Origin of the sequence: Nocardia violaceofusca NBRC 14427 (genome assembly GCF_963869435.1) — a bacterium.
In the GTDB taxonomy this organism is placed as follows: domain Bacteria; phylum Actinomycetota; class Actinomycetes; order Mycobacteriales; family Mycobacteriaceae; genus Nocardia; species Nocardia aobensis.
The window spans coordinates 1-57,045 of record NZ_CAWMPM010000039.1; the positions used below are offsets into that span (position 1 = coordinate 1).

At 68.0% G+C, this 57,045-nt stretch carries 56 protein-coding genes and 1 tRNA gene (1 of these 57 only partly in view); 28 read left to right on the forward strand and 29 right to left on the reverse strand.

Annotated features, from left to right (window positions below):
* Positions 1-423: 423 nt before the first annotated feature.
* The 11 genes from AC5592_RS28865 to AC5592_RS28915 form a co-directional block, all read right to left on the reverse strand.
* Complete coding sequence (locus tag AC5592_RS28865) at positions 424-861, reverse strand: DUF4189 domain-containing protein (RefSeq protein WP_051025223.1); 438 nt, start codon at positions 859-861, stop codon at positions 424-426.
* 254 nt (positions 862-1,115) lie between these two features.
* Positions 1,116-2,741 (reverse strand): chaperonin GroEL, encoded by a 1,626-nt coding sequence (gene groL / locus AC5592_RS28870; RefSeq protein ID WP_036506233.1) that lies wholly within the window; start codon positions 2,739-2,741, stop codon positions 1,116-1,118.
* Between the two features lie 273 nt (positions 2,742-3,014).
* Positions 3,015-3,308, reverse strand: a complete 294-nt coding sequence (locus AC5592_RS28875) for a hypothetical protein (RefSeq protein WP_030516558.1) — start codon at positions 3,306-3,308, stop codon at positions 3,015-3,017.
* 213 nt (positions 3,309-3,521) lie between these two features.
* Positions 3,522-4,334: a Clp protease N-terminal domain-containing protein gene (locus AC5592_RS28880; RefSeq protein ID WP_084507362.1), complete on the reverse strand. Its 813-nt coding sequence runs from the start codon at positions 4,332-4,334 to the stop codon at positions 3,522-3,524.
* 54 nt (positions 4,335-4,388) lie between these two features.
* Positions 4,389-5,483, reverse strand: a complete 1,095-nt coding sequence (locus AC5592_RS28885) for an NAD(P)/FAD-dependent oxidoreductase (protein ID WP_063066043.1) — start codon at positions 5,481-5,483, stop codon at positions 4,389-4,391.
* A gap of 82 nt (positions 5,484-5,565) precedes the next feature.
* Entirely contained in the window at positions 5,566-6,471 is a 906-nt protein-coding gene (locus AC5592_RS28890; RefSeq protein WP_063066044.1) for an RNA polymerase sigma-70 factor, read from the reverse strand.
* Positions 6,472-6,512: 41 nt separating this feature from the next.
* Positions 6,513-6,779, reverse strand: coding sequence for a hypothetical protein (locus tag AC5592_RS28895; protein ID WP_157122298.1), 267 nt, complete (start codon positions 6,777-6,779; stop codon positions 6,513-6,515).
* Between the two features lie 117 nt (positions 6,780-6,896).
* On the reverse strand, positions 6,897-7,325 hold the full coding sequence (locus AC5592_RS28900; RefSeq protein WP_036506214.1) for a hypothetical protein: 429 nt from the start codon (positions 7,323-7,325) through the stop codon (positions 6,897-6,899).
* A 145-nt stretch (positions 7,326-7,470) separates the two neighbouring features.
* A complete protein-coding gene (locus AC5592_RS28905) occupies positions 7,471-8,958 on the reverse strand; it encodes an ATP-binding protein (protein ID WP_036506216.1) in 1,488 nt (495 codons plus the stop codon).
* 10 nt (positions 8,959-8,968) lie between these two features.
* Complete coding sequence (locus tag AC5592_RS28910) at positions 8,969-10,642, reverse strand: NAD(P)/FAD-dependent oxidoreductase (RefSeq protein ID WP_036506218.1); 1,674 nt, start codon at positions 10,640-10,642, stop codon at positions 8,969-8,971.
* A 64-nt stretch (positions 10,643-10,706) separates the two neighbouring features.
* Positions 10,707-10,904, reverse strand: coding sequence for a hypothetical protein (locus AC5592_RS28915; protein ID WP_036506220.1), 198 nt, complete (start codon positions 10,902-10,904; stop codon positions 10,707-10,709).
* A gap of 247 nt (positions 10,905-11,151) precedes the next feature.
* On the opposite strand from AC5592_RS28915, the gene AC5592_RS28920 reads away from it, so the two are divergent.
* On the forward strand, positions 11,152-11,601 hold the full coding sequence (locus tag AC5592_RS28920) for an SRPBCC family protein (RefSeq protein ID WP_063066046.1): 450 nt from the start codon (positions 11,152-11,154) through the stop codon (positions 11,599-11,601).
* A gap of 50 nt (positions 11,602-11,651) precedes the next feature.
* Positions 11,652-12,341 (forward strand): SIMPL domain-containing protein, encoded by a 690-nt coding sequence (locus tag AC5592_RS28925; protein WP_063066047.1) that lies wholly within the window; start codon positions 11,652-11,654, stop codon positions 12,339-12,341.
* Positions 12,342-12,359: 18 nt separating this feature from the next.
* Here the strand turns inward: AC5592_RS28925 and AC5592_RS28930 are convergent, their stop codons facing one another.
* Entirely contained in the window at positions 12,360-13,388 is a 1,029-nt protein-coding gene (locus tag AC5592_RS28930) for a beta-ketoacyl-ACP synthase III (RefSeq protein WP_036506225.1), read from the reverse strand.
* A 288-nt stretch (positions 13,389-13,676) separates the two neighbouring features.
* On the opposite strand from AC5592_RS28930, the gene AC5592_RS28935 reads away from it, so the two are divergent.
* The 11 genes from AC5592_RS28935 to mnhG all read left to right on the forward strand — a co-directional run bounded on the left by AC5592_RS28935 (position 13,677) and on the right by mnhG (position 25,532).
* A complete protein-coding gene (locus tag AC5592_RS28935) occupies positions 13,677-13,949 on the forward strand; it encodes a GlsB/YeaQ/YmgE family stress response membrane protein (protein WP_063066080.1) in 273 nt (90 codons plus the stop codon).
* A 124-nt stretch (positions 13,950-14,073) separates the two neighbouring features.
* Entirely contained in the window at positions 14,074-14,793 is a 720-nt protein-coding gene (locus AC5592_RS28940) for a phosphatidylserine decarboxylase (protein ID WP_063066048.1), read from the forward strand.
* Positions 14,790-15,698 (forward strand): CDP-alcohol phosphatidyltransferase family protein, encoded by a 909-nt coding sequence (locus AC5592_RS28945; RefSeq protein WP_051025225.1) that lies wholly within the window; start codon positions 14,790-14,792, stop codon positions 15,696-15,698. Before AC5592_RS28940 ends, AC5592_RS28945 begins: the two co-directional genes overlap by 4 nt.
* A gap of 81 nt (positions 15,699-15,779) precedes the next feature.
* Positions 15,780-17,987, forward strand: a complete 2,208-nt coding sequence (locus AC5592_RS28950; protein WP_232329597.1) for an AAA family ATPase — start codon at positions 15,780-15,782, stop codon at positions 17,985-17,987.
* Between the two features lie 85 nt (positions 17,988-18,072).
* Positions 18,073-19,383, forward strand: a complete 1,311-nt coding sequence (locus AC5592_RS28955; protein WP_063066050.1) for a hypothetical protein — start codon at positions 18,073-18,075, stop codon at positions 19,381-19,383.
* 119 nt (positions 19,384-19,502) lie between these two features.
* A complete protein-coding gene (locus tag AC5592_RS28960; protein ID WP_063066051.1) occupies positions 19,503-22,343 on the forward strand; it encodes a Na+/H+ antiporter subunit A in 2,841 nt (946 codons plus the stop codon).
* A complete protein-coding gene (locus tag AC5592_RS28965; RefSeq protein ID WP_036506385.1) occupies positions 22,340-22,723 on the forward strand; it encodes a Na(+)/H(+) antiporter subunit C in 384 nt (127 codons plus the stop codon). Before AC5592_RS28960 ends, AC5592_RS28965 begins: the two co-directional genes overlap by 4 nt.
* Positions 22,720-24,336 carry a Na+/H+ antiporter subunit D gene (locus tag AC5592_RS28970; protein ID WP_036506291.1) on the forward strand — a complete coding sequence of 539 codons (1,617 nt, stop codon included), beginning with the start codon at positions 22,720-22,722 and terminating at the stop codon, positions 24,334-24,336. The genes AC5592_RS28965 and AC5592_RS28970 overlap by 4 nt, the downstream gene beginning before the upstream one ends.
* A complete protein-coding gene (locus AC5592_RS28975) occupies positions 24,333-24,848 on the forward strand; it encodes a Na+/H+ antiporter subunit E (protein WP_063066052.1) in 516 nt (171 codons plus the stop codon). Before AC5592_RS28970 ends, AC5592_RS28975 begins: the two co-directional genes overlap by 4 nt.
* Before the next feature lie 70 nt (positions 24,849-24,918).
* Positions 24,919-25,179 carry a monovalent cation/H+ antiporter complex subunit F gene (locus tag AC5592_RS28980; RefSeq protein ID WP_036506297.1) on the forward strand — a complete coding sequence of 87 codons (261 nt, stop codon included), beginning with the start codon at positions 24,919-24,921 and terminating at the stop codon, positions 25,177-25,179.
* Entirely contained in the window at positions 25,176-25,532 is a 357-nt protein-coding gene (mnhG, locus tag AC5592_RS28985) for a monovalent cation/H(+) antiporter subunit G (protein WP_083871318.1), read from the forward strand. The genes AC5592_RS28980 and mnhG overlap by 4 nt, the downstream gene beginning before the upstream one ends.
* 18 nt (positions 25,533-25,550) lie before the next feature.
* Here the strand turns inward: mnhG and AC5592_RS28990 are convergent, their stop codons facing one another.
* On the reverse strand, positions 25,551-26,825 hold the full coding sequence (locus AC5592_RS28990; RefSeq protein WP_063066081.1) for a phosphatase PAP2 family protein: 1,275 nt from the start codon (positions 26,823-26,825) through the stop codon (positions 25,551-25,553).
* A gap of 89 nt (positions 26,826-26,914) precedes the next feature.
* Here AC5592_RS28990 and AC5592_RS28995 point away from each other — a divergent pair, with 89 nt between their 5' ends.
* Both AC5592_RS28995 and AC5592_RS29000 read left to right on the forward strand, forming a co-directional pair.
* Positions 26,915-27,352, forward strand: a complete 438-nt coding sequence (locus AC5592_RS28995) for a hypothetical protein (RefSeq protein ID WP_232329598.1) — start codon at positions 26,915-26,917, stop codon at positions 27,350-27,352.
* 137 nt (positions 27,353-27,489) lie between these two features.
* Positions 27,490-28,266, forward strand: coding sequence for an alpha/beta fold hydrolase (locus AC5592_RS29000; protein WP_063066054.1), 777 nt, complete (start codon positions 27,490-27,492; stop codon positions 28,264-28,266).
* 55 nt (positions 28,267-28,321) lie between these two features.
* Here AC5592_RS29000 and AC5592_RS29005 read toward each other — a convergent pair whose 3' ends face one another.
* The 4 genes from AC5592_RS29005 to napA form a co-directional block, all read right to left on the reverse strand.
* Positions 28,322-29,467: a glutamate--cysteine ligase gene (locus AC5592_RS29005; protein WP_036506306.1), complete on the reverse strand. Its 1,146-nt coding sequence runs from the start codon at positions 29,465-29,467 to the stop codon at positions 28,322-28,324.
* Positions 29,468-29,480: 13 nt separating this feature from the next.
* The gene (sodC, locus tag AC5592_RS29010; protein WP_036506308.1) at positions 29,481-30,170 is read right to left on the reverse strand and encodes a superoxide dismutase[Cu-Zn]; all 690 of its coding nucleotides are present in this window, start codon (positions 30,168-30,170) and stop codon (positions 29,481-29,483) included.
* Between the two features lie 116 nt (positions 30,171-30,286).
* Positions 30,287-30,856: a LytR C-terminal domain-containing protein gene (locus AC5592_RS29015; RefSeq protein ID WP_036506311.1), complete on the reverse strand. Its 570-nt coding sequence runs from the start codon at positions 30,854-30,856 to the stop codon at positions 30,287-30,289.
* A 54-nt stretch (positions 30,857-30,910) separates the two neighbouring features.
* Positions 30,911-31,288, reverse strand: a complete 378-nt coding sequence (gene napA, locus AC5592_RS29020; RefSeq protein ID WP_036506314.1) for a nucleoid-associated protein NapA — start codon at positions 31,286-31,288, stop codon at positions 30,911-30,913.
* A 126-nt stretch (positions 31,289-31,414) separates the two neighbouring features.
* Between napA and AC5592_RS29025 the strand changes: the two genes are divergently transcribed.
* The 3 genes from AC5592_RS29025 to AC5592_RS29035 are packed head-to-tail and all read left to right on the forward strand — an operon-like array spanning position 31,415 to position 33,858.
* Positions 31,415-32,005 carry a peptide deformylase gene (locus AC5592_RS29025; protein WP_036506316.1) on the forward strand — a complete coding sequence of 197 codons (591 nt, stop codon included), beginning with the start codon at positions 31,415-31,417 and terminating at the stop codon, positions 32,003-32,005.
* A complete protein-coding gene (locus tag AC5592_RS29030) occupies positions 31,995-32,984 on the forward strand; it encodes an N-acetylglutamate synthase, CG3035 family (RefSeq protein ID WP_063066055.1) in 990 nt (329 codons plus the stop codon). Before AC5592_RS29025 ends, AC5592_RS29030 begins: the two co-directional genes overlap by 11 nt.
* A 22-nt stretch (positions 32,985-33,006) precedes the next feature.
* Positions 33,007-33,858: an exodeoxyribonuclease III gene (locus AC5592_RS29035; protein WP_051025226.1), complete on the forward strand. Its 852-nt coding sequence runs from the start codon at positions 33,007-33,009 to the stop codon at positions 33,856-33,858.
* On the opposite strand, the gene AC5592_RS29040 is transcribed toward AC5592_RS29035, so the two are convergent.
* The gene (locus tag AC5592_RS29040) at positions 33,839-34,477 is read right to left on the reverse strand and encodes a hypothetical protein (RefSeq protein ID WP_063066056.1); all 639 of its coding nucleotides are present in this window, start codon (positions 34,475-34,477) and stop codon (positions 33,839-33,841) included. The two genes, AC5592_RS29035 and AC5592_RS29040, sit on opposite strands and share 20 nt — an antisense overlap.
* Positions 34,478-34,589: 112 nt before the next feature.
* Entirely contained in the window at positions 34,590-36,416 is a 1,827-nt protein-coding gene (locus AC5592_RS29045; protein ID WP_036506323.1) for an acyl-CoA dehydrogenase, read from the reverse strand.
* Positions 36,417-36,705: 289 nt separating this feature from the next.
* Here AC5592_RS29045 and AC5592_RS29050 point away from each other — a divergent pair, with 289 nt between their 5' ends.
* The 5 genes from AC5592_RS29050 (at position 36,706) to thiC (ending at position 43,610) form a co-directional block, all read left to right on the forward strand.
* A complete protein-coding gene (locus tag AC5592_RS29050; protein ID WP_036506326.1) occupies positions 36,706-37,332 on the forward strand; it encodes a TetR/AcrR family transcriptional regulator in 627 nt (208 codons plus the stop codon).
* Positions 37,333-37,457: 125 nt separating this feature from the next.
* On the forward strand, positions 37,458-38,666 hold the full coding sequence (locus tag AC5592_RS29055; RefSeq protein WP_036506329.1) for a homogentisate 1,2-dioxygenase: 1,209 nt from the start codon (positions 37,458-37,460) through the stop codon (positions 38,664-38,666).
* Positions 38,663-39,844 (forward strand): fumarylacetoacetate hydrolase family protein, encoded by a 1,182-nt coding sequence (locus AC5592_RS29060; RefSeq protein ID WP_232329599.1) that lies wholly within the window; start codon positions 38,663-38,665, stop codon positions 39,842-39,844. The genes AC5592_RS29055 and AC5592_RS29060 overlap by 4 nt, the downstream gene beginning before the upstream one ends.
* A gap of 124 nt (positions 39,845-39,968) precedes the next feature.
* Positions 39,969-41,762, forward strand: a complete 1,794-nt coding sequence (locus AC5592_RS29065; protein WP_063066057.1) for an AMP-dependent synthetase/ligase — start codon at positions 39,969-39,971, stop codon at positions 41,760-41,762.
* Between the two features lie 216 nt (positions 41,763-41,978).
* The gene (thiC, locus tag AC5592_RS29070) at positions 41,979-43,610 is read left to right on the forward strand and encodes a phosphomethylpyrimidine synthase ThiC (RefSeq protein WP_063066058.1); all 1,632 of its coding nucleotides are present in this window, start codon (positions 41,979-41,981) and stop codon (positions 43,608-43,610) included.
* Positions 43,611-43,726: 116 nt separating this feature from the next.
* On the opposite strand, the gene AC5592_RS29075 is transcribed toward thiC, so the two are convergent.
* A complete protein-coding gene (locus tag AC5592_RS29075) occupies positions 43,727-44,368 on the reverse strand; it encodes a TetR/AcrR family transcriptional regulator C-terminal domain-containing protein (protein ID WP_063066059.1) in 642 nt (213 codons plus the stop codon).
* 87 nt (positions 44,369-44,455) lie between these two features.
* Between AC5592_RS29075 and AC5592_RS29080 the strand changes: the two genes are divergently transcribed.
* Positions 44,456-45,943 (forward strand): FAD-dependent monooxygenase, encoded by a 1,488-nt coding sequence (locus AC5592_RS29080; protein ID WP_157122299.1) that lies wholly within the window; start codon positions 44,456-44,458, stop codon positions 45,941-45,943.
* Between the two features lie 46 nt (positions 45,944-45,989).
* Here the strand turns inward: AC5592_RS29080 and AC5592_RS29085 are convergent, their stop codons facing one another.
* A complete protein-coding gene (locus AC5592_RS29085) occupies positions 45,990-46,637 on the reverse strand; it encodes a TetR/AcrR family transcriptional regulator (protein ID WP_063066061.1) in 648 nt (215 codons plus the stop codon).
* Positions 46,638-46,724: 87 nt separating this feature from the next.
* On the opposite strand from AC5592_RS29085, the gene AC5592_RS29090 reads away from it, so the two are divergent.
* Positions 46,725-47,858 carry an epoxide hydrolase family protein gene (locus tag AC5592_RS29090; RefSeq protein ID WP_036506347.1) on the forward strand — a complete coding sequence of 378 codons (1,134 nt, stop codon included), beginning with the start codon at positions 46,725-46,727 and terminating at the stop codon, positions 47,856-47,858.
* A 47-nt stretch (positions 47,859-47,905) separates the two neighbouring features.
* Here AC5592_RS29090 and AC5592_RS29095 read toward each other — a convergent pair whose 3' ends face one another.
* Positions 47,906-48,043, reverse strand: coding sequence for a hypothetical protein (locus AC5592_RS29095; protein ID WP_086007310.1), 138 nt, complete (start codon positions 48,041-48,043; stop codon positions 47,906-47,908).
* Positions 48,044-48,190: 147 nt separating this feature from the next.
* Between AC5592_RS29095 and thiD the strand changes: the two genes are divergently transcribed.
* From thiD to AC5592_RS29110, 3 genes are all read left to right on the forward strand, one after another.
* A complete protein-coding gene (gene thiD / locus AC5592_RS29100) occupies positions 48,191-49,036 on the forward strand; it encodes a bifunctional hydroxymethylpyrimidine kinase/phosphomethylpyrimidine kinase (RefSeq protein ID WP_036506350.1) in 846 nt (281 codons plus the stop codon).
* A 61-nt stretch (positions 49,037-49,097) separates the two neighbouring features.
* Positions 49,098-49,595 carry a nitroreductase/quinone reductase family protein gene (locus AC5592_RS29105; RefSeq protein WP_036506352.1) on the forward strand — a complete coding sequence of 166 codons (498 nt, stop codon included), beginning with the start codon at positions 49,098-49,100 and terminating at the stop codon, positions 49,593-49,595.
* 88 nt (positions 49,596-49,683) lie between these two features.
* Positions 49,684-50,940, forward strand: coding sequence for a bifunctional glycosyltransferase family 2/GtrA family protein (locus AC5592_RS29110; RefSeq protein ID WP_232329603.1), 1,257 nt, complete (start codon positions 49,684-49,686; stop codon positions 50,938-50,940).
* Positions 50,941-50,989: 49 nt separating this feature from the next.
* On the opposite strand, the gene AC5592_RS29115 is transcribed toward AC5592_RS29110, so the two are convergent.
* The 7 genes from AC5592_RS29115 to AC5592_RS29145 all read right to left on the reverse strand — a co-directional run.
* Positions 50,990-51,062 (reverse strand) — tRNA-Glu (locus AC5592_RS29115).
* Positions 51,063-51,146: 84 nt separating this feature from the next.
* Positions 51,147-51,284, reverse strand: a complete 138-nt coding sequence (locus AC5592_RS29120; RefSeq protein WP_157104452.1) for a hypothetical protein — start codon at positions 51,282-51,284, stop codon at positions 51,147-51,149.
* 100 nt (positions 51,285-51,384) lie between these two features.
* Positions 51,385-51,999: a TetR/AcrR family transcriptional regulator gene (locus AC5592_RS29125; RefSeq protein WP_036506355.1), complete on the reverse strand. Its 615-nt coding sequence runs from the start codon at positions 51,997-51,999 to the stop codon at positions 51,385-51,387.
* A gap of 7 nt (positions 52,000-52,006) precedes the next feature.
* Complete coding sequence (locus AC5592_RS29130; RefSeq protein ID WP_051025229.1) at positions 52,007-52,819, reverse strand: enoyl-CoA hydratase family protein; 813 nt, start codon at positions 52,817-52,819, stop codon at positions 52,007-52,009.
* Between the two features lie 76 nt (positions 52,820-52,895).
* On the reverse strand, positions 52,896-54,056 hold the full coding sequence (locus AC5592_RS29135; RefSeq protein WP_063066062.1) for an acyl-CoA dehydrogenase family protein: 1,161 nt from the start codon (positions 54,054-54,056) through the stop codon (positions 52,896-52,898).
* A gap of 23 nt (positions 54,057-54,079) precedes the next feature.
* Positions 54,080-56,101, reverse strand: a complete 2,022-nt coding sequence (locus tag AC5592_RS29140; protein WP_036506358.1) for an acetyl/propionyl/methylcrotonyl-CoA carboxylase subunit alpha — start codon at positions 56,099-56,101, stop codon at positions 54,080-54,082.
* An 8-nt stretch (positions 56,102-56,109) separates the two neighbouring features.
* Positions 56,110-57,045, reverse strand: partial view of an acyl-CoA carboxylase subunit beta gene (locus AC5592_RS29145; RefSeq protein ID WP_063066063.1) — the 3' portion only. It continues 669 nt past the right edge of the window; only the last 936 of its 1,605 coding nucleotides appear in the window; its start codon lies off the right edge, out of view; it ends in the stop codon at positions 56,110-56,112.

A 57,045-nucleotide genomic window follows, 5' to 3' on the forward strand; every position in this document is an offset into this window, starting at 1 on the left:
CACCAGCAATCTCGCGAGAAACTTCCCGGTCGATCGGTTGGGCAACTTTTACAGCTTAGCTCAGCCAGAAGCTCCCGACCAAATCGGGGTTCCTCTTACCGAACCAGTGTGATTGTCAGGCGCTCCTCGTCCGACCTCGTTGTCCCGGGCCTTTCGGCTCCGGGTCGGTGTCCGTGTCGCTCTGACCTGGAATAAGTTACGTGCCAACCGCATTCGAAGTCAAATCGCCTGGTCATCCGGCCTAACGACGCACCTCGGATGCGACCGCAACGACTTTCACAACATCGGCCCGCGGCGAGAAATTCCCGCCGCCGGCCGGCGCTCGTTCCGAAATGCCGGAAGCCGGTCCGCCGTGGGTGCGGGACCGGCTTCCGATCGCAATTCGGGATGCGCGTCGGGATACGCGACGATTGCGGCTGGAGATCAGCCGTTACAGCGAGAGACGGAGATGACCGCCGGTCCCGAACCGTCCGAACTCAGGGTCGGCGGATGTCCGGGGCCGAGGGCTGCGATCGCGTTGCGCTCGGCGTCTTGGAGGGTGGCGCCCGTGCCGCCGGTGTGGATGTCGTCGCGCCGGGCGATGGCACCACACCCGTCGACGAAGCGCACGATGGTCGCGCACCCCTGCTCACCGTGCGAGGAGCACTGCTCCAGGGCGCCCGCGTCGGCCGTCGCCTGGTCGGGGGCATTGAGGGCGATTCCGATGGTCCAGCCGTCGTCGTTCGCGTCGGAAATGGCCATCGCGCCGTAGTAGTGGCCGTCCGCTCCACGCTCCGCGGCCGCGGAACCGGTCCCGGCGACGACGAAGACCGTCGCGGACGCCGCGACGAAACTCAGGGCAAGCTTGCCCGTTGAGAACATTTCTGTTTCCCCTATCGAAGGCTCCCGGATGAAGCCAACCGAAAAGAGTGCGTTCCACAACGCCGGTTGTCCAGTCCCGGGGCATCGAAAGCCCTTGCAGCAGCAGGGGTTAGGGGAAATATGACTGAAAAGCGCTAACCGGGCCGGGGCCCGTGACCGAGCCCGGCGACGGCAGGTCCGCCGAAACGCCGGTAGCCGGCCCGCCCGGAGGCGGACCGGCTACCGGTTCGAAAGGTGTTGCGGGAAGGCAGGACTCAGAAGTCCATGCCGCCCATGCCACCGGTCGGGTCGCCGACGGGAGCGGCGGCCTTCTCCGGCTTGTCGGCCACGACGGCCTCGGTGGTGAGGAACAGCGCGGCGATCGACGCGGCGTTCTGCAGCGCCGAGCGGGTGACCTTGACCGGGTCGGCCACACCGGCGGCCAGCAGGTCCTCGTACTCGCCGGAGTCGGCGTTGAGGCCCTGGCCGGTCGGCAGGTTGGCGACCTTCTCGGCGACCACGCCGGGCTCGAGGCCGGCGTTGAAGGCGATCTGCTTCAGCGGCGCGGCCAGCGCCACCTTCACGATGTTCGCACCGGTCGCCTCGTCACCGGTCAGCTTCAGGTCGTCCAGCGCCGGGCCGGCCTGCAGCAGCGCCACACCACCACCGGGGACGATGCCCTCTTCGACGGCGGCCTTGGCGTTGCGCACCGCGTCCTCGATGCGGTGCTTGCGCTCCTTGAGCTCCACCTCGGTGGCAGCGCCGGCCTTGATCACCGCAACACCGCCGGCCAGCTTGGCCAGGCGCTCCTGCAGCTTCTCACGGTCGTAATCCGAGTCCGAGTTCTCGATCTCGGTGCGGATCTGGGCGACGCGACCCGCGATGGCGTCGGCATCACCGGCACCGTCGACGATGGTGGTCTCGTCCTTGGTCACCACGACCTTGCGGGCGGTGCCCAGCAGGTCGACGGTGGCGGTCTCCAGGTTCAGGCCGACCTCTTCGCTGATGACCTCGCCACCGGTCAGGATGGCGATGTCGGCCAGCTGCGCCTTGCGGCGGTCGCCGAAGCCCGGGGCCTTGACGGCGACGGACTTGAAGGTGCCGCGGATCTTGTTCACGACCAGGGTCGACAGGGCCTCGCCCTCGACGTCCTCGGCGATGATCAGCAGCGGCTTACCGGCCTGGATGACCTTCTCCAGCAGCGGCAGCAGGTCCTTGACGGTCGAGACCTTCGAACCGACGAGCAGGATGTACGGGTCCTCGAGGACCGCTTCCTGACGCTCGGCGTCGGTGACGAAGTAGCCCGAGATGTAGCCCTTGTCGAAGCGCATACCCTCGGTCAGCTCCAGCTGGAGGCCGAAGGTGTTGCTCTCCTCGACGGTGATGACGCCTTCCTTGCCGACCTTGTCCATGGCCTCGGCGATCAGCTCACCGATGGACGCGTCGCCGGCGGAGATGGCCGCGGTGGCAGCGATCTGCTCCTTGGTCTCGACCTCCTTGGCGGTGTCGAGCAGCTTGGCGGTGACGGCCTCGACGGCCTTCTCGATGCCGCGCTTCAGGCCCAGCGGGTTCGCACCGGCCGCGACGTTGCGCAGGCCCTCGCGCACCAGCGCCTGGGCGAGCACGGTTGCGGTGGTGGTGCCGTCACCGGCGACATCGTCGGTCTTCTTGGCGACCTCTTTGACCAGCTCGGCGCCGATCTTCTCGTAGGGGTCCTCCAGCTCGATCTCCTTGGCGATGGACACGCCATCGTTGGTGATCGTGGGGGCGCCCCACTTCTTCTCCAGGACAACGTTGCGACCCTTGGGGCCCAGCGTCACCTTGACCGCGTCGGCGAGGCTGTTCAGTCCCCGCTCGAGACCGCGACGGGCCTCTTCGTCGTACGCAATTGTCTTGGCCATTGCGTTGAGATCCTCCACATGTATATGGGGCTGACACACAGAGCGACCGCAGGTTGGATCGCCCCATTACGCTGGCCAGGTACGGTGCCCGCGACGGACGACCGAGGGTGTCTGGGAACCCGGTCTCACCTGCCCGACCTAGCACTCACTGGTCGAGAGTGCCAGGACCTTTCTAGCACTCGACGGTACCGAGTGCAAGGTTACGGATCCGACGGCCGCATCGTTCGCAATCGGCGATATCGGCTGGACGGCGCGGTATCAGGGTCGGCGCGCTCACGTATCGTCGGTGACTCTCAGCGCCAGGGCGACGAAGGCGTCGGTGCGCCGCTCCTCCGGACTGCGCGGCTCGCCGCGTTCCACGGTCACCTGTTCGGCGTCGTGAAGCAGCAGTTCCGCCTCGATTCGCATGATCGCCCGGATGAACGGGGGCGCCACCTCGGGCGGCAGATCGCCGTTGACGATGTAGCTGCCGTCCGGGCCGTCCTCGGTTTCGACATAGGACAGCGCGCGCAGCAGGTCTGCGCGTAGTTCCCCCGCGATCAGGTCGGAATCCGATCCATCCGCCATAGCAATATCGTATCCGGACCACCGATCACCTCATCAGCCCCACAACTACACAGCTGTATCGGCGAGTGATCATGTCCGCCGCGACCGCCCCCGAACCGGGCGCGGCCTGGGCGGATCGGCGAAACCGGCGAACCGGTCCGACGCGACGGTCGTGTCGGACCCGTCTGCGACAACCGCGCCGGCGTGCCGAATCCGGATGCCGGCGAGCACCGATCAGGCAATCGGCGCGGCGGGCGGCTGCGGCGGAGCGGGCGGGCTCGGCGGAGTGGGTGGCGTGGGTGGCGCCGATGCGGCCGGCGGCCGCGGCGCGTCCACCGGATTCGGCGGCATGAACTGGGCGAGCTGGGCGACGAGATCGCGCTCGATATCCGCCTTGGTCAAGCCCAGCCCCGACAGCACACCGCTTCCGTCCTCCTGCTCGAGCAGTGCGAGCAGCAGATGTTCGGTGCCGATGTAGTTGTGGCCGAGCCGGAGCGCCTCCCGGAAGGTCAACTCCAGCGTCTTGCGCGCGGTCGCGGTGTACGGGATGAGGGCGGGGACCTCGTCCACCGCCGCCGGCAGCGCCGCCGTCGCGACCCGGCGCACCGCGTCCAGCGAGATCCCCTTGGCGACGATGGCATGCGCCGCCAGGCTGTCCGGCTCACCGAGCAGTCCGAGCACCAGGTGTTCGGGCTGGATCTCCGGATTGCCCGCGCGCCGAGCCTCCTCCATGGACGCCATCACGACATTGCGCGCACGGGGCGTGAAGCGTGCGAACCCGGCATTCGGATCCATCGCGGGATCACCCGGCTTCGGCACGAAACGCTTCTGCGCGGCCTGTTTGGAGACGCCCATGCTCTGGCCGATATCGGTCCAGGAGGCGCCCGAACGGCGGGCCTGGTCGACGAAGTGGCCGATCAGGTGATCGGCCACTTCGCTCATGTGCCCGGCGACCACCACGGCGTCGGAGAGTTGTTCCAGGACGTCGTCGGGCCGGGCGAGTTTGATGCCATCGATCAGATCGTCGAGACGGATACGTTCGGTCATGCGTCAACTTTAGGTTGACTCATTCACTCGGGTCAACCATGAGTTGACGACATGTCACGGACGCGCCTGCATCGCCGCGCCGCGCACGATCATCTCCTTCACCACCGCCGCCGGACGGCCGGTGAGGGCGCGCGGGGTCGGGGCGTCGTCGGCGCGGACGAACTGCACCACCGCGTCGCGACGCCCGAGGCTGATGCATTGCAGGACGTAGCGGAAACGCAGCTCGTCCGGTTCCGCACCGCGCATCCGGGCCAGGGCCGACCGCGCGGCATGGGATCCGGTCGGCAGCGCCGTCGCACAGGCCATCCGTAGTTCGCGGCCGCCCGGTCCGGCGATCGCGGCGCAGTCACCGGCGGCGTACACGTGCGGATCGGAGGTGCGCAGCGTGGCGTCCACCAGGACCCGGCCCCGCGCATCGACTGCCAAGCCGGCGCGGGCGGCAAGATCACTGGTGGTGAAACCTGTTGTCCACAAGATGATTTCGGCCTCGACGCGCCCGCCACCGGCGAGCCGCGCGCCGTCCGCCGCGACCTCGACCACCTTGGCGCCCGCGTGTACCTCGACACCGAGCCGCTCCAGGGTGGCGGCGATATGCCGCTGCGCGCGCTCGGAGAGCCAGAAGCCGGGCTGTTCCGAACTCACCAGCGCCACCGGCAATTCCGGATGCGATTCGGCGAGTTCGGCCGCGGTCTCGATACCGGTCGCCCCGGCGCCCACCACCGCGACGCGGCCACGCAGCGGCGGCAGCGCGGCGATGTCCTCCGGGGTCGCCACCGGATGGGCGTAATCCCGCACGCCGGCAACGCTGTCGACATCCGCGGCACTGCCGAGCGTGTACACCAGCGTCTCGTAACCCAGCACGGAACCGTCGGACAGCGAAACCTCTTGTGCCGCAGTATCTATCGTCGTGACCCAGCCGCGGACGAAGTGGGCGCCCCTGCGTTCCAGCATGGTTCGCAGATCCCGGCGCGCGATCGTCTGCCCGGCCGCGAGCTGATGCAGTCGCACCCGCTCGACCATTTCCGCACGGCTGTCGACGACCGTGATCTGCGCGCCGCGGGACTTGCAGAGTCTGCCCGCCGCGGCCAGGCCGGCATAGCCGGCACCCAGCACGAGGATTCGATGGGATGCGGTGTGATGTGCGCTCATGGGTGACTCCTTCTCGAGGCCGACACCCTTCAGACCGGACAGCCCGCCGATCCCTGACAACGATCGGCCGTGTTCCGCGTCACTACCCCAGGCGTTCTGCTCCCGCCGGCGCCGGGAAGCGACCGAAGTACGCGAGTTTGTCGGGATTGACCAGGATCCGGATCGCCGAGATCCGCTCGTCGGCCACATCGGCCGCGCCGATCAACAGCAGCTCGCCGCGCACCCGGGCCACAGCGGCCGGTGCGCCGTTGACCTCCTCCATGCTCAGTTCGAGATCCTCGACCTCGCGGTGGAACAGACCGGCCAGATAGCGCGCCACCCGGCCCGCCCCGACGACGGGCCGGCGAGCCGCGCTCATCTTGCCGCCACCGTCGGCGACCGACACGATATCGGCGGTGAACATCTGTTCCAGGGCGCCGATATCGCCCGCCCGGGCGGCGACGAGGAAACGCTGGAACAGTTCCCGGGCACGGGCGGGTTCGGCGTCGAACCGGGTGTGTTCGCTACGGACGTGCAGGCGGGCGCGGCGATACAGCTGCTGCGAATTCGCCTCGGACAGCTCGAGCATCTCGGCGATCTCGCGATGCGAGTAACCGAACGCCTCGCGCAGGACGAAAACGGCGCGTTCGGCGGGCGACAACCGTTCCAGCAGCGTCAACACCGCCAGCGAGACCAGTTCACGCTGCTCCGCGGATTCCATCGGACCGAGTTCGCCCCCGCCGGTGGGCACCGGCTCCGGCAGCCACGGGCCGACATAGGTCTCACGGCGTGAGCGCGCGGACTCCAGCCAGCTCCGGCACAGATTCACCACGACCGTGGTCAGCCAGGCCTCGGCGGACCGGATCCCGGCACGCTCGGCGGCCTCCCAGCGCAGATAGGTCTCCTGGACGGCGTCCTCGGCCTCGCTCGCCGAGCCGAGCATGCGATAGGCGAGTGCGAACAGGCGGGAACGATGGCGTTGGAATTCGGCCAGACCCGTATCGTCCATCCGCTGTGCCCTCCAGTGCAGGCCCGTAGTCGGGGGCGAGATTACTCGCCACCGGCACCCGGGTCGCGTTTCGGCCAGGTGATGTGCGGCAGGGTGATGCGCGGCCGCGCAGACTCGCTGGTCGGCGGCGCCGCCGGACTCGGCGACGTATTGCGGCGCAGGCCCGAGCCGTCGTCGGAGGGCGCCGGAGTCACGGTGGCCGAACTGGCGGGCGCGGCACAGCAGGTCTTCTCCTCGTCGTGGGCGCAGGCAGTCAGGGTGACGGCGAGGGCGGCCGACGACAGCGCGGCGACGACGAATTTCTTCACGAGATCTCCCCGGCTCGAGCGCCGCATCTGCCGCGGCGCATGCGGACACGCTGCGCCACAGCACTTGCCGATCTCGTATGGATCACCTAAAAGCCCAGCACACGCCGGGCGCGGGTGTTATTCCGTCACCATTCCGATGGCGACCGCGACCGGCTTGTCGGCCTCACTCTTGGACAGGCACACCAGCTTCGCGGTCCCCAGCGCCACATTCGGGCTGCCGTCGAACTTCGAGCCGGGGTTCTCCGCGAGAATGCGGTCCATCAGTGACTTCTCACCCTCGATATCGAGTTTGCGGAACTCGTCGCAGGTGGTCGCCGAGGCCGGGCCCAGGCCGGAATTCTCCGGATGCGCGGTGGTGCCGGGCGCCTCGGTCGGCGGCGCCGGTACGGGGGTCGTCGACGCGGGGGCGGGGGCCGAGGTCGCGACGGCCGAACCGTTTCTGCGCAGGCCGTTGGCATCGGCGGACGAATGGTCGTCGCCGCCGCAGCCGGTGAGGGCGACGGTCAGCGCGCCCAGGGCGACGGCCGTCACGGTCAGTCGTTTCATCTCGTGCGTAACCCCCGAGTGGTCCGGCAACGCCGAATCTCCTCCGGCGCGCGCCGGATGCCTCCGGCGCGGCTCGCAGCGTACCGGCCACATCGGCGATTGAAAACCCCGGCCTTACCGTGGAGTTCGGATCGAATTGCGGCCCTTACGATTCGGCGGCAGCGGTGCCCGAACCACGTCCGGAGGCCGCCTCCAGCGGCAACCGGACGATGAATCGGGTGTCGCCCGGCGTGGACTCGACCCGGATATCGCCGCCGTGTTTGTTCACCACGATGCGGAACGAGATGTCGAGGCCGAGTCCGGTGCCCTCACCGACGGGTTTCGTGGTGAAGAAGGGCTCGAAGATCCGATCCCGCAACGCTTCCGGGACGCCCGGGCCGGTATCGCCGATCTCCACTGCGGCACAGTCGTTTTCGCGATAGGTCCGCACCGTGAGCGTGCCGGATCCGTTCATCGCCGCCACCGCGTTGTCGATGAGGTTGGTCCACACCTGGTTCAGTTCCGCTGCGTAGCAAGGAACTTCGGGCAGCGCCCGGTCGTACTCCTTGACCACGGAGATGTCGTCGCCGATCTTGCGGGCCAGCATCACCAGCGTGCTGTCGAGCAGTTCGTGGATGTCGACCACCTGGAACGGCGCCCGATCCATCTGCGAATACTGCTTGGCCGCATGCACGAGCGAGGAGATGCGACCGGTCGAATCGGTGATCTCGTTCATCAGCAGTTCGGTTTCGACGGTGTAGTTCAACCACCGGATCGCACCTTCGAACACTCCGTCGTCGCAATGTTCGAGAGTGCCCGCGACCTTCTCCAGCCAATCGATGTCGAAGCCGGCCTGGACGAAATTCGGGGCCAGATCCCATCCGTTGGCGATGTTGTGATCGGCGAGCCAGTCGCCGAGTTCGTCCTCGCGGTCGGCGGCCTCCATCGCGGTCAGGGTCGGCGCCTTGGCCACCTGGGTGGCCGCCTCCTCCTGGAGCTGCACCAGCGCCTCGAGCGCGGCGGAGTCGAATTTGCCGTGCGCCATCATCTTCAGCTTGTGCCGCATACCGGCGACCCGATCCCGCAGCGAGGAGGTGGCCCGCACCGCGGCCGCCGCGGGATTGTTCAACTCGTGCGTGAGTCCGGCCGACAGCGAACCCAAGGCCAGCAGTCGCTCCCGCCGGCCGATGATCTCGTTGGTATTGCGGTTGCCGAAGAACACGCCCTCCAGCAGATGCAGGGCCATCGGGAACCATTCCTGCATCATCCGGGCGAAGGTCCCCGCGTCCAGGACGAAGAATTTCGACGGCTTCGTCACCGTCAGCGAGCCGGTGTAGTTCTGGTCGGCACGCTCGCCCATATACGCCGTCCACGCGCCGGCATACGAGCCGCGATGATCGGTGCGAACGAGTTCGAGGTCCTCGCCCGCGGACAGTTTCGAGAGCACCACCTCACCGTCCATCAGGACGTAGAAGCAGGTCGCGGGCTCGCCCTCGCGATAGACCGGCCCCGGCTCGAAGTATTCGACCCGGCCCTCCCGGCAGAGCCAGGCCAGTTGCTCGTCGTCGAGCTTCTCGAACAGGAACAGGGTGCGCAATTCCGCCGGATCACACAGGGTCCGGGAGCCGGTGACGGTACGGCCGCTGTCACTCATGTTGCGCCTCCTATTGTTTCGCGAGGTATCGGTGGACCAGCATGACCGCCATCGCGCCCTCACCGACCGCGGACGCGACCCGCTTCGCCGATTCGGAACGCACATCGCCGGCGACGAAGACGCCCGGAATGCTGGTTTCGAGATGATGGGGCGGACGGGGCAGCTCCCAGCCCGCCGGCCGGGACCCCTCGACCATCAGGTCCGGTCCGGCCAGGACGTAGCCGAATTCGTCGCGGACGACCAGTCCGTCCAGCCAGTCAGTTTCGGGCGCCGCGCCGATGAACAGGAACAGCCGTTCGGCGTCGACCTTGTCCTCGGCGCCGGTCGCGTTGTTGCGCAACACGATTCGTTCCAGATGATCGCTGCCGTCGGCGGACACCACCTCGGTGTTGGTGTGCACCTTGATATTCGGGACGGCCTCGATCTGCTGGATCAGATAGTGCGACATCGACTGGTCCAGCGAACTGCCGCGCACCAGGATGTGCACCGTGCAGGCGTGCCGGGACAGGAATACCGCCGCCTGCCCGGCCGAATTCGCCCCGCCGACGATGTAGACCTCGCGTTCGGCGCAGTCGGCCGCCTCGGTCATCGCGGAGCCGTAGTAGACGCCGCGGCCGGTGAAGTCGTCCACTCCGGGGGCGGGGTGGTGGCGGTAGTTGACGCCGGTGGCGATCAGTACGGAGTGGGCGCTGACGCAGGACCCGTCGGAGAAGAGCACCCGCCGCGCGGAACCACACGCCTCGAGACCGACCACTTCCCGGGCGGTGATCAGTTCGGCGCCGAATTTCACCGCCTGCCGCCGCGCGCGGTCGGCCAGCTGGGCGCCCGAAAGCCCGTCGGGAAAGCCCAGGTAGTTCTCGATCCGCGAGCTCTGCCCGGCCTGTCCGCCGGTCGCGGTCCGCTCCACCAGCACCGTGCGCAGACCTTCGGAGGCGCCGTACACGGCCGCACCGAGCCCGGCGGGGCCGCCGCCGACCACGATCAGGTCGTAGAACTCACCACTCGGATCGGTGCTCAGGCCCACGCAGCCGGCGAGTTCGCTGTCCGACGGGGACAACAGCACGTTGCCGCTCGGATCGATCACCACCGGGCACTGCTCGGCGTCGGCCCCGGCGGCCTCGAGCAGACGTTGGCCCTCCGGATCGTCGGCCAGATACCACCGATACGGCAGCTGATTGCGGGCGAGGAATTCGCGCACCTCGGAACTGCGAGCCGACCAGCGGTGCCCGATCACCTTCGTCTCGTGCACCGGGCGGCGGTCGTCGCCACGCCACGATTCCAGCAGCGCGTCGACCACCGGATACAACTTCTCCTCCGGCGGATCCCACGGTTTGAGCAGATAGTGGTCGAGGTCGACCACATTGATGGCGTCGATGGCGGCGTTGGTGTCGGCATACGCGGTGAGCAGCACCCGGCGCGCATAGGGGTGCAGATCGATCGCGTGCTCCAGGAATTGGATGCCGTCCATTCCCGGCATTCGATAATCGGCGATCAGTACCGCGACCGGCTGGCCGCGCAATTTCAGTTCGCGCAGGACGTCCAGTGCCGAGGCACCGGATTCCGCGCGCATGATGCGATAGTCGGCTCCGTACCGCCGCCGCAGGTCGCGCACCACGGCCCGGGAGACGCCGGGGTCGTCGTCGACACTGAGGATTACCGGTTTGACGGCAGCTGGTGAAGTCACATCGAAAAGTATGAGCGCCCGGCGGGCGCGTTGCCCAGAGTGTTCGCTACGGGCACCACATCGATCACACCAGGCGGTGTTCGACGAGGTCGAGTTCGCTCGGCGTCAGCAAACGTTCGAGCCTTTCCTCCCGCTCGGCCAGGTTGCGGCGCGATCGCCGGCCGTGGTTGCGAAAGGCCGCGGCCAGCGGCCCGGATTCCGAATCGGGAAGTAACGGAACCGATTCCGCCTGCCGGCGATGGAGGATGGTTCGAATATTCACGGCCGATCACCTCACAGGGACGTAGAAGCGTGCGCTCCGGTCTGTTGCTTCGTTGCCTGCCGTAGTTGTCTATCCGCCATTGTGCGTCGGTCATTACGGCCGGCGAAACGGATCACATCAGAATGTGACCTAGTTGATCTTCAACAGAAAAGTGGCCTCCCTCACATAGTCGCGGGTCCGGTTGCCGTGTCTAGGATTACCGTTACCGACCGTCATAACCACGCCCGTCACGATCTCGGAGGCAGCGTTGCCGAACACCCTGGAAGCCACCATCGACATCTCCGCCACGCCGGACAAGGTGTGGGCGGTCGTCTCCGATCTGGGACGGATGCCGGAATTCAGCCCCACCACGCTGAAGATGATTCCGCTGGGCACGCCCCGCGCCGGCACGTGGACGGTGAATCTCAACAAGGTCGGCCGCAAGTACTACCCGACCACCTCGCGCATCGTGCGGTACGAGCCCGACCAGGCCTTCGCGTTCCGGATGAACGAGAACGCCACCGTGTGGAGCTACACCCTCGAACCCACCGCGGCGGGCACCCGCGTGACCGAGCGGCGCGACGTTCCGAACGGGGTGCGCAAGCCGGTGCGGCTGATGATCGACGCACTTCTCGGCGGCGAGCAGCAGTTCGAGGCCGATCTGGTCGCGGGGATGAACGAAACCCTCGGCAAGATCAAGGTCGCGGCCGAGCGCTGATTCGGCGCGCCCGCGAGCGGGGCCGGGTTCGGCCGCGTAGTTTGCCCGGTATGCGACGGGTTGCGAGCGTAATGGCGGTGCTCGCGGGGACCACCGTGCTGCTGAGTGGTTGTGGCAGTTCGGATTCGGGGACCTCGCGCGAGGTGACGGTGGTCGGCACCGGTCAGGTGCGCGGAGCGCCGGACACCCTGAACGCCGACGTGGGTGTCGAAGTCACCGCCCCCGACGTGTCCACCGCCATCGCGAACGCGAACGGCAAGGCGAAGGCGATCACCGACGCGATGGTGAACGCGGGCGCGAAACGCGAGGACATCCGCACGACCGATGTGTCGGTGCAGCCGCAGTACGGGCCCGACCACAACGTCACCGGCTACACCGCGACCAACACCGTGCACGTGGTGGTCCGCGATCTGCCCAAGGCCTCGGCCGTCCTGTCGTCCGCGGTGCAGGCCGGCGGTAACGACACCCGCATCCGCGGCGTCTCGTTCGCGCTCGACGACAATTCGAAACTGCTCGCCGACGCGCGAGCCGGCGCCTTCGCCGACGCCAAGGCCCGCGCCGACCAGTACGCGGTGCTGTCGGGCCTGAAGTTGAAGGACGTGAAGACCATCAACGAGACCAGCAGCGGGGAATCGACCCCGCCCCAGGCCAAGGCCCAATTCGCCAGCCCCGACGTCCCTTTGGAACCCGGTCAGCAGACGGTGACCTTCACCGTGACGGTCACCTGGATCATGGGCTGACGCGCGCCGGCCGGACGCCTACTGCCAGTTGGGCAGTTTCGCCACCTGCGCGGCGTAGGACAGGCCCGCGCCGAAGGCGACCAGCAGCGCCGCCGCACCGGGTTTGCTCTCACCCGAACGCAGCATCGCCTCCATGGCCAGCGGAACCGAGGCGGCCGAGGTGTTGCCGGTCTCCTCGATGTCGTTGGCCAGTGCGCAATTGGCCGACAGCTTCAGCTCACGCGCCATGATCTCGATGATGCGGCCGTTGGCCTGGTGCGGAACCATCGCGTCGATATCGCCGGGGGTCAGGCCCGCGCGCTCGATCGCGTCCAGGCAGACCTTCTTCAGCGAATGGGCGGCCCAGCGGAAGACCGCGGTGCCCTCCATCGCCAGATACGGGCGGACGGCGTCGGTGCCCTTCTCGTCGATCTCCCGGAAGAACTCCATCCAGTCCTTGTCCTGGCGGATGGCGTGATGCTGCTCGCCGTCGGAACCCCAGACGGTCGGGCCGATGCCGGGTTCGTCGGACGGGCCGACGATCACCGCGCCCGCGCCGTCGGCGAACAGGAAGGCGGTGCCGCGGTCGGCCGGGTTGAACGTGTCCGTGAGCCGTTCGACGCCGATCACCAGCACATGGCCCGCGGTGCCGCCCTTGACCAGATCCGATGCCAGGCCCAGCGCATGACAGAAGCCCGCGCACCCGGCGGAGATGTCGAATGCGGCCGGATTGTTCATCCCGAGCTCGGTGGCGATCTGCGGAGCGGCCGCCGGAGTGAGCAGCAGCCAGGTCGAGGTCGCGACGATGACGCAGTCGACCTGCTCGGCGGTGATTCCCGCGGCCGCGATGGCATCGCGCGCGGCGGCGGCGCTCATGGCGATGATGGTTTCGGATTCGGAGGCGAACCGCCGGGTCCGGATGCCCGAGCGGGTGCGAATCCATTCGTCGCTGGACTCGATCGGTCCGGCGACTTCGTCGTTGGTCACGACCCGGGCGGGGCGGTACACACCGAGCCCGAGCATCGCCGTGTGCTCCACCCCGGTGACTTGGGCGAGTCGAGCAGCCATCGCGCATCTCCTATGTACCTGCCGGCGGGCCGGAGAACCGGAAGACGGTTCCGGTCCGGGCGCCACCCGCGTATCGAACATTCCTTCATCGGGCCCCGGGGCCGACGCGCTCGTGGTTCGTGAACCGACGCGTAGACATGAGGCCCCCTCATATTAGTAGGAATGCTAATCCCCAGGGTGGGTATTGTCACAATCGATTCGTGTAGAACCGGCTCGCAGACTGGTTCCGATACCGAACCGTGGCGAGGCGGAGACAGCAATTTCCGACGAGTTTCCCTGGAGGACATGATGCTCGGTCTCGGAATCATCGGCTGGATCATCATCGGCGGCCTGGCGGGCTGGATCGCCAGCAAGATCATGGGCACCGACGCCCAGCAGGGCATCCTGCTCAATATCGTCGTGGGCGTCGTCGGCGGCCTGATCGGTGGCTTCATCCTGCGACTGTTCGGCGTCGACGTACACAGCGGCGGATTTTTCTTCAGCTTCCTCACCTGCCTGGGCGGAGCGGTGATCCTGCTGTGGCTGGTGCGGCTGGCCACGGGACGCAAAGCCGCCCGCTGACGGCACGGGCGGCGAGTGCACCCGCTCGGGACCACGCCACGGTGATGCGGTGTCCCGTAAGGTGTGAGCGCGGTCGGCGGATGCTCTGCGGACCGAATGTCATCCGCGCACGAAAGAGGAGTCCGTGGCCCGCCGCCCCACCCCGCCCGGTACGCCCGAACGTACCGGGCTCGGTCATGTCGCCGACCTGGTCAAAGCAGCGATTCCGCCGCTGCATCCCGCCGGCCTGCCCTTCGTGGCCGCGCCGCTGGCGGTGGCGGTCCTCGGCGGGCGGCGCCGGCGCTGGCTGCGCCGCACCGGACTCACCGCGGCCGCGGCGTCGGCGGCCTTCTTCCGGCATCCGCACCGGGTGCCGCCGAATCGGGCGAATATCGTCGTCGCCCCGGCCGACGGTGAGATCGCGCTCGTCGACACCGCGGTGCCGCCGGCCGAACTGAATCTCGGCGACACCCCGCTGCCCCGGGTGAGCATCTTCCTGTCGGTGCTCGACGTGCACGTGCAGCGCACCCCGGTCTCGGGCACCGTGCGCACCATCGCCTACCAGCGCGGCCAGTTCCGCTCGGCGGATCTGCCGGCGGCCAGTTCGGTGAACGAGCGCAACAGCATGGTGCTCGAGACCGCCTCCGGTCAGCTGGTGACGGTCGTGCAGATCGCCGGACTGCTGGCCCGCCGCATCGTCTGCGACGCCAAGGCCGGCGACGCGCTGAGCATCGGCGAAACCTACGGTCTGATCCGGTTCGGCTCGCGGGTCGACACCTACTTCCCGGTCGGCACCCGGCTGCTGGTCGAGCCCGGGCAGCGCACGATCGGCGCGGAAACGGTGCTGGCCGAACTGCTGCCATGATCGAGAACACCGTGACCGAACCGGGTCGCCGCCGCCGCACGATCCGCCTGCTGCCGAGCATCGTGACGATCCTGGCGCTGTGTGCCGGACTGTCGGCGGTGAAATTCGCACTCGACGGCTCGCTCGACATCGCCCTGGCGATGATCGGCGCGGCCGCCGTCCTCGACACCCTCGACGGCCGGCTGGCCCGGATGCTGTCGGCGACCACCAAGATCGGCGCCGAACTGGATTCGCTGGCCGATGCCATCTCCTTCGGCGTCGCCCCGGCCCTGGTGCTGTATGTGACCTTCCTGCGCCAGGACAGCGCGGGCTGGATCATCGCGCTGATCTACACGGTGAGCCTCGTGCTGCGCCTGGCCCGGTTCAACACGATCATGGACGACGACACCCGGCCCGACTGGGAGCGCGAATACTTCACCGGCGTCCCCGCGCCGGCGGCGGCGTTGATCGCGCTGCTGCCGATCGCGCTGCACAGCCAGTTCGGCGAGGGATGGTGGAACAACTTCCCGGTGGTGGCGGCGTGGACCGTCTTCGCGGCCCTGCTCGCCGTCAGCACGATCCCGACGCTGGCGATGAAGTCGGTGTCGGTGGCGCCGCAGGCGGCGGCACTGCTGCTGGTGCTGGTCGCGCTGGCCGGGGCCGCGCTGATCACCTATCCGCTGATCCTGCTGATGGTGCTGGTCGGGCTGTACCTCGTGCACATTCCGTTCGCGTGGCGCTCGCAGCGCTGGGTGGCGGCCCGGCCGGAGACCTGGCATCACAAGCCGGCCGAACGCCGCGCGCAACGGCGTGCGGCCCGGCGGATTCCGCCGATCGGCGAGGGCGCCCGGTTGCGGCTGCGGCGGCCGCCTGGCATTCGCGAATCGTCGGCGCGGTTGCGGCTGCGCCGGCCGGGCGGACGCTGACCCGGCGAGCTCCATCCCTGCGGCCGCTGCCGGGACCGCGGGCACAGACGACTGCCGCCCGCCGCGGGCAGAATGGCAGGCGTGCCTGAATTGTCGCTGACCGCCCGACTCAACCGCTCGGCCGCCGATGCCCGCCGGGGCGTGGTCCGCTTGCATTCCGAAGCGCTCGCGGCGCTCGGATTGCGGGAGTGGGACGGGATCAGCGTGATCGGTTCCCGGCGCACGGCCGCGGTGGTCGGCCGGGCGCCCGACGAGACACCCGCCGGAGTCGCCCTGCTCGACGATGTGACGCTGTCCAATGCCGGGGTGCGCGAGGACAGCGCGGTCGTCGTGGCCCCCGTGACGGTGTACGGGGCCCGGCACATCTCGGTGACCGGCTCGGCCGCGGCGATGGGCGCGATCGCGGAATCCACGCTGCGGCAGGCGCTGCTCGGCAAGGTCGTCACCGTGGGTGACGCGGTCTCGCTGCTGCCCCGGGACCTAGGCCCGGGAACCAGTTCCGCCGCTGCGACACAAGCGCTTTCGCGCACCTTCGCGATCGCGTGGACCTCCGAACTGCTGACCGTGACCACCACCGATCCCACCGGCGGGCCGGTCAGTGTGCAGCCCAACAGTGCGGTGGTGTGGGGCGCGGCGGCGCCGGCGGCGGATGCCTCGCACGATCCCCGGGGCGCGCTGGCGCCGAATCGTCCCGGCAGCCGGATGCTGGTGCGGGAGCGTCCGTCGGCCGTTCCCGTCGCGGATCTGGCGGGGGTGCGCGCGCCGGCGGCGAAACTGTCGGAATGGCTGAGCCTGGCGCTCGACGAACCGGAACTCCTGCGGACCCTCGGGGCCCCGCCGCATCTGGGCGTGCTCATCACCGGGCCCGCGGGCGCCGGTAAGGCGACTCTGGCACGGGCGGTGTCGACACCGCGGCGCATCGTGGAACTGGACGGCCCTACGGTCGGCGCGTCCGAGAGTGGCACCCGGTTGCGCGAGGTCGGCCTCGCGGTTTCGGAAATATGTTCCGGCGCAGGCGGAGTCCTGCTGATCACCGATATCGACGCACTGCTTCCGGAGCAGCCGGAGCCGGTGGCGACGCTCATTCTCGATCAGCTGCGTGCCGCGGTGGCCACCGCCGGCGTGGCCTTCCTGGCCACCACCTCCCGGCCCGCGGCGGTCGACAGCCGGCTGCGCGCACCGGATCTCTGCGACCGTGAGGTGGCGCTGACACTGCCGACCGCGGCGGTCCGGGCGGAACTGCTCCAGCAACTGCTGCGCAAGGTACCCACCGAAGATCTCGATCTCGACGTGATCGCTTCTCGCACACCGGGTTTCGTCGTATCCGACCTCGCGGCGCTGTGCCGGGAGGCGGCATTGCGGGCGGCCTCACGGGCCAGCCACGATCACACCGACCCCGTGCTGACCCAGGCGGATCTGGTCGGCGCGCTGGAGGTGATCCGGCCGCTCTCACGGTCGGGTACGGAAGAACTCGCGATCGGCAGCCTGAGCCTCGACGACGTCGGCGACATGACCGAAACCAAACAGGCGCTCACCGAGGCGGTGTTGTGGCCGCTGCGGCATCCGGATTCGTTCGCGCGCCTGGGCATCGACCCGCCGCGCGGAGTGCTGCTGTACGGACCGCCCGGCTGCGGTAAGACCTTCCTGGTGCGCGCGCTGGCCGGAAGTGGGCAGCTCAGCGTGCATGCGGTGAAGGGCGCCGAATTGATGGACAAATGGGTCGGTTCCTCCGAACGCGCGGTGCGCGAACTGTTCCAGCGGGCCCGCGACTCCGCCCCTTCGCTGATCTTCCTCGACGAGATCGACGCCCTCGCCCCGCGGCGCGGGCAGAGCACCGACTCCGGCGTCGGTGACCGCGTGGTCGCGGCCCTGCTCACCGAGCTGGACGGCGTGGAGCCGCTGCGCGATGTGGTGGTCGTCGGGGCAACCAACCGACCCGAGCTGATCGATCCCGCGCTGCTGCGTCCGGGGCGGCTGGAGCGGTTGGTCTTCGTCCCGCCGCCGGACGCCGCCGCGCGCACCGACATCCTGCGCACCGCGAGTCGTTCGGTGCCGCTGGGTGAGGACGTTGATCTCGCCGCATTGGCCGCCGACCTGGACGGCTATTCCGCGGCCGATTGCGCGGCACTGCTGCGCGAGGCCGCGATGGCCGCGATGCGCCGCGATGTGGATGCCGCCGCCATCGGCGCGGAGGATCTGGCGACGGCCCGCGGCAGTGTGCGGCCCTCACTCGACGCCGATCAGGTCGAATCACTGCGGCAGTACGCCGGCAAGCGCGCGACCACCTGATCCGTCGCGCGCCGGCCTGCCCACCGGCGCGCCCGATCCGGCAGGTCTGCCCCGGTTCGACCCGGTTCGCAGGTATTTTCGGCTGGTGCGCACGCACCACGCGGTTCTGGAGATGATCACGGCGGCCCTGGCCACCCTGGTCGCCGGGCTGTCGTTGATGCTCCCCAACGGCTTTCGCTGGACCTCGCAGACCTCGGTGCTGCAACTGGATATGCTCGCCGCCAGCCAGCCGCGGGCGATCGCCGTCGGCGCCATCGTGGCGCTGATCGTCGCGGTTTTCGCCACCACCGTCAACCACGCCCTGGTCGCCTGGGGTACGGCGCTGTGCGGCGTGGTGACCATGTTCCTCGCCCACCTGCTGGCCGAAACCGGCGATCAGAGCATCGCGCCGGCCACATTGAATTATCTGGAAGCGCTCGCGGGCGGAATTCTGCTCGGCGGTATCGCGGTGGCGGTGCTGCGCGGCTGGTTCCAGGTGTTCGGCTGGACCCTGGGCGCGCTCGCCGCGGTGGTCTTCGGCCAGCTCGGCTCGACCTCGACGGGCACCGTGCGGGACGGGGTGGTGAGCGCGCCGGGCTGGTCGACGACGACGCTGCCGCCGCTGTGGCTGATCGTGGTCACACTCGTGCTCGTGATCGTCGGCATGGTCGTCAATCGCAAGCAGGACACGGTGGAACGCCGCTCGGTCGAATTACCCATGGCGCCGATCATCGCGGGACTGATCTTCGTGATCGGCCGGGTGTTCAGTGCGGAATGGCTTTCCCGGCACGCCGACGGCACCGGAGGTGTCGCTTTCGCCGCGACCCTGACGGTCGCCGCGGCCGTGCTGGCGGCGGTGCTGCTGCCGCGACGCGACGGTGTTTTGATCTTGCTGGCAGTCGCATTGTCGGCGGTCGGTGGAGCGCTGATCCCGGGCCGGCTGCCGATATGGTCGGCGGCCCCTCTGGTGGTGTTGATCGCACTGGGACTGGTCGCGGGATTCCGGCGCCCGATGCCGATGCTCGCCATGTCGACGTTGGCGGCGATGGCGCTGTATTGCGCGCTGGTCTCCGGGCATCGGATCCACAGTGGCGTGCAGGCCGCGGTGCTGAGCGGGCTGCTGGCGGCGGTGGCCGGCTACAGCTTCGGCAGTGCCGCACCGCGATACAACCCGACCCGGGTGCTCGGGGTGGCGATCATCTTCGTACCGTCGGTGGTCACCGCCCTGCGCGATCACCTCGACCGGCCGCAATGCGTCTCCGATCCCGGCCAGTGGTACCTGTGCCCGGCTTCGGCGATGAGTTCGGCGGCGCCCTACTGGACCGCGCTGGGAATCACCGTCGTCTGCGCGGCAAGCCTGGCGGCGTTGCGCTCGTGGCGCAAACCGACCACCACGGAATCGGTAGCCGATATATAGCCATCGCCTCTGGAAGGTCGCGTTCCGGGCCGCGCCGGATCCGGCCGTGGCCACTGAAGTCCGGAGTCAGCAGTAGGATCGGGGCGCCACCACCCCGCCGCCGACCGACGGAGTGACGTTTGCTCGCCATCCTGCTAGCCCATGCTTCGGCCGCCCTGCTCGCACCGCTCGCTGTGCGCGTTTGGGGAAGGCGCGGGTTCTACCCGATCGCGCTGGCCCCGCTGGCCGGGCTGGTGTGGGTGATCGCGAACTGGAACAGCGAAGCCGAGGTCCGGATCGCCTGGGCCCCGGAGATCCACATGAATTGGGATCTGCGGCTGGACAGCCTCGCCTCCATCATGTCGGTACTGGTCCTCGGTGTGGGCGCGCTGGTACTGGCCTATTGCGCCGAATATTTCGACGACGACGACCGATCGCGCCTGGGTATCTTCGCCGGCTATCTGGTGGCCTTCGCCGGGGCCATGTTCGGGCTGGTCGTCAGCGACAACATGCTGGTGCTGTTCACCTTCTGGGAACTCACCACGGTGCTGTCGTTCCTGCTGGTGGGCCATCACGCCGAACAGAGCACCGGCCGCCGCGCGGCATTGCAGGCGCTGCTGGTCACGGCCGCGGGCGGGCTGGCGATGCTGGTCGGCCTGGTGCTGCTCGCACAGCGCTGTGACAGCTATCTGCTGTCCGATGTGGTGGCGCGGGCCGATCCGCACGACTGGTCGACCAACGTGGCGGTGGTGCTGATCCTGATCGGCGCGCTGAGCAAATCGGCGATCGTGCCGCTGCACTTCTGGCTGCCCGGCGCGATGATCGCGCCCACCCCGGTGAGCGCCTATCTGCACGCCGCCGCGATGGTGAAGGCCGGTATCTACCTGGTCGCGCGTCTCGCCCCGGGTCTGTCCGAGGCCCCGGTGTGGCATCCGATCGTGCTCACGCTCGGCATCCTGTCGATGCTGCTGGCCGGGCTCCGATCACTGCAGGTCTACGACCTGAAACTGGTGCTCGCGTTCGGCACGGTGAGCCAGCTCGGATTCCTGCTGGTACTGGTCGGCACCGGAACCCCGGAGGCGGCGCTGGCCGGTGCGGCGTTGCTGGTCGCGCATGCGCTGTTCAAGGGTTGTCTGTTCATGGTGGTCGGCATCATCGATCACAGCGCGGGCACCCGTGATCTGCGCCGGCTCTCCGGCGTCGGCCGGCGCGCGCCGGTTCTGTGCGCGGTCGCGACGGTCGCCGCGCTGAGTATGGCCGCGATTCCGCCGCTGTTCGGCTTCGTCGGCAAGGAAAGCGCCTTCGCCGCGGAACTGGACGCGGGCAATCTGAGCGCGCCGGTTCGGATCGCCGTCGCGATCGGCATCGTGCTCGGGTCGATGTTCACCGTCGGCTACAGCGCGCGCATGGTCTGGGGTGCGTTCGGTACGAAACGCGCCGTCGAGGGCGTGCCCGAGCCGGAGCGCTCCTGGCATCGCCCGAGTGCGCTGTTCGTCGCGCCGCCGGCCGTACTGGCCGCGGCCTCGCTGGCCGCCGGTCTCGCCTCGCCCTGGATGGACCGGCTGCTCTCGCCTTATGCCCGCACACTCGGACCGCTGGAGGCGCATCTGGCGCTGTGGCACGGCTGGGGCACCCCGCTCACCCTCACCCTGATCGCCATCGCCTGCGGTCTGGTGCTGTTCGAGATCCGCGACCGGATCGGCGAATCGGTGAATCCGCGCCTCGGCAATGCCGACCGGGTCTACGACGCCGTGCTGCGCGCGATGGATCAACTGTCCCTGCGCATGACCGGTGCCACCCAGCGTGGTTCGCTGCCGCTGAATCAGGGCCTGATCCTGACCACGGTCGTGGCGCTGCCGTTGGCCGTGTTGTTCATCGGCGCGCGTTCGCGCATCTCGGTGCGGGCGTGGGATTCGTCACTGCAGCTGGTGATCGCGTTGGTGATGGCGGCAATGGCTCTGGGCGCCACCGTGATGCGCAACCGGCTCGCCGGCGTGCTGCTCGTCGGTGTCACCGGCTACGGCTGCGGTGTGATCTTCGCCCTGCACGGCGCGCCGGACCTCGCCCTCACCCAATTCCTGGTCGAGACACTGACTTTGGTGATCTTCGTGCTGGTGCTGCGGAAGTTCTCCGCCGAGATCGAACCGAGCCGCACCGCCGCGTTCAAGGTGCGCCGCGCCATCCTGTCCGTCGCCGTCGGAGCCGCGGTGGTGACCGTGGCGGCGTTCGCCACCGCGGCCCGCAGCACCGAACCGATCTGGCATCGAATCCCTTCCGCGGCATACAGTTTCGGCGGCGGAAAGAACGCGGTGAACGTTCTGCTGGTCGACATCCGGGCGTGGGACACCCTCGGCGAGATCTCGGTACTGGTGGTCGCGGCCACCGGTGTCGCCTCGCTGATGTTCCGCAGCCGCCGGTTCGGCACCCTGCCGCGCGTCTCCGAGGCCCCCGGCTACATCCCCGATCCGGAGCGGTCCTACTGGTTGCGGGCCAGTCCGCTGGTCGCGCCGCGGGACCGGTCGATGGTGATGGCGATGACCACCCGGATGCTGTTCCCGACCATCATGGTGCTGTCGGCGTATTTCTTCTTCGCCGGGCACAACGCCCCGGGCGGCGGTTTCGCGGGCGGTCTCACCGCCGGATTGGCGCTGGTCCTGCGGTATCTGGCCGGCGGCCGCTACGAACTGGCCGAGGCGCTGCCGGTCGACGCCGGACATGTGCTGGGCGCCGGGCTGGTGCTGTCGGCCGGCACCGCGACCGGATCGCTGCTGCTGGGCGCGCCACCGCTGTCCTCGGCCATCATCGAGGTCACGCTGCCGGTACTCGGGCACATCAAATTCGTCACCGCGATGCTGTTCGACCTGGGCGTGTATCTGATCGTGGTGGGTCTGGTGCTGGATGTGCTGCGCAGTCTGGGCGCGCGCCTCGATATCGAATTCCTGGACGGCACGACGTCTTCGACGAAGGGAGGGATGCGATGAGCGCGAACATCACCATGCTGGCCCTGATCGGGATCATGGTCGCCTGCGGGGTGTATCTGGTGCTCGAACGCGCGGTGTCGAAGATGCTGCTGGGATTGATCCTGTTCGGCAATGCGGTGAACCTGCTGATCCTCACCATGAGCGGTGCGGACGGGCGGCCACCGATACTCGGCGAGTCGGATCGGCGACATCACGATCCGGCCGATCCGCTCGCACAGGCGATGATCCTCACTTCGATCGTCATCACCATGGGTTTGGCGGCATTCGTTCTCGCCCTGGCCTATCGGGCCTTCGCGCTGACCACCACGGAACAGGTCGAGGACGACCCCGAGGACGTGAAGGTCGCGGCGAAGCGCGAGGGCGAGGACCCCGAGCGATGAGCCCGTCTCCCGGTCTGCTCCCCGCGCTCTGCCCCCTCCCGGTGCTGATTCCGCTGCTCACCGCGGCCGCGACCCTGATCGTGGGCCGTAAAGCGCGCGTGCAGCAGGCGATTTCGGTGGCGGCGCTGACGTCGGTGGTCGCGATCTCCGGGGTGCTGCTGTACCTGGCCGACCGCGACGGCATGGGCGCGGTGCAGGTCGGCGGCTGGGAGACGCCGATCGGCATCACGCTGGTGGTCGACCGGCTGTCTGCGGGCATGCTGCTGGTGTCGTCGATCGTGCTGCTCGCGGTGTTGATCTTCGCGGTCGGGCAGGGTATCAGCGACGGCACCGAACGCCAGCCGACCTCGATCTTCCAGCCGACGTATCTGATTCTGAGCGCGGGCGTTTCGCTCGCCTTCCTGGCCGGTGACCTGTTCAATCTGTTCGTCGGATTCGAGGTGCTGCTGGCCGCCTCGTTCGTCCTGCTCACGCTGGGCGCGAGCGCCGACCGGGTCCGCGCCGGGGTGTCGTATGTGATGGTGTCGATGGTGTCGTCGCTGATCTTCCTCACCGGCATCGCGGTGGCGTACGCGGCGACGGGCACGCTGAATCTGGCCGATATGTCGGTGCGGATGGGCACGGTGCCACTGGGTGTGCGCGGCGCGATCTGCGCGGTGCTACTGGTGGCTTTCGGCATCAAGGCCGCGGTGTTCCCGCTGTCGAACTGGCTGCCTGATTCGTATCCGACCGCGCCCGCACCCGTGACGGCGGTCTTCGCGGGTCTGCTGACGAAAGTCGGTGTGTACGCGATCATCCGGGTGCATTCGCTGTTGCTGCCGGCCGGCACCTTCGACAATGTGCTGCTGGTGTGCGGCCTGCTCACCATGGTGATCGGCATCCTGGGCGCGATCGCGCAGAGCGATATCAAGCGTCTGCTGTCGTTCACCCTGGTGAGCCATATCGGCTATCTGATGTTCGGGGTGGGGCTGAATTCCGTCGGCGGCACCACCGGCACGGTGTTCTACGTGGTGCATCACATTCTGGTCCAGACCACGCTGTTCCTCGTGGTGGGCCTGATCGAGCGGCAGGCCGGATCGGCGTCGCTGAGCCGGTTGGGCGGTTTGCTGGCGGCGAGCCCGGCGCTGGCCCTGCTGTTCGGTATTCCGGCGCTGAATCTCGGTGGTATTCCGCCGTTTTCCGGATATATCGGCAAGGTGCGGCTGTTGCAGGCGGGAGCCGCCGACGGGAGCGTGCTGGCTTGGATGCTGATCGCCGGCGCGGTGACGACAAGTCTGCTCACGCTGTACGTCATGGCGCGGGTGTGGAGCAAGGCGTTCTGGCGGCCGCGCGTCCAGGCCCCGGAGGGTGAGCTGGCCGATGCCGCTCCCTCGGCGCTCATCGACGAATCCACCGATGTGCTGTTCGACGACCGCGTCGATCCCGGTCGCATGCCCCGGCTGATGGTGGCTCCGACGGCGGCGTTGATCGTGGTCGCGCTCGCGCTCACGGTGTTCGCCGGGCCGATCCTGGGCATCTGCCGGCGCGCGGCCGAGGATCTCAACGATCCGCACCGGTATCTGGGCACCGTGCTCGGCCCGCCGGAGACGTGGCAGTCGGGAGGAACCCGATGACGCGGGATCGACTGGTTCGCATCGGCGTGCTGATCTGGCTGGCCGTCGTCTACACCGCGCTGTGGGGTAATGCCAACGTCGCCAATCTGCTCGCCGGACTGGTGGTCGGCATTCTGATCATGGTGCTGCTGCCGCTGCCGCGGGTTCCGGTGAACGGCGGGCTGCGGGTGCTGCCGCTGCTCGAATTGATCATGCTCACCGCCTATTACGCGATCGAATCCAGTTTGCAGATCGCGTGGTTCGCGGTGCGCCCCGCCGGTGCGCCGGTTTCGGGCGTGCTGCGGGTGCGGCTCGCGATCGACTCGGATCTGGTGCTGGTGCTGTGCGCCGACGTGCTCAATCTGATCCCCGGCACGATGGTGCTCGAGCTGGACCGGGTGGCCGGGGTCGCGTGGGTGCACGTGCTCGATGTCGGCAGCGACGACGCGGTCGAGAAGTTCTACTACATCACCCGCCGATTGGAAGGCCTGCTGATCAGGGCCTTCGAAGGCAGACCACAGGAGGCAGCGTGAGCGACCATCGCGCAGCGGCTCGCGCTGCCGACCGGGTGCGGGTGTCCCGCAAATTACCGGAGGCAAATCCATGACCTTTGTCGCGATCGTGGCGGGCGTACTCCTGGCGACCGCCGCGGCTTTCACATCCTTCCGGGTGCTGGCCGGTCCCGGCACCCTGGACCGGGTCGTCGGCATCGATTCGCTGGTCGGCATCGCCGCGGCCGGATTGGCGGTGTGGGCCGCCTACAGCGACGACACCACGGTGGTGCCGGGCATCGTCGCGCTGTCGCTGGTCGGCTTCCTGGGATCGGCCGCGGTCACGCGGTTCCGGGTGCGGGACGACAAATGAGCGGCATGTTCCATACCGCGCTGATCTGGTTGTCGTACGGGACCATCCTGCTCGGGGCGTTCCTCGCCGCCACCGCGGCGATCGCCATCGTGCGCTTCCCCGACACCCTCTCGCGCATGCACGCCGCGACGAAACCTCAAGTCGTCGGCCTGGTTCTGATGCTGATCGGTTCGGCGATCCAGTTGCGCGGCCATCCCAACGTCTGGATGTTGGTTCTCGTCGGCCTGTTCACCCTCGTCACCGCACCGGCCATCGCCCACCTGGTCGGCCGGACGGCCTATCGGGAGCAACGTCATCGCGACGGGCTGCTGCTGATCAACGAGATGGGCGACGAGGACCTGCCCGACGACTGAATCCCCTACGCCGAATCCCTACGCCGCGACCGGTTCTGCCACATCCGCGGTCGTGCGCGCGAACCAGGTGCGGTAGAACGCCGCCACGAATCCGGCGAACAACCCGAGCGCGATGATCCCGGCGGGTAGCGGATATTCGGCCATCCACACCGCCAGATACCGGTAGGCGAGCAGCAACCCGATCAGCAGTGTGAATCCGGCGGCGACCAGCAGTGCGCGCGCCCGATCCCAGCCGCGCTCGGGTGCGCGCAACACCGATTCGACGGTCAGAGCCAGCACGGCCCCGGCCAGCAGGTCGGCGCCGTAGTGATAGCCGAAACCGAGGGTGGCCGACAGCGTCGCGAGCAACCAGAACGTGCCGGGCCAGCGCACCCAGCGGGGCGCCGGCGCACCGTCGTTGTCGCGGCGGGTGTGCAGGAAAACCGCGGTCGCCCAGGCGGTGTGCATCGAGGGCATGCAGTTGCGCGGCGTATACCGGTCGAACGGCATCGGCTTCGGATGGTAGTCGGTGGGGGGAACCAGATGTGGCCAGTAGTTGCCGACCTGCAGGCCGTGGCCGTCCGGTCCGAAGGCGAACATCGGCCCGACCACCGGGAAGATCAGGTAGATCACCGGGCCGACCAGTCCCAGCACCAGGAAGGTGCGCACCAGATAGTGCCGGGGCCAGGTCCCGGTGCGCACCACCTTGCGCAACTGCCAGACCGCCACCGCCATCGCGGCCACCGGCAATTCGATGTAGACCCAATGCAATACGCCGTAGACCCCCGGCCCCAGGGCGTCGATCACCCGGCCCATCACCCAGGCGGGTTCACCGAAGGCGTGATCGGCCAGCACCAGATAGCGGTCACGGACGTCCGGGCCGGCCACCACCGTGAAGTGCAGCCACACATCGCCGACCTTGGTGGCGATGATCAGCAGCGCTCCCAGCGCCGCCGCCCGCAGGGCGTTGCGTTTGCGGGTACCGTCCCAGCCGAGCCAGGCGATCAACGCCACCGCGGTGAGGGCGATGACCGCGCCGTTGCCGACGGTCAGCGAACCGCCGAGCAGCACGCGGATCGTCGCGCAGAAGGCATCGACGATCACCGCCGCGCCCACGGCGAGAAACCGCCACCGCCACGACAATCCGACCAGCGCCAGGGCCAGCCCCGCCCACGGTACGGAGACCGATTTGGGCGTCCCGGCGAAGTCCTCCCAGAGGCTGTGCAGCGGGCCCTCGAAGTTGTTGCGCACGGCCAGGATCTGCAACCCGATCAGCAGCGCCGGGACCGCGATGAGCAGCACCCGGACCCCGATGTGCGGCGACCACTTCCGGAACCGTCCACGGCGAGCGTCACCGAAGTCGGAACGCGGATCATCGAGCAGCACCCGATCATCGTAAACAGGTGATGAACGCCGCCCCTCGCACAGCGGAAACGTCGGCGACGGATGTGATCTGCGCCATTGTCGCGACGGGCGCTCGCCGCGACAACTTTTCCGTAAGCGATTACCAGGGCCGCGCTGCCACAGTTCGAGCCATGTTCACTTGGTATGTCGCTCTGCTCGCGATCAGCGGGATCGTCATGATCGCCATGGCGTCGGTGCAGCAGGGTCAGAGCAACGCGACACGATCCTTCAACGGCATCTTCGGCGGCATCTTCCTGGGCTACGCCTTCTACCTCGCCTTCCTCTTCGACGGCGGCTCGTACCTGATCTTCTTTCACGCATTCATCGTTCCGGTGACGATGGTGGTGAACTTCTTCCGCAACCGGACTCCCCGCCCGAAACTCACCGAAACCCAGAAGACCTGGCGCGAATTCCAACGCGCCGGCGAACACCGATAGTCAGCGCCGCCGGTCGCCCTCGTCGTACGGCGCCATGGCACGGCCGAAACCTGGTGTCGCCCCGGTGAACCCGCGAGCTGGGCCACATCTCGGCGGTCCGCGCGACGGATGCGACGCCTTCGGACCAGACTGCACGCATGGGTGAATACATCGACGCGCGCGGGTTGCGGACCTACTACGAGGTGCACGGGGACGGTGCGCCGGTGGTGTTGTTGCACGGCGGGCTGGGGACGGCCGAGTCGTGGGGACAGCAGGTGGGCGAGCTGGCCCGGCACTATCGGGTGTACGTCCCCGAGCGCCGCGGACACGGCAGGACCGCCGATGTGCCCGGCCCGATCACCTATGCGGCGATGGCCGAGGATACGGCCGCCTGGCTGGACGCCATGGCGCTGCGCGGCGCCCATCTGATCGGCTGGAGCGACGGGGGCGCGGTGGCGGCGCTGGTGGCCATCACGCGGCCGGAGCTGGTCGGCAAACTCGTTGTGATCGGCCAGTATCTGTCGCTGGACGGTGAGTGGGCGTCATCGCGGGCGGCACTGGACGGATTCGCCGAGGACGCCGGCACCCGTGCCATGTTCGAAGGGTTGCACGCGCCGCTGTCGCCGGACGGCCCGGACCACTTCCCGGTCGTGTACGACAAGATCATGCGCATGTGGCGCGAGGAGCCCGAGATTCCGCTCGACGACATCGCTCGCATCACCGCACCGACACTGTTCATGCAGGGTGACGGCGACTGGGTGCGGGTCGAGCACAGCGCGCTGCTCGCCCGTACCGTCACCGATGCGCAACTGGCCGTTGTTCCCGGGACCTCGCACGCGCTGCCCCTGGAAAAGCCCGAGCTCGTGAACCGGTTGCTGCTGGACTTCCTCGCCGACGAGCAGGTCGCCCGATTCCTACCTATCGGGCACGAGTAGCGGCGGCTCGAAACGATTCAGCGCCGCCCCGCTGAGTGGGCCACAGCCCGCCGACTCAGCTGTTCAGTTCCTTGACCAGCGCGTCCACCACTGCCACCAGATCGCCCTGCGCGGCCGCCGCCACTCGCCGCTGCCGTTGATACGACGCCCCGCGCTCGACGATATCGGGCACTCGCGCGAGTTCGTTCTCGCACTGCAGCAGCTTCGCGGTGGGCTGCAATCGGTCCAGCAGATCCATCAGATCGTCGGTGACCAGCCGCTCGTTGCTGTCGGAGTCGGTGATGATGATCGCGTCCAGCCCGTAACGCGCTGCGCGCCACTTGTTCTCCTGCACATGCCACGGCGGCAGGGTGGGCATGGTCTCGCCCGCCTCCACCCGGCGATCCAGATCCACGATCAGGCAGTGGATCAGCGCGACGAGTGCGGAAAGTTCGAAGCGACTGGGGATTCCGTCGCACACACGGACCTCGATGGTCCCCCACTTCGGCGCGGGGCGGATATCCCAGTGCATGCCGCCGAGCTGTTCGAACACACCGGTTTTCATCTGGTCGTGCACGAAGGACTCGAACTGCGACCAGTTCTCGAACTGGAACGGCAATCCGGCGGTCGGCAGCTGCTGGAACATCAGGGCGCGATTGCTCGCGTACCCGGTGTCGATGCCGGCCCACATCGGTGAGGACGCCGACAGCGCCAGCAGATGCGGATAGGAGAGCAGCAACGTGTTGAGAATCGGAAAGACCTTCTCCGGGTGCGAGACTCCCACGTGCACGTGCACGCCCCAGATCAGCATCTGACGCCCCCACCATTGGGTGCGGCTGATCAGTTCGTCGTAATGCTCGGAGCGGGTCAGCTGTTGCGTCGACCACTGGGCGAACGGATGGGTGCCCGCGCAGAACAGATCCACACCGACCCGGTCGGCGGCCGCGCGCACGGTGTCCATCGTGGTGTGCATCTCGTCGACCACCTCGCCGACGGTGTCGTGGACACCGCTGACGAGTTCGACCGTGTTCTTCAGCAGCTCCTTGGTGACGTGCGGCGGCCCGTTGGGCGCCCGCAGATCACCGACCTGGTCGAAGACCGCGGCGGCCGTGTTGGAGAGATTGCGCGTCTGTTTGTCGACGAGCGCGATCTCCCATTCGACGCCCAGCGTCGGGCGGGGCGAGCCGTTCCAGGGAACCGTTCGAGAGCCAGCCCCACCCATGACGAATCCGCTCTTACCCGATGACGCCGCAGGCGACCCGGCCGCCCGCGTCGCCGGTTGCCAGAGTTTCGGCGTCGGGCCCGGGCGCGCCACCGTTGGCCTGCAGGTAGCGGTTCGGGATGTTGCCGAAGTTGTCGGCGCCGGCGTGGATCATCAGCGCCTTGCCCTTGATCTGGTCCAGCGTCACGGAGTCGGTGGTGGTCACCAGCTTCGCGGTGCCGTCCTTGCCGACCTCGAGCGAGGTCAGATCGCCGCTGGCCGGGTGGGTGTTCGCCTCGCCCACCTGGAGATGACCACCGGCCGAGAGGAAGTTGCCCGGCGCGCCGCCGGACGGGGCGGTGGAGTTCGGCTCGCACTTGCCGTTCTGGTGGATGTGCAGGCCGTGGAAGCCCGGCTGCAGGCCGTGCGCGTCGACGGTGATCTGCAGTTTGTCGCCCGACTTGGCGATGGTGGCGGTGCCGACCTGCGCGCCCGAGGGATCCTTCAACTGCACCGACACCGAATCGCCGGAGGGCGGGTTCTGCTCGGCGCCGGTGCCGGAGTTCTCCGCCGGACCGGCGCTACCGGTCCACACCGCGGGGGTGGTCCCCTTGACGTCGCTCGACTCCTGGCTGTTGCTGCAGGCGACCAGGCCGAAAGCCGCGATCGCCAGCATCGGTGTCACAGTCCGCCAGGAGGGGCGACGGGTTGCGGAGGGGGCCATCGGAGAACTCCTTTACGAGTACCGAGTTTACGAGTAGTGCTGGTTGAACAGATTCCTTACCGGACAAGATGATGCCAGAGCCGTTGTGCACCGCACTGGTGGGGCTCGGTTGGGTCCTAGTTACCGGTGACGATGACGATGATGCCCGGCGGCGAGTCGGCGATTCCGGCGAAACGCGGCTCGGCCGATACGCCCAGCTCATTCGCGATCGCCTGGGCCGTCTCCCGTTCGTGCGGGGAATTTCCGTAGTAGACAGTTGTTTTCGCGATCACACCGCCGGGGTAGTTGCCGGTCTCGGTGACGTCGAAGCCCGCCGCGGTGAGCTGGCTCCCGGTCTTGGAGGCCAGGCCGGCGACGGTGCTGTTGTTCAGCACCCGGACCGGGACGGTCTTGTCCACACCGGCCGCGGTGCTGGTCGGCGCCGCGGTGGTCGTCGTGAGCGTGGTCGCCGGCGCCGCGGTGGTCGTGGCGGCCGTCGTCGAGGGCGTCGTGGCGGCGGCGCGGGTGGTGGTGACCGGGGCGGCCGTCGTCTCGGTATCCGACGAGGTCTCCGCGGCAGCGGAATCGGACGTCGAATTCGACAGCGACATCGCGCCGAGGCCCGCGAAGACGATGGCCAGCGCGATCAGCACCATCGCGAGTGCTCGCAGCGGCGGTCCACCGGTGGGCGGATTCGGGTTGCTCACGGTGTCGACCCTAGTCGCAGGGATGAGCGAGCGCGCGCATCGGACATCCGCCGGTCAGACCTGGAAGCCCAGCCGCCGCGCCGCCCGCGATTTCTGCCGGCTGGCCCGCAACCGGCGCAGCCGTTTCACCAGCATCGGATCGGCGGCCAGCGCCTCGGGCTTGTCGACGACGGCGTTGAGGACCTGGTAGTAGCGGGTGGCCGACATCGCGAACAGATCCCGGATGGCTTCTTCCTTGGCGCCCGCGTACTTCCACCACTTGCGCTCGAAATCGAGGATTTCCAGTTCGCGGCGGGTGAGACCGTCGACCACGCCACCCTCGGGGGCGGTCCCGGCCACCGCGCCGGAGGCGCCTTCGATCACTGCCGCGATCTCTTCGCTCGCGGAGCTGTCCTCGCTTGCGGATAGATTCCGGGCCGCTGCGCTGTCCATATCGCTCCCTCGCCGAATCAACAACGGACGACAGTCGTCGTCATTCAACCACGCGGCACACCCCTTCACCGAGGCGTCGTACGGCGTGTCGGGCCGCACACGCGGCGCCGCGTAAAGTGTGCCACCATGGCGATTCTCCCGATCCGCATCGTCGGCGATCCGGTTCTGCACAACCCAACCGCGCAGGTGTCGCAGTCGCCGGCCGAACTCGCCGGCCTGATCGCGGACATGTACGAAACCCTCGACGCCGCCAATGGAGTCGGGCTCGCCGCCAATCAGGTCGGTGAATCGCTGCGATTGTTCGTCTACGACTGCCCCGACGTGCAGCCCGACGGTTCGGTGCGGCGGCGGCGCGGCGCGGTGATCAATCCGGTGCTGGAAACCTCCGAGATCCCCGAGACCATGCCCGATCCCGACGACGACGAGGAGGGCTGCCTCTCCGTTCCGGGTGAGCAGTTCCCCACCGGCCGCGCGGACTGGGCGCGGGTCACCGGCACCGACGAACACGGCGAGCCGGTGACGATCGAGGGCGAGGGGTTCTTCGCCCGCATGCTCCAGCACGAGGTCGGCCACCTCGACGGGTTCCTCTATGTGGACGTGCTGATCGGGCGCAACGCCCGCGCCGCGAAGAAGGCGATCAAGCGCAACGGCTGGGGCACACCGGGTTTGAGCTGGGTACCGGGCGAGGTACCGGATCCGTTCGGGCATGACGACTGACCGTCCCGATATCCCGATCGGGCGCCGGGTGGTGGTGCGGTACCGCCTGCCCGAGGGTTATCCACAGCAGTTCACGGATGTGATCGGCGAGCTCGTGGCACCGGATCCGGTGCAGGTCCGCACCGCCGACGGCACCGTGGTGACCATCACCACCGATCGGGTGGTCGCGGTGAAAGCACTGGGCCCGCGGCCGATTCGGATCGGTGAGATCCGCGCGCTGGAAGCGGCGGCCATCGACGGCTGGCCCGGACTCGAACGGGCCTGGTTCGACGGCTGGCTGTGCAGCATCGGCAACGGCTACACCCATCGCGCGAATTCCGCTGTGCCGCTGGGCGAATCGGGCCGCAACGCCGCCCTCGACATGCGTACGCTGCACCGCATCGGCGAGTGGTACACCGAACACGGCCTGCCGCTGCAACTTCGGCTCCCCGATCGCCTGGCTCCGGTGCCGCCGGGCTGGCTCACCTGGGGCGAGACGATGGTGCTCGGCATCGATATCTCCACGTTCGTCCTGCCGCAGGGTCCGTCGATGGTCCGCATCGACGAGGGCCCGCATCCGGCGTGGCTGGAATTGCACCGGCACCGCGGCGAGGACACCGTCGACGTGGCCGCGCCGCTGCCGGACACCGGCGTGCTCACCGCGGTCCGCGACGGTGAACTCGGTTTCGCCGCGTTGGGCCTGCCGACCCCGCTGGCGATCGGCCGCGGCGCCCTCACCACCGCCCCCGACGGCCGCCGCTGGATCGGGCTGAGCTGCCTCGCGGTCGCCGCACCACACCGCCGGCACGGCCTGGGCACCCTCGTCTGCGCCGAACTGATCAACTGGGGCTACAAACGCGGCGCCACCCACGCCTACGTCCAGGTGGAGGCGGACAACGCCGCCGCCCTCGCGATGTACCGGGAGATGGGCTTCGTCGACCACCACAACTACCGCTACGCCGCCCCGGATCCCGACGCGGGCCGCCACCGGCGGGAGTGAATCGGGCGGCTAATCTCGCCTCATGCGGTTGGCCACCTGGAATGTGAATTCGATTCGATCTCGCGTGGATCGGGTGGTGTCGTGGCTGGACCGCGCGGATATCGATGTGCTGGCCATCCAGGAAACCAAATGCCGCGACGACCAGTTCCCGGCCGAGCGGTTCGAGGAAGCCGGCTACGAGATCGTGCACACCGGCTTCAGTCAGTGGAACGGGGTGGCGATCGCCTCCCGGGTCGGCATCGACGACGTCGAGGTCACCTTCCCGGGCCAGCCCGGATTCGACAAGGACGCCGAGGCCTCGCTGCTGAGCGCGCCGGTGGTGGAGGCCCGGGCGATCGGCGCCACCTGCGGCGGCGTCCGGGTGTGGAGCCTGTACGTACCCAACGGGCGCACGCTGACCGATCCGCACTACACCTACAAGCTGGAATGGCTTGCCGCCCTGCGTGATTCGGCGGAAGCGTGGCTGCGGGCCGATCCGTCGGCGCAGATCGCGCTGTGCGGCGACTGGAATATCGCCCCCACCGACGACGACGTGTGGTCGCCGGAATTCTTCGCGCACAAGACGCACACCTCGGCGCCGGAGCGCGCCGCGTTCGATGCCGTCGTGGCGGCGGGATTCACCGATGTGATGCGCCCCTTCGCGCCCGGCCCGGGTGTCTACACCTACTGGGACTACACCCAGCTGCGCTTTCCGCGCAAGGAGGGTATGCGCATCGATTTCGTCCTCGCCTCCCCCGCGCTGAGCGCCCGCGCCGCCGACGCCGGCGTCGACCGTGAGGAACGAAAAGGGAAGGGCGCCAGCGACCACGCACCCGTGGTGGTCGAATTCTCGGAGCAGCAGCCGGCGCCGGAGGTCAGCTCTGCCGGGTCTTGATGGCGTCGTGGGAGATGTAGACGTCGTAGCTGCCGGGCATCGCGATCACCGCGTTGCCGTATGCCGAGCGGATGAACGGTTCGGTGTACCAGCTGTGATCGCGCATATCGGTGAAGAAGTCACCGTCGCCGCCGTTGAGCATGGTCTGGTGCTGACTCACCGCGGTGCCGTCGAGCCGCTGCCCGTAGAGCCGGGTCACCTTGTAGCCGGAATGGAAGCCGAGCGCGTTGACCCACGGCTCCAATTCCACGATATCGGCCTGTAGCACCCACAGATCACCCTCGATCCGATAGGTCTGACGGGTCTCGTCGTGATGACCGTCGCCGTAGAGCGTCAGCTCCACATCGAGGGTATGGTCGCTGCCCGCAACGCTTTTCACGACGACGTGCGCGGCCTTCACCTCACCGGTCAGCCCGAGGTAGGTCTGCAGCAGCGTCACCGCCCACAGCAGGACGATCGCCACCAGCAGCACCACCAGACCGCTCGCGCCGCGCCCGATATGCCTGCGCCAGCCCGCTTTCCGAGCGGGGAGCACGGCCGTGACCAGCATCGCGATCGCGACGACGAAGAGCACCGCCAGCAATGCCTGGATCCAGCCGAAGGCCATCGGGAACACCATGCCGACAGTTGTACCCGCATTCGGGTACCACACGCGGGCGAGTCGGACACGAATACGCCACGGCCGGCCGGGATTTCCCGGCCGGCCGTGTGCGCGGTGAGAGCTCTTCGGCCTAGAAGGCGCCCTCCTCCATCTGCATGATGTCGGTGTCGAGGTTCTCCACCACGGCCCGCACACCGCTCAGCAGCGGCAGCTGGTTCTTGGCGAACCACGATGCGACACCGACCTTTCCGGTGTAGAACAGCCGATCCTTCTCCGACGGCTGTCCGGCCAGCGCGGCCTGCGCGACCTGGGCCTGCGCGAGCAGCCGCCAGCCGATGACGAGATCGCCCACGGCATGCAGGAAACGCACCGAACCCAGGCCGACCTTGTAGATCTCCTCCGGCGTTTGCGCCGCGGCCACCAGATAACCGGTGAGCGCGGTCGCCATCGCCTGCACATCCGCGAGCGCGGCGCCCAGCAGGGTCTTCTCCGCCTTCAGGGTGTCGGGCTCGCTCTCGGCGAACTGCTGGATCAGCCCGGCGACATGTGCCAGTGCCACGCCCTTGTCGCGAACGATCTTGCGGAAGAAGAAGTCCTGCGCCTGGATCGCGGTCGTCCCCTCGTACAGCGAGTCGATCTTCACGTCGCGGATGTACTGCTCGATCGGGTAGTCCTGCAGATATCCCGACCCACCGAAGGTCTGCAGCGTCTCGGTGAGGGTTTCGTACGCCCGTTCCGAGCCGACGCCCTTGACGATCGGCAGCAGCAGGTCGTTGACCCGCGCGGCGGTGTCGGGGTCGGCGCCGAAATTCGCCTGTGCCACATCGTCGTTCTGGTACGCCGCGGTGTACAGGTACAGCGCCCGCAGGCCCTCCGCATAGGACTTCTGCAGCGCCAGGCTGCGCCGGACGTCCGGGTGGTGGGTGATGGTGACGCGCGGAGCGGTCTTGTCGGCCATCTGGGTCAGGTCGGCGCCCTGGACGCGGGACTTCGCGTACTCCAGCGCGTTCAGGTATCCGGTGGACAGCGTTCCCGCCGACAGCACGCCGACCATCATGCGCGCGTTCTCGATGACCTTGAACATCTGCGCGATGCCGTTGTGCACATCGCCGACCAGATAACCGACCGCGGGCTTGTCGCCACCGTAGGTCAGCTCACAGGTGGGCGAGGACTTGATGCCCATCTTGTGTTCGAGATTGGTCACCAGCACGCCGTTGCGCTCGCCCAATTCCATTGTCTGCGAGTCGAACAGGTACTTCGGCACCACGAACAGCGACAGGCCCTTGGTACCCGGGCCGGCGCCCTCGGGCCGCGCCAGGGTGAGGTGGAAGATGTTGTCGGCGGTATCGCCGACGTCACCGCCGGAGATGAAACGCTTCACGCCTTCGATGTGCCAGGTGCCGTCGGGCTGCTGGACGGCCTTGGTGCGGCCCATGCCGACATCGGATCCGGCATCGGGTTCGGTGAGCACCATCGTTCCGCCCCAGCGGTTCTCCCAGGCGTGCTCGGCCCACCGGCGCTGTTCCTCGGTGCCCTCGCGATAGAGCACCTGGTGCATGAGCGGGCCCATATTGAAGAAGCTGGCCGAATTGTTCGCCGCGACGAGCATTTCCTGAGTCGCCCAGATCAGCGGCGACGGGGCGTCGACGCCACCCATCTCCTCGGGCATGCCCAGCCCGGACCAGCCGGCCTCGTTGACCGCCGCGACCGTCTTGCGCAGCGGGTCGGGCACCACGACCTCGTGCTCGGTGGCATCGAACGAGATCGGATTGCGATCGGCGTCGACGAACGATTCGGCTACCGGCCCCTCGGCCAACCGCTGCACCTCGGTGAGCATTCCGCGTGCGGTTTCGGTATCCAGATCGCCGTACGCGCCGGCGTCCAGCAGCGCACCGATCCCCAACACCTCGAACAAGTTGAACTCGATATCCCGAATGTTCGCCTTGTAGTGCGACACGCTCAGGGCCTCCTCGCCGTCGTGGAATGTTCTCCGTCGGAGGTTGCCGTACCCGGGTTCACTTACGCAACCGTAACCGGCCGAGACTAGAGAATTCGCGGTAACTTACGCGGGCGGACCAGTCCATCCGCGATTCACTTTTCCCAATCGTGCGCCGCCTCGCGGCGATTTGCTCGGAATATGCTCGCATTCGATATCCGCGATCGGCCGCGTCCCGCCCGCACACCTGCCCGGCAGCGGCGCGATGCGACCGGCATAATCGGCCTCTACCACTGCTATCTTGTTCGCCATGGCTTCGGAATCCGCGGTGCGACCGCGTCAACGGGCCCAGCATCTCGGCCCCGAACGCCGACGCCCGCAGGTTCTGGACGCGGCGCTGCGCATCGCGGCGGACGAGGGCATCGCGGCCGTCACCATCGCCGCCGTGGCCGAACGCCTGACCGTGACCCGGCCGGTGGTCTACGCCTGCTTCGCCGACCGCGTCGAACTCATCAACGCCCTCATCCAGCGTGAGGAGGGGCTGCTGCTGGCCGGCATCATGGACGCCCTGCCACCGCGCCGGGTCGAGGCCGACGAAGAGGTCTTCATCGAGGGCTTCCGCGCCCTGCTGGAGACCGTCTCCAAGCGTCCCGACACCTGGAAACTGTTGCACGGCAATCCCGATCCGGCGGTGGCGAGTTCGTTCGGGCGCGGGCGCAGTTTCGCGGTCGAGCGGTGCACCCGTCGGCTGCGGCCCACCCTGCAGGCGTGGGGAACCGTCGACGCGGAGCGCAAACTGCCCGCGCTGGTGGAGCTGTGGGTATCCGCCGGTGAGGGCGCGGTGCGCACACTGGTGACCGAGGGCGACACGTGGACGCCGCAGGATCTGGGCGCCTTCGTCGGCGCGGCGGTCTACCGCGCGCTGCGCTCGGCCTGAGCGGCTGCCGCGAAACCGCCGCTCGACTGGTAGATCTGCCGACCAAACTGCGCACTCTCCGGCAATAGCGCTAGCTAAAATGGAAATCGGCGTCCATTCGACCAGCGACCCGGCGGGAGAGCGGTATGGCGTTCTATCGGCAACTGGGTTCCCTACCGCCGAAGCGGCACACCCAGCATCGTGACGAACGGGGGCAGCTGCTCTACGAGGAGCTGATGGGCGAGGAAGGCTTCACCGGGGACTCGTCACTGCTGTATCACCGCGGCCTGCCGCCGGCCATCGTCGACTCCTCCGCGTGGCGGCCGCCGAATTCGCGGACCGTGCCGAACCATCCGCTGCGGCACCGGCACCTGCGGCTGCACGAACTGTTCCCCGAGTCCGTGCTCGCGCAGACCGATGTCGTGACCGGCCGCCGCCTGATCCTCGGCAACGACGACGTGCGTATCTCCTATGTGGCGGCGCTGCGCGAATCTCCCTTGTACCGCAACGCGATCGGTGACGAACTCGTCTACGTCGAGGCCGGTTCGGGTGTGGTGGACACCGTCTTCGGGCGGCTGCCGGTGCGCGCCGGCGATCATGTGCTGCTGCCGCGGGCGACCACGCATCGCTGGCGGCCGGACGGACCGGAACCGCTGCGCGGTTATATCGTCGAGGCGACCGGACATATCACCGCGCCGAAGCGCTATCTGTCCGCGTTCGGCCAGTTCCTGGAGAATGCGCCGTACTGCGAGCGGGATCTGCACGGTCCGGCCGAACCGCTGCAGGAGTCCGGGGCCGAGGTCGAGGTTCTGGTGAAACATCGGCCCGGCGCCGAAATACTCGGCACCCGCATGGTGTACGCCGAGCACCCGTTCGACGTGGTGGGCTGGGACGGCTGCCTGTACCCGTACCGGTTCAACATCGCCGATTTCGAGCCGATCACCGGTCGTATCCATCAGCCACCCCCGGTGCATCAGGCCTTCGCGGGCACCAACTTCGTGATCTGCGATTTCGTTCCCCGCAAGGTCGACTATCACCCGCTGTCGATTCCGGTGCCCTATTACCACTCCAATGTCGACTCCGACGAGATCCTGTTCTACTGCGGCGGAAACTACGAAGCCCGCCGCGGTTCCGGTATCGGACCGGGTTCGGTCTCGGTGCATCCGGGCGGATATGCGCACGGTCCACAACCGGGCGCCTACGAACGCAGCATCGGCGTGGAATTCTTCGACGAACTGGCGGTGATGGTCGACACCTTCCGCCCCCTGGGTCTCGGCGAGGGCGCCCTGGCTTGCGAGGATCCGGACTATGCGTGGACCTGGTCGGGGCGCGGGCCGAGTTCGGAGCGGGCGTGACCGCGAGGGTGCGGCCCCCGGTGGCCGACGACGACCCCTTCGGACCGGACCACCTGCCGTACGGAGTCTTCGCACCGCCCGGCCGGCCGTTCCGCGTGGGCGTCCGGCTCGGCGCATACGTGCTGGATATCGCTGCGTTACTGGATGATTCGTGCTTCGCGCAACCGACGGTGAACGACTTTCTCGCTCGCGGCCCGCTCCACTGGCACAGCGTGCGCGAACGATTACGGGAAGCCGCGCGCGGTCCGCTGCCCGCGGAAGCGATTCATTCGCTGGATTCGGTGCGGCTGAAGTTGCCGATATCCATCGGCGACTACGTCGACTTCTACGCCAGTATCGACCACGCCACCCGTCTCGGCGGCTTCCTGCGGCCGAACGGTGAAGCGCTGCTGCCGAATTGGCGTCATCTGCCGGTCGGCTATCACGGGCGCGCGGGCAGCGTAGTGGTCTCGGGCACGCCGGTGCGACGGCCGTTCGGGCAGCGCCGGACCGGCTCGGGCGCACCGGAATTCGCGCCCTCCGCGCGGTTGGACATCGAAGCGGAACTCGGCTTCGTCGTCGGCGTCGGTTCCGAGGTCGGCACCTCGATCGCGGTGGACGACTTCGCCGATCACGTCTTCGGCGTGGCGCTGGTCAACGACTGGTCGGCCCGCGACATCCAGGCGTGGGAGGGACAGCCGCTCGGCCCGTTTCTCGGCAAATCGTTCGCCACCTCGATGGCGGCGTGGATCACTCCGCTCGCCGCGTTGGAATTCGCCCGGATCGCGGTGCCGGAACAAACACCCGAACCGCTTTCCTACCTACGGGGACAACAGGATTGGGGGTTCGACATCGACGTGCGGGTGCACTGGAACGGCGTCGCGGTGAGTGCGCCACCCTATCGCGCGATGTACTGGTCCGCGGCGCAGATGCTGGCCCATCTGACCGTCAACGGCGCCGGCACCCGGTCCGGCGATCTGTTCGCCTCCGGCACGATCTCGGGACCCGGGCAGGACCAGAGCGGATCGTTCATCGAACTGTCCGGCAACGGCGCCCACCCCGTCGACGTCGGCGGCTGTGAGCGGACGTTCCTCGCCGACGGGGATACGGTCCTTCTCACCGCGACGGCCCCCGGCCCGCGCGGCGCGCGGATCGCGTTGGGTGAGGTCAGCGGCGAGATCCTGCCCGCTCGCCGCTGATCGGCGGAGTACACCGTCCCGACGAGACTACAATGTGATAGACGTCACAGCACGCGGAACGCGGCTTTCCCATCCCGTCCAGTGCGGTGCACATCATCGGCAGCGTGGCTTGTGAGGAGCAGCTATGCGCGAATACAGCCTGCCGGCCCTGCACGAAGTTCCCCCCGGCACCACACTCGGCGATCTCGTTCACCGCAACGCCGAACAGTATCCCGACGTTGCGGTCATCGCTCGAAAACGCGACTCCCGATGGGAGGATCTGACCGCGGTCGAATTCCTCGCCGAGGTGCGAGCGGCGGCCAAAGGCCTGATCGCCACCGGTATCGAACCGGGCGACCGGGTGGCGATCATGTCCCGCACCCGGTACGAGTGGACACTGCTCGATTTCGCCATCTGGTGTGCCGCGGCCGTCACCGTTCCGGTGTACGAGACGTCCTCCGCAGAACAGGTGCAATGGATACTCTCCGATTCCGGAGCCGTCGCGGTGATCACGGAAACCGCCGCGCACACGGCCGTCGTGGGCAAGGTGCAAGAACAGGTGCCCGATCTCGCGCACATCTGGGAGATCGAGGCGGACGCGGTCGCCACCCTCGCGCGCACCGGCGCCGAGGTCACCGACGCGGCACTGGACGAACGGCGGTCCGCGATCGCAACGGACTCTCTCGCGACCGTCGTCTACACGTCCGGCACCACCGGCCGGCCCAAAGGATGCCGGATCACCCACGGCAACTTCCTCGGCGAACTGAGCAACGCGACCGCACGCCTGCCGCAGCTGTTCCGCACGGGAGAGTCGTCGGTCCTGCTGTTTCTGCCGCTGGCCCATGTCTTCGGGCGGATCGTCGAGGTGGCCGCCGCGCTCGTACCGATCAAGATCGGTCATGTCGGCGATGTCAAGAACATCACCGAAGAGCTGGGAACCTTCCGGCCGACGTTGATCCTCGGCGTACCGAGGGTTTTCGAGAAGGTCTTCAACGCGGCCCGCACGCAGGCGCAGTTGACGCACCGGGGCCGGATCTTCGACATCGCGGCCGATACGGCGATCGCCTACAGCCGAGCCCTGGACAACGACCACATCCCGCTGGGGCTGCGCTTGCGCCATCAGCTGTTCGACCGTCTGGTGTACCGCAAGCTGCGAGCCGCGCTCGGTGGCCGGGCCACGCACGCCCTCTCCGGTGGTGCTCCACTCGGCGAACGGCTGGGGCACTTCTTCCGCGGCGTCGGTTTCACGGTGCTGGAGGGTTACGGACTGACCGAAACCTCCGGAATCGCCACCTTCAATCCCGACGACCGGCCGAAGATCGGAACCGTCGGCCAGCCGGTGCCGGGCACCACGGTCCGCATCGACGACGACGGCGAAATCCTGCTGCGGGGCCCCCAGATGTTCCCCGGCTATTGGAACAACCCCGTGGCCACCGCACACACGTTCCGCGACGACTGGTTCGCCACCGGCGACATCGGCTCGCTCGACGACGAGGGCTACCTCACCATCACCGGCCGCAAGAAAGAACTCATCGTCACCGCCGGCGGCAAGAACGTCGCCCCGGCGGTGATCGAAGACCGCATTCGAGCCCACGCCATCATCGGGGAAGTCGTGGTCGTCGGCGACGCCAAACCTTTCGTCACCTGTCTGGTGACCGTCGACAGCGAGCACTTCCCGATCTGGAAGCAGTTGCACGGCAAATCCTCCGAGGCCACCCTCGCCGACCTCAGCTCCGACCCGGAGCTGCTCGACGCGATTCAGGCCGCCGTCGACGACGGCAACGCGGCCGTATCCCGAGCCGAGGCGGTCCGCAAGTTCAGGCTGCTGCGCACCGAATTCACCGAGGCGAACGGCTATCTCACCCCCTCGCTCAAACTCAAGCGCAACGTGGTGCTGCGCGACTTCGCCGACGAGATCGACGCACTGTATTCGGCGTGACGCGGCCGGTCGAATCACCGAGTCCGATCCAGGTTCCGATGGCAGGGGCAGTGACGCGCCCCACGGGCGCGCGGTACCCTCGGCCGGGTACCACATCGTGCCAACGGGGGCTCGCACCAGCGGGCTGAGAGGACGGCTAGCCCATTCGGGCGGTTCAGGGCCGTCGACCGTACGAACCTGACCGGGTAATGCCGGCGTAGGGAGGACTGAGCTCACATGTCGTCGAACCATGTCACCACGGGCCCCATCGCGGGCAGCGCAAAGCACTACGAGCAGATCGAAGCCGACGGGACGACCTTGCGCATCCCGGTCCGCCGGATCAACCTGACCAACGGCGAACACTTCGACGTCTACGACACCTCCGGCCCGTACACCGACGATTCGGCCACGATCGACCTGGAGGCCGGACTGCCGAAGCTCCGCGCCGGCTGGACCCAGCCGGACGTGCCGGGACCGCGTACTCAGCTGGCCTGGGCCAGAGCCGGCGCGATCACCGCCGAGATGCGGTATATCGCTGCGCGCGAAGGTGTTTCGCCGGAATTGGTTCGCGACGAGGTGGCCGCCGGCCGGGCCGTGATCCCCGCCAACCACAACCACCCCGAATGTGAGCCGATGATCATCGGCAAGAAGTTCGCGGTGAAGATCAACGCCAATATCGGCAATTCCGCGGTCACCTCCTCGATCGCCGAAGAGGTGGAGAAGATGGTGTGGGCCACCCGCTGGGGCGCCGACACCATCATGGACCTGTCCACCGGTAAGAACATCCACGAGACCCGCGAATGGATCCTGCGGAATTCGCCGGTGCCGGTCGGCACCGTGCCGATCTACCAGGCACTGGAGAAGGTGAACGGCGATCCGACCCAGCTGACCTGGGAGATCTATCGCGACACCGTGATCGAGCAGGCCGAGCAGGGCGTGGACTACATGACCGTGCACGCGGGGGTGCTGCTGCGGTACGTTCCGCTGACCGCCAAGCGCGTCACCGGCATCGTCTCGCGCGGCGGTTCGATCATGGCGGCATGGTGTCTGGCTCACCACCAGGAATCCTTCCTGTACACCAACTTCGCGGAACTGTGCGAGATCCTGGCGAAATACGACATCACCTTCTCGCTCGGCGACGGGTTGCGGCCCGGTTCCATCGCCGATGCCAACGACGAGGCGCAGTTCGCCGAACTGCGCACGCTCGGCGAGCTGACCAAGATCGCGAAATCGCATGGCGTACAGGTGATGATCGAGGGCCCGGGCCACGTTCCGATGCACAAGATCGTGGAGAACGTGCGGCTCGAGGAGGAGCTGTGCGAGGAGGCGCCGTTCTACACGCTGGGCCCGCTCGCCACCGATATCGCCCCGGCCTACGACCACATCACCTCGGCGATCGGCGCGGCGATCATCGCGCAGGCCGGCACCGCGATGCTCTGCTACGTCACCCCGAAGGAACATCTGGGGCTGCCCAATCGCGACGATGTGAAGACCGGCGTCATCACCTACAAGATCGCCGCGCATTCGGCCGATCTCGCCAAGGGGCGTCCGCGGGCACAGGAACGCGACGACGCACTGTCCAAGGCGCGCTTCGAATTCCGCTGGCACGACCAGTTCGCGCTGTCGCTGGATCCCGACACCGCGCGGGAGTACCACGACGAGACGCTGCCCGCCGAACCCGCCAAGACGGCCCACTTCTGCTCGATGTGCGGTCCGAAGTTCTGTTCGATGCGCATCTCCGCCGATGTGCGCGAGTACGCGGAGAAGCAGGGGCTCACCGACGTGGAAGCCATCGAGGCCGGTATGGCCGAGAAGTCGGCCGAATTCGCCGAGGCCGGCGGAAAGGTCTATCTGCCCGTCGTGTCGTGACAGCGAAAGCTGTTGTGCCGTAACGGTGCTGCCGTTGCGCTGCGTGCGCCGACGCCTGCCCGCCGCCAGGGTGCGCGTCGGCGCCGCAGATGTGCCGCCGGCCCGCGGACGTCAGCTCATCGCTCGATGTTCGCGAGCGTCCGGATGCCGGTGATGATCACGCGGACGCCGTGGTCGAATTCGTCGTTCGGATCCATGGCGGACAGCTTCGTGACCAGATTCGCGGTGCGCGGATAACGATCGCGGTCGACCGCCCGTTCGATATGCGAATAGGGGTTGTCGGCGCCGTAATCCACACCGGTGCGCGCCTGCTCCTCGATCACGAATCCGACCGTGTAGTGCAGGACGATCGGGAAGACCCACCCCGCCTCGTCGGCGGAGAACCCGGCGTCCTCCAGCGTGCGTAGGGTCAATTCCATGGTGCGCCACATGGATTCGTCGCTGACGTAGGTACCGGCGAGCAGTCTGCCGCCGTCGCGGTGCCGCAGCATCGAACTGCGCAGGCGCCCGGCCAGTTCGGCGATCCAGTCCTGCCAGGTCTCGCCCCGGCGCGGCCCCTCCACGCGGTCGACCGCGGCGGCGAAGACCGCGCGCGCCATCACGTCGAGCAGTTCCTGCTTGTTCTTGACATGCCAGTAGAGCGCCGGCGCCTGCACATCGAGCGCGGACGCCACCTTGCGCATGGTCAGCCCGTCGAGCCCGGTCTCGTCCAGCAGCTCCAGCGCGGCCGCGCCGATGGCGTTGGCGTCGAGTTTCATCGCACCTCCAGTCGATTGCTTGACAGCTTAACAATATTCTGGTGTCCTTAACAGCGTTAAGGGTTTAACGATGTTAAGGAGCGGGGCGTGCCCACAACGGATGTAGTCGTCGCAGGTGGCGGGCCTACCGGGCTGATGCTGGCGTACGAATTGCGACTGGCCGGGGTCGCGGTGGAGGTACTGGACGCGCTGCCGGCACGAACCGGCGAATCGCGGGCCGGAGGTATCCACGCGCGCACCATGGAGATCCTCGACCAGCGCGGTCTGCTCGACGACCTGCTGCGGCAGGGGCGCACACTGCCGCGGGGCCACTTCGGCGGACTCCCGCTCGACTTCGGCGATTTCCACACCCGCTTCCCGTACACCCTCGCGGTGTTGCAGTCGGTGATCGAGCGCGAACTGGACCGCCACGCGACGGCGGCCGGCGCGCCTGTGCAATGGGATTCGCCCGTCACCGGATTCCGCCAGGACGATTCCGGGGTCGAGGTCGAGGTCGGCGGGAGCCGTCCGCGCCGGATCCGCGCGGCCTACCTGGTCGGCTGCGACGGCGGGCGCAGTTCGGTGCGCAAGCTCGCGGGCATCGGCTTCGACGGCACGGACGCGACGGTGACGGGCATGATCGCCGACGTCGAACTCACCGCTCCCCCCGCCGAGCTGTTCTTCGGCGCCCGCGGTGCGACCGGCGACTATTCGGTGATCCAGTTCGAGCCCGGGTGGTACCGGTTGATCGCCCAGTGCCACGACCGGGTGCGCGAGCGCGGCAGCGCCCTGACCTTCGACGAATTCCGCAGCGCGTTCACCGAACTCGCGGGCACCGATTTCGGCATGCACAGCCCGCGGTGGGTCACCCACTACGGCGATGCCGCCCGGCAGGCCGACCGCTACCGCGTCGGCCGGGTGTTCCTGGCGGGCGACGCCGCGCACATCCATTTCCCGGCCGGTGGCCAGGGCCAGAATCTGGGGCTGCAGGATGCGGTCAATCTGGGCTGGAAGATCGCGGCCGTGCTGCGCGGCAACGCCTCCGACGCACTGCTGGACACCTACGAATCCGAACGCCATCCGATCGCCGCGCGCGTACTGCGGAACACGCGCGCTCAGACGGCGCTGTCACGGCCCGGTGCGCATGTGGACGCGTTGCGCGACAGCATGTCCGAACTTTTCGACATCGATGAGGTGCGCCACCGCCTCGGACTCATGATCACCGCCCTGGACATCCGCTACGACTGCGGGAACGAGCACCCGCTGTGCGGCCGGCGCGTACCGGATGCCGATATCGCGACCGCCGACGGGCCCACCCGCGTGCACGAGCTGATGCGTTCGGGACGTCCGATTCTGTTGGTGCGCAACGCGACCGAGATTCCTGATATCAGCGAGTGGAAGGACCGGGTGGACATCGTGTGCGCGTCCGATCCGGCCACCGAATGGATCGTCCCCGGATCCGGCCCGGTTCCGGCGCCCGTGTACACGCTCATCCGACCTGACGGGTATATCGCTTGGGCCGCAGGCGATTCCACTACCGAGGGACTGAACACCGCACTTACCGCCTGGGTCGGCCGCGCTTCGGCCGACCGGTGACCCCGGCGGCTACCCAGGCCCCTCGGCACCCGCCGTGGTACCGCTGCTACTTCCGGGGCTGCCAGCGGGCGACGAAATCGTCGGGTTGTGGTGCGGGGCCGGGAAGTTCGCCGGGGGTGCGCAGTCCGTCGAGCAGCAGAGCGAGTATGCGGTGGCGCAACTGCGCGGTTCGAGTGGCATCAGGGAGGAGGATCGCGGCGCAAGCCTCCAGGACCAGGCTGAGATCGGCGATCGTCACTCCGTCGCGGACAGCGCCGGAAACCTGTGCCCGGCGCAGTATTTCCTCGTTCAGCTCCGCGGAGCGTTGCACCTGAGGCCCGAACGATTCGTCCGGGGTGAACGTGCCGGCCAGTCGCACGGTCAGCGAATGCACATCGGCGTCGACCACCCGGCGCAGGAATTCGGCGAGCACGTCGACGTCGGCCGCCGACTCCAGCGCGGCCTCGGCCTCGGCGTTGTAGCGGCACAAACCCTGGTAGCAGAGGGTGCGCAGCAGTGACTCCTTACTCGGATAGCGGCGATACAGCGCGCTGATCCCCACTCCGGCCCGCTCGGCGACGGCCGAGATCGGGGCGGTCGCATCGGCGAGAAAGACGGCGCGAGCGGCGTCGAGGATGATCCCGTCGTTGCGCGCGGCCTGCGCCTTGCGACCGGGAAGGGCCTGGTGAGCTGGGGCGTCGGCTGATTTCGGCATGGTTTCAGCCTAACACTTGAAACGGAATGATCCGTTCTGATACTGTTCCAGCAGAACGAAACATTCCGTTCCAAAAGGGAGACGATCATGACCATCCGCCCGTTCCACATCGACATCCCGCAGGACCGCCTCGACGACCTCGCCGATCGGCTGCGCCGGGCACTGTGGCCGGACGAACTGCCCGGCGTCGGCGACGCCTACGGTGTGCCGGGTGATCGGGTGCGCGCGCTGGCGAAGTACTGGTTGAACGACTTCGATTGGCGCGCAACGGAAGCGCGACTGAATGCGCATCCGCAGTTCCGCACGGAGATCGACGGCGAGGATATTCACTTCCTGCACGTCCGCTCGTCGCGGCCGGATGCGTTGCCGGTCATCCTCACCCACGGCTGGCCCGGATCGGTGCTGGAGTACCTGGACGTGATCGAGGCGCTGACCGAACCGGAATCCCCCGACCATCCGGCCTTCCACGTGGTCCTGCCGTCGCTGCCGGGCTTCGGCTTCTCCGGCCCGACCCGCAGCACCGGCTGGGGCACCCAGCGCACCGCGCGCGCCTGGGTGGAGCTGATGGATCGGCTCGGTTACGAGCGCTTCGGCGCGATCGGCAACGACGGTGGGTCGATGATCTCCCCGGAGATCGGCCGGCTGGCCGGCGATCGCGTGGTGGGCGTCCACGTGACGCAGTTGTTCTCCTTCCCCTCCGGCGACCCGGCCGAATTCGACGGGCTCTCCGAAGAGGATCTGGGCGCGCTCGCACACCTGCAGTGGTTCCAGGACAACAAGATGGCGTTCAACATTCTGTGCAGCCAGCAGCCGCAGACACTGGCCTACGCGTTGAGCGACTCTCCGCTCGGTCTGCTGGGCTGGAACGCACAGCTTTTCGGCGAAAGTCTCGATCCGGAATTCGTGATCGGCAATATCGCGCTGTACTGGCTCACCGGCACCGCGGCCTCCTCGATCCGCTTCTACTACGAGAACGCCCACGCCACCGAGCGTCCGTCCGGACCGACCACCACCCCGACCGCGCTGGCCATGTTCGCCGGGGATTTCCGGTCGATCCGCCGGTTCGCCGAGCGCGACCACGAGAACATCGTCAGCTGGAATTCCTACGACGTGGGATCGGTGACCGGCGGACCCAACGACGCGGCCGGACACTACGCCGCGCATGAGGCGCCGGAGGTCCTGGTCGGCGACATCCGGACGTTCTTCGCCCGGGTCCGGTGAATCCCCCGGCGGCTGAGCAGTCGTGCCGACTGCTCAGCCGGGGCGCCCTATCGCTGCTTCTTCCCCTGGACTGTGGTCTCGACACCCGATGGGGTGACGTCCTTGGCCTTCTTCTCCGCTCGCTTCTCCTTCAGCGACTTGCCGGACTTCTTGGACATGGTGCTGCGCGGAGATTTATCGGACATGAGGGTCCTTTGTTCGGCAGGATTCGAATGATCCTGTTGGCTCGACCGTACGCGCCCGGCCTCCCGCATCGGCGGAATGCGCGATCGGCACGTCCGCGTGAATGACCACGCTGCGGTCGCGGGCCGGCGCGTCGTAGGGTCTGTCTCGTGAAACTGCTGCCGTTGCCGGAACCGGGTACTACGCCGGTCCGGGTGCTGACGATCGCCGGAACCGACTCCGGGGGTGGGGCCGGAATTCAGGCCGATTCGCGGACCATGGCACTGCTCGGCGTGCATGCCTGCGTGGCGGTGGCCGCGGTGACCGTGCAGAACTCGGTCGGGGTCAGCGGTTTCCACGAGATTCCGCCGCAGACCGTCGCCGATCAGGTGCGGGTGGTGACCGGCGATATCGGGGTCGCGGCGGCCAAGACCGGCATGCTGGCCTCGACCGCGATCATCGAGGCCGTGGCCCAGGTCTGCGACGAGGTCGGTATCGGACGCGACGGCACAGTGCCGTTGGTGGTCGACCCGGTGGCTGCGTCGATGCACGGCGACCCGCTGCTGCACGCGGAAGCCCTGGACGCACTGCGCTCGGTTCTCATTCCGCGCGCCACGCTGGTGACCCCGAATCTGGACGAGGTGCGGCTGCTCACCGGCATCGCCGTCACCGACGACCGCAGCGCCCGCAAGGCCGCCGAGGCGCTGATCGCACTCGGCCCGCGCTGGGCCGTCGTCAAGGGCGGTCATCTGCGCTCCTCCGAATTCAGCACCGATCTGCTGTTCGACGGTGACCGCTTCCACGAACTCACCGCACCCCGCATCACGACCGGCAACGATCACGGTGGCGGCGACACCCTGGCCGCCGCCTCCGCCTGCGCCCTGGCACACGGCTACCCGGTGCCCGAGGCGGTGGCCTTCGCCAAGGAATGGACCACGCGCTGTCTGGAGGCGTCCTACGATCTCGGCGCCGGGCACGGACCCGTGTCGCCGCTGTGGCGGCTGCACGGAATCTGAATCGGCACAACGGTTTTCCGCAACGGTCCGATCTGTCGGACCCCTCGGGCATACTGCCGGTATGAGCGAATCCGAGGCGGTCACCCAGCGCGACATCAGCTCCTACGACGATCCGGACGCACCCTGGCATCAAGCCTTCAGCGAGGGCGATATCAAGGACTGGAACCGTCCGGTGATCGACGAGTTCCGGGCCAACGGCGGCAAGGTCGGCGGCTCTTATGCCGACGCCACGCTGCTGTTGCTGACCACCACGGGCGCTCGCAGCGGCAAGCAGCACGTGGTGCCGCTGGGAGTGCTGTACCGGGGCGACATCCCTTATCTGAGTTCGTTCATCGAGGACAAGTACCCGGCTTGGTATCACAACATCAAGGCGAATCCGCAGGTTACGGTCGAACTGGGCGGGCAGACCTACGCCGCCCGGGGACGCGCGCTCGAGGGCGCGGAATACGACGAATTCGCCGCGTGGGTGCTGGCGAACAATCCGCTGCTCGCCGATTTCCAGGCTCGGTCGCAGCGCCCGGTTCCGCTGGTCGTCCTGGAGCTCGGCGACCCGGCCTGACCTCGCGGGCGCTCCCAGGAAGCTCACAGGTCGGGCGCAGCGCTGCCCAAGGCTGATACCCGAAATTGGGATCATGACCGAGACAGCGATGGCGTTCCAGGCGGCCACCACCCCCGACTCGACGCGCACAGCGGTGCTCGAGGTCGTGATCCCTGTGTACAACGAGGAGCGCGATCTGGCCGGATGTGTCCGCCGGCTGCACGCATTCCTGCGTGACGGTTTTCCGTTCTCGACCCGAATCACGGTGGCGGACAACGCATCCACCGACTCCACCCTCGCCGTGGCGCACGAACTCGCCGCGGAGCTGCCCGAGGTCGAGGTCGTCCACCTCGACCGCAAGGGCCGCGGACGCGCGCTGCGTGCGGTGTGGGAGGCCTCCGACGCACAGGTCGTCGCGTATATGGACGTCGACCTGTCCACCGACCTCAACGCCCTGCTGCCGCTGGTGGCCCCGCTGGTCTCCGGACATTCCGATCTCGCGATCGGCACCCGGCTGGCGAAATCCTCGCGCGTGGTGCGCGGCCCGAAGCGCGAGATCATCTCCCGCTGCTACAACTTGATCCTGCGAGCCTCGCTGCAGGCCCGGTTCTCCGACGCCCAGTGCGGATTCAAGGCGATGCGCACCGATGTGGCGCGCCGGATCCTGCCGCTGGTCCAGGACGGGGAATGGTTCTTCGACACCGAACTGCTGGTGATCGCCGAACGCGCCGGACTGCGCATCCACGAGGTTCCGGTGGACTGGATCGACGATCCGGACAGCCGCGTGGACATCATCGACACCGCCCGCAAGGATCTGCTCGGCGTGTGGCGGGTGGGCCGCGGCTTGGCCACCGGCGCCCTGCCGATCAACGACCTGCGCGCCGCCATCGGGCGGGAACCACTGGTGGACGGGGTGCCGCTGGGCATGGTCGGGCAGCTGGTGCGCTTCGGCATCATCGGCGTGCTCTCCACGCTGGCCTACATGCTCCTGTATGTGATGCTGGCGTCGGTGGTCGGCGCCCAACCGGCGAACTTCGCCGCCTTGCTGATCACCGCGGTCGCCAACACCGCGGCGAACCGCGCCTTCACCTTCGGCGTGCGCGGTTCGGGCAACGCGGTCTCCCACCACTTCCAGGGCTTGCTGATCTTCGCCTTCGCCTGGCTGCTGACCAGTGGTTCGCTGTTCGCGCTGCACCGGTGGGCGCCGGACGCGTCCGTGCACGTGGAACTGCTCGTGCTGGTGGTCGCGAATCTGGTGGCCACGCTGACCCGATTCGTGGGACTGCGCTGGGTCTTTCGCAACGCGGTCGCCGACAGCGGCGTCGAGGACATCGCGACGGCACCGGCCTCGGCGGAAACACGGTGACCGAAACGACGATGCCCGCCCTCGAAGAGGGCGGGCATCGTCGTGGTTGTAGCCCCGACGGGATTTGAACCCGCGCTACCGCCTTGAGAGGGCGGCGTCCTAGGCCGCTAGACGACGGGGCCGAGAACTGCGCTCCGGCAACCGGAGCCCGGTCAGCTTATCGGTCGCGGGCGACGGCACCAAATCGGGTGCTCACATTCGCGGTCTCAGAAAGGCCGCCCCTGGATGAGGCCGAAGATTCCGGCGATGAAGAACAGTGGGATGAACAGCGCGGTCGCCACCGGATCGCCGTTGAGATATCCCTGCCGGATACCTTCCAGAGCTGCCGCAGAACCCGAATCCATGATCGATTCCCCTCGCTCGATATGTGATGAATGTGCCCGATCACGCTAGCGCAGCCCAGCGCCCTTCTCATCAGCGCTGTTCCCACCACCGGGCGTGATGTCAGTGCGGCGTGTGCAGTCCCATGTGCAGGGTCACCGCCCACTGGTGCACGATCTGCTTGCGGCGGACCGAGTCATCGGTCAGGACGTCGGCCAGCCCCAGGCCGCGGGCCATGTCGAGGGTGGCCTGCACCAGGTGATGGGCGACCGGGTCGGAGTCGTCGACGCCGAGGGCCTCGACGGCCAGGCGATGGGAGACCCGGCCGAAGTGCGCCTCGAGCGGCACGATGCGTTCACGCAACACCGGATCGGCCGCGGCGTGGGTCCACACCTGCAGCGCCGCCTTGAACAGCGGAGTCGTATAGGACTCGACCAGCTGCGCCACCACCGCCTCGGTGCGGCCGACACCCTGCGCCACCCCGGTCACGGCCGCCGCCTCGGCCTTGGACTGGGCCATCCGGGCGTCGAACATGTACTCGAGGGCGGCGGTGATCAGATCCTCCCGGGTGGGGAAATGATGCTGCGCCGCCCCGCGCGAGACCCCGGCCCGTTCGGCGACCACCGCGACAGTGGCCGCCGCCCAGCCCATATCGGCCAGACAGTCGATGGTGGCCTCGAGCAATCGCTGACGGGTGGCCCGGCTGCGGTCCTGCTTGGGTTCGTGCGATGCGGTCATGATCGGTTCATTCTGCCCAGCTGGGTGGGCGGCGCTGGAAGAAGGCCGTCATCCCCTCGATCACCTCGGGCGTGCCGAAGAAACTGCCGGAGCGTTTGGCCAGCTCATCGGCCGTGCGATCGAATTCGGCAACGAGGGACGCATTCACCAGCCGCTTACTTTCGGCCAGCCCCTGCGGGGAGCCCTTGCGCAGTTCGCCGCACAGCCGGGCGACCTCGGCTTCGGCATCGTCGGCGGCGACGGTGATCAACCCGATGCGCTCGGCCTCGGCCGCGTCGAAGGTCTCGCCGGTCTGGTAGTAGCGGGCGGCGGCCCGGGAGGTCAGCCGCGGCAGCAGCGTGAGCGAGATCATGAACGGCGCCAGGCCCAGCCGCGCCTCGGTGAGCGCGAAACTGCTCGACGGTCCGGCGACCGCGATATCGCAGGCGCCGACGATGCCCATTCCGCCCGCGCGCACATTGCCGTCGATCTGCGCGAGCACCGGCTTGTGCAGTTCCACGATGCCGCGCAGCACGTCGATCATCCACCGGGTGCGGATGTCGGCGGCCGCGGCCGGATCGGCGTCGAGCGCTTCCTTGAGGTCCGCGCCGGCGCAGAACGTGTTACCGGTGTGGGTGAGGATCACCCCGCGGGCCCGTTCGTCGGCCCCGGCCTTGCGCAGTCCGTCGAGCAGTTCGCGAACCAGCTTCGAGGACAACGCATTCCGATTGTGCGGTGAATCCAGCGTGAGGACCGCGAAGCCGTCGCGCAGGTCGTACCGCACGAAAGGAGATTCGGCGCCCGTGGTTTCGGTGCCTGTGGTTTCGGTGGTTTCGCTCACGTGTGCATTCCTCCTCGTCCGGTTCGGGTGGTGTCGTCCGGCCGGGCCGCGCACGGGCGGCCCGGACGGTCGCCGCTCAGTACGACTTCGGCAGTCCCAGCGAGTGCTGGGAGACGAAGTTCAGGATCATTTCCCGGCTCACCGGAGCCACTCGCGCGATCCGCGCCGCGCCGAGCATGCCCGCCAGGCCGATGTCCGCGGTCAGGCCCGAACCACCGTGGGTCTGGATGGACTGATCCAGGGCCTTGATACTCGCCTCCGCCGCAGCGTATTTCGCCATATTGGCGGCCTCCGCGGCACCGAAGTCGTCGCCGGAATCGTAGAGGACGGCGGCCTTCTGCATCATCAGCTTGGCCAGTTCGAGTTCGATCTTCACCTGGGCCAGCGGATGCGAGATGCCCTGGTGCGCCGCGATCGGCGTCTTCCAGACCTGCCGTTCCCGGGCGTATTCGACCGCCCGGTCGATGGCGTAGCGGCCCATACCGACCGCCATCGCCGCACCCATGATGCGCTCGGGATTGAGGCCGGCGAACAGCTGCGCGATCGCGGCGTCCTCCTGGCCCACCAGCGCGCTGCCGGGCAGGCGCACATCGTCGAGGAACAGCGTGAACTGGTTGTCCGGCTCGATGATGTCCATCTCCTGGCGGTTCTTCTCGAAGCCGGGAGTATCGGTCGGGACGATGAACAGAGCCGGCTTCAACTTGCCGGTCTTGGAATCCTCGGTGCGCGAGACGATCAGGACCGCCTCGGCCTGATCCACACCGGAGATGAAGATCTTGCGGCCGTTGAGGATCCAGTCGCCACCGTCGCGGCGCGCGGTGGTGGTGATGTTGTGCGAGTTGGAGCCGGCGTCGGGTTCGGTGATGCCGAACACCATCTTCGACGAGCCGTCGGCCAGCCGGGTCAGCCAGTACTGCTTCTGCTCCTCGGTGCCGTATTTGGTGATGATGGTGCCGCAGATCGCGGGCGAGACCACCATCAGCAGCAGGCCCGCACCCTGGGCGGCCAGTTCCTCCATCACCAGCGCCAGTTCGTAGATTCCGGCGCCACCGCCGCCGTACTCCTCCGGCAGATTCACGCCGAGGAAGCCGAGTTCGCCCGCCTCGTCCCACAATTCGTCCAGCGGCTCGTTGCGGCGCGCCTTCGCGGACACGTAGTCGCGGTAGTTGTACTTCGCGGCGAGCTTGGCGACGGCCGCCCGCAGCTGCTTCTGTTCGTCGGTTTCGATGAAACTCATGGACATTCTCCTGTAGTGGGCCGCTATTCGGCGGCGGCTTCGGCCGGTGTCGTGGTCGCTTCGGCATGGACGACCGCCAGCACGGCGCCGACGTCGACCTGTTGTCCCGCAACCACATTCAGTTCGGTCAGCACTCCGGCCGCCGGGGCGGCGATGGTGTGCTCCATCTTCATGGCCTCGAGCCAGAGAATCGGCTGGCCCTTCTCGACGGCGGTGCCGACCTCGGCGCCCAGCCGGATCACCGAACCCGGCATCGGCGCCAGCAACGACCCCTCCGCGACCTGGTCGGCCGGGTCCGAGAAACGCGGAAGCCTGCGCACCGCGACCGGGCCCAGCGGCGAATCGACCGCCACCAGATCGCCGTAGCGCGCGACCTCGAACCGCCGCCGCACCGAGCCACGCTCGCCGGGCACCCCGAGAACCACGACATCCGGTGTGGCCTCGATCAGCTCGAGCCCCTCGTGCCCCTCGACCTCGAGTCCGGAGCGGGTGAGGCGGTAACGCACCTCGTGCGTCCCCGACACCCGGCTCTCGTAGGACTTGCTCTGCGCCTGTGAGGGCAGGTTGCGCCAGCCGCTGGGCAGCGCCGCGCCGACGCGCGCTCGCGCTCGATTGGCGGCCGCGTCCGCCAGTGCCGCGGCGACGATGGACAGCGCCTCGTCGTCGGGTGACACCAGCGGCGCGGCGAGGTTTTCCAGCCCGTGGGTGGCGAAGAACGCGGTGTCGGTGTCACCGGCGAGGAAGGCCGGATGCCGCAGCACCCGCACCAGCAGATCGCGGTTGGTGACCAGGCCGTGGATGCGGGCCCGCTGCAACGCCGTCGCCAGCAGATGCGCCGCTTCCGCGCGGGTGTCGGCGTAGGAGATGACCTTGGCCAGCATCGGGTCGTAGAACACCCCGACCGCCGAACCGTCCACCACCCCGGAGTCGAGCCGTAACCCGGGCTCGGTCAGTACGGTGAATTCGGCTGTGCCCGGGGCGAATTCGATGCGATGTACCGCGCCGCTCTGCGGCTGCCAGTCGTGTGCCGGATCCTCCGCGTACAACCGCACCTCGATGGAGTGGCCGCGCATCGGCGGCGGCTCCTGCGGCAGCCGGTAGCCCTGCGCCACCTGCAGTTGCAGCCGGACCAGATCCAGACCTGTGGTGCATTCGGTGACCGGATGTTCCACCTGCAGGCGGGTGTTCATCTCCAGGAAGAAGAAATCGCCCTGTTCGTCGGCGAGGAATTCGACCGTGCCCGCGCCCGCGTAGCCGATCGCCTCGGCGGCGAGCCGGGCCGCCTCGAACAACCGCGCCCGCATGGGGGCGATCCGCTCGACCAGCGGCGACGGCGCTTCCTCGACCACCTTCTGATGCCGGCGCTGAATCGAACATTCACGTTCGCCCACCGCCCACACCCGGCCGTGGGTATCGGCCATCACCTGGACCTCGATGTGGCGACCGGTTTCCAGGTAGCGCTCACAGAACACCGTCGGATCGCCGAAGGCCGATTCCGCCTCGCGCCGGGCCGCCTCGAGCTGGTCCGGCAGCTCCGCCAGCGAGCGCACCACCCGCATCCCGCGCCCGCCACCACCGGCGGAGGCCTTGATCAGCACGGGCAGCAGAGCCTCGGTGACCTCGGCGGGATCGAGTTCGGCCAGCACCGGGACGCCCGCGGCGTCCATCATCTTCTTGGATTCGACCTTCGAACCCATCTGCTCGATGGCCGCGACTGGCGGGCCCACCCACGCCAAGCCCGCATCGATCACCTGGCGGGCGAATTCCGCGTTCTCGGACAGGAATCCGTACCCCGGATGAATCGCGTCGGCGCCCGCGGCGCGGGCGGCCTCGATGATCAGATCGCCGCGCAGATAGGTCTCGCCGGGAGTGTTGCCGGGCAGCCGGATCGCCGCATCGGCCTCGGCCACATGCGGTGCGTGCGCATCCGCGTCGGAATACACCGCGGTCGTGGCGATGCCCATGCGCCGGCAGGTCGCGAACACGCGCCGCGCGATCTCTCCGCGGTTGGCGACCAGAACGTTCGTGATCGGCCCTACTGTCATCTCAGACCTCACATCCGGAAGACGCCGAAGCCGTCGGCGCCCTTGATCGGGGCATTGTGGATGGCCGACAACGCCATTCCCAATACCGTGCGGGTGTCGCGGGGGTCGATCACACCGTCGTCGTAGAGCCGGCCCGACATGAACATGGGCAGCGATTCGGCCTCGATCTGGGCCTCGATCATCGCGCGCATGCCCTTGTCGGCCTCCTCGTCGAACGCCTGGCCGCGCGCCTCGGCGGCGGCCCGGCCCACGATCGAGATCACGCCCGCCAGCTGCGCACCGCCCATCACCGCGGATTTCGCACTGGGCCAGGCGAAGACGAAGCGCGGATCGTAGGCACGCCCGCACATGCCGTAGTGCCCGGCCCCGTAGGAGGCGCCCATCAGCAGCGAGATGTGCGGCACCTTCGAATTGGAGACGGCGTTGATCATCATCGCGCCGTGCTTGATGATGCCCTTCTGCTCGTACTCCTTACCGACCATGTAGCCGGTGGTGTTGTGCAGGAACAGCAGTGGGGTGTTCGACTGGTTGGCCAGCTGGATGAACTGCGCGGCCTTCTGCGCCTCCTCGGAGAACAACACCCCGCGGGCGTTGGCGAGGATGCCGACCGGATAGCCGTGCAGCTCCGCCCATCCGGTCACCAGGCTGGAACCGTAGAGCGGTTTGAACTCGTCGAAATCGGAGCCGTCCACCACCCGGGCGACGACCTCGCGCGGGTCGAACGGAATCTTCAGATCGGTGGGCACGATGCCGAGCAGTTCCTCGGAATCGTAGAGCGGTTCGATCACCTCGGCGCGCGGACGCGGGGCGGGCCCGGTCTTGCGCCAGTTCAGCCGCCGCACGATGGACCGGCCGATCCGGATGGCGTCCTGTTCGTCGGCGGCGAGATAGTCCGCGAGACCGGATGTGCGGGCGTGCATTTCGGCGCCGCCGAGCGATTCGTC

Bases quoted from the DNA above. Each gene is read 5' to 3' on its own strand.
- AC5592_RS28925 (WP_063066047.1), top strand. From the start codon at position 11,652: ATGCGACGGGTTGCGAGCGTAATGGCGGTGCTCGCGGGGACCACCGTG.
- AC5592_RS29000 (WP_063066054.1), top strand. From the start codon at position 27,490: ATGGGTGAATACATCGACGCGCGCGGGTTGCGGACCTACTACGAGGTG.
- AC5592_RS28885 (WP_063066043.1), bottom strand. From the start codon at position 5,483: ATGAGCGCACATCACACCGCATCCCATCGAATCCTCGTGCTGGGTGCC.
- AC5592_RS29140 (WP_036506358.1), bottom strand. From the start codon at position 56,101: ATGACAGTAGGGCCGATCACGAACGTTCTGGTCGCCAACCGCGGAGAG.
- AC5592_RS28970 (WP_036506291.1), top strand. From the start codon at position 22,720: ATGAGCCCGTCTCCCGGTCTGCTCCCCGCGCTCTGCCCCCTCCCGGTG.
- AC5592_RS28865 (WP_051025223.1), bottom strand. From the start codon at position 861: ATGTTCTCAACGGGCAAGCTTGCCCTGAGTTTCGTCGCGGCGTCCGCG.
- AC5592_RS28980 (WP_036506297.1), top strand. From the start codon at position 24,919: ATGACCTTTGTCGCGATCGTGGCGGGCGTACTCCTGGCGACCGCCGCG.
- AC5592_RS29125 (WP_036506355.1), bottom strand. From the start codon at position 51,999: ATGACCGCATCGCACGAACCCAAGCAGGACCGCAGCCGGGCCACCCGT.
- AC5592_RS28890 (WP_063066044.1), bottom strand. From the start codon at position 6,471: ATGGACGATACGGGTCTGGCCGAATTCCAACGCCATCGTTCCCGCCTG.
- sodC (WP_036506308.1), bottom strand. From the start codon at position 30,170: ATGGCCCCCTCCGCAACCCGTCGCCCCTCCTGGCGGACTGTGACACCG.
- AC5592_RS29030 (WP_063066055.1), top strand. From the start codon at position 31,995: ATGACGACTGACCGTCCCGATATCCCGATCGGGCGCCGGGTGGTGGTG.
- AC5592_RS29095 (WP_086007310.1), bottom strand. From the start codon at position 48,043: ATGTCCGATAAATCTCCGCGCAGCACCATGTCCAAGAAGTCCGGCAAG.
- AC5592_RS29090 (WP_036506347.1), top strand. From the start codon at position 46,725: ATGACCATCCGCCCGTTCCACATCGACATCCCGCAGGACCGCCTCGAC.
- AC5592_RS29055 (WP_036506329.1), top strand. From the start codon at position 37,458: ATGGCGTTCTATCGGCAACTGGGTTCCCTACCGCCGAAGCGGCACACC.
- AC5592_RS28900 (WP_036506214.1), bottom strand. From the start codon at position 7,325: ATGAAACGACTGACCGTGACGGCCGTCGCCCTGGGCGCGCTGACCGTC.
- AC5592_RS29085 (WP_063066061.1), bottom strand. From the start codon at position 46,637: ATGCCGAAATCAGCCGACGCCCCAGCTCACCAGGCCCTTCCCGGTCGC.
- AC5592_RS29050 (WP_036506326.1), top strand. From the start codon at position 36,706: ATGGCTTCGGAATCCGCGGTGCGACCGCGTCAACGGGCCCAGCATCTC.
- AC5592_RS29110 (WP_232329603.1), top strand. From the start codon at position 49,684: ATGGCGTTCCAGGCGGCCACCACCCCCGACTCGACGCGCACAGCGGTG.
- AC5592_RS28965 (WP_036506385.1), top strand. From the start codon at position 22,340: ATGAGCGCGAACATCACCATGCTGGCCCTGATCGGGATCATGGTCGCC.
- AC5592_RS28875 (WP_030516558.1), bottom strand. From the start codon at position 3,308: ATGGCGGATGGATCGGATTCCGACCTGATCGCGGGGGAACTACGCGCA.
- AC5592_RS29135 (WP_063066062.1), bottom strand. From the start codon at position 54,056: ATGAGTTTCATCGAAACCGACGAACAGAAGCAGCTGCGGGCGGCCGTC.
- AC5592_RS29065 (WP_063066057.1), top strand. From the start codon at position 39,969: ATGCGCGAATACAGCCTGCCGGCCCTGCACGAAGTTCCCCCCGGCACC.
- mnhG (WP_083871318.1), top strand. From the start codon at position 25,176: ATGAGCGGCATGTTCCATACCGCGCTGATCTGGTTGTCGTACGGGACC.
- AC5592_RS29040 (WP_063066056.1), bottom strand. From the start codon at position 34,477: ATGGTGTTCCCGATGGCCTTCGGCTGGATCCAGGCATTGCTGGCGGTG.
- AC5592_RS28975 (WP_063066052.1), top strand. From the start codon at position 24,333: ATGACGCGGGATCGACTGGTTCGCATCGGCGTGCTGATCTGGCTGGCC.
- groL (WP_036506233.1), bottom strand. From the start codon at position 2,741: ATGGCCAAGACAATTGCGTACGACGAAGAGGCCCGTCGCGGTCTCGAG.
- AC5592_RS28905 (WP_036506216.1), bottom strand. From the start codon at position 8,958: ATGAGTGACAGCGGCCGTACCGTCACCGGCTCCCGGACCCTGTGTGAT.
- AC5592_RS29035 (WP_051025226.1), top strand. From the start codon at position 33,007: ATGCGGTTGGCCACCTGGAATGTGAATTCGATTCGATCTCGCGTGGAT.
- napA (WP_036506314.1), bottom strand. From the start codon at position 31,288: ATGGACAGCGCAGCGGCCCGGAATCTATCCGCAAGCGAGGACAGCTCC.
- AC5592_RS28935 (WP_063066080.1), top strand. From the start codon at position 13,677: ATGCTCGGTCTCGGAATCATCGGCTGGATCATCATCGGCGGCCTGGCG.
- AC5592_RS29120 (WP_157104452.1), bottom strand. From the start codon at position 51,284: ATGGATTCGGGTTCTGCGGCAGCTCTGGAAGGTATCCGGCAGGGATAT.
- AC5592_RS29105 (WP_036506352.1), top strand. From the start codon at position 49,098: ATGAGCGAATCCGAGGCGGTCACCCAGCGCGACATCAGCTCCTACGAC.
- AC5592_RS29005 (WP_036506306.1), bottom strand. From the start codon at position 29,467: ATGGGTGGGGCTGGCTCTCGAACGGTTCCCTGGAACGGCTCGCCCCGC.
- AC5592_RS28930 (WP_036506225.1), bottom strand. From the start codon at position 13,388: ATGGCTGCTCGACTCGCCCAAGTCACCGGGGTGGAGCACACGGCGATG.
- AC5592_RS29075 (WP_063066059.1), bottom strand. From the start codon at position 44,368: ATGAAACTCGACGCCAACGCCATCGGCGCGGCCGCGCTGGAGCTGCTG.
- AC5592_RS29025 (WP_036506316.1), top strand. From the start codon at position 31,415: ATGGCGATTCTCCCGATCCGCATCGTCGGCGATCCGGTTCTGCACAAC.
- AC5592_RS28945 (WP_051025225.1), top strand. From the start codon at position 14,790: ATGATCGAGAACACCGTGACCGAACCGGGTCGCCGCCGCCGCACGATC.
- thiC (WP_063066058.1), top strand. From the start codon at position 41,979: ATGTCGTCGAACCATGTCACCACGGGCCCCATCGCGGGCAGCGCAAAG.
- AC5592_RS28880 (WP_084507362.1), bottom strand. From the start codon at position 4,334: ATGACCGAACGTATCCGTCTCGACGATCTGATCGATGGCATCAAACTC.